48 protein-coding genes and 1 pseudogene (2 of these 49 cut by a window edge) are annotated in these 57,671 nt (G+C 44.5%); 33 read left to right on the forward strand and 16 right to left on the reverse strand.

The annotated features are described in order from the left end of the window. Positions 1-788: the 5' end (the start) of a methyl-accepting chemotaxis protein gene (locus tag FKN16_RS03765; RefSeq protein WP_170902032.1), read on the reverse strand. The gene continues 1,231 nt to the left of window position 1, outside the view; 788 of the gene's 2,019 nt are visible here — the first part of the coding sequence; its start codon is at positions 786-788; its stop codon lies beyond the left edge, outside the window. A 134-nt stretch (positions 789-922) separates the two neighbouring features. On the opposite strand from FKN16_RS03765, the gene FKN16_RS03770 reads away from it, so the two are divergent. Then, positions 923-1,417 (forward strand): NlpC/P60 family protein, encoded by a 495-nt coding sequence (locus tag FKN16_RS03770; RefSeq protein WP_170902033.1) that lies wholly within the window; start codon positions 923-925, stop codon positions 1,415-1,417. Between the two features lie 44 nt (positions 1,418-1,461). Here FKN16_RS03770 and FKN16_RS03775 read toward each other — a convergent pair whose 3' ends face one another. From FKN16_RS03775 to FKN16_RS03785, 3 genes are all read right to left on the reverse strand, one after another. Continuing rightward, positions 1,462-1,806, reverse strand: coding sequence for a DUF3802 family protein (locus tag FKN16_RS03775; protein ID WP_005396212.1), 345 nt, complete (start codon positions 1,804-1,806; stop codon positions 1,462-1,464). 190 nt (positions 1,807-1,996) lie between these two features. Further along, positions 1,997-2,959, reverse strand: a complete 963-nt coding sequence (locus tag FKN16_RS03780; RefSeq protein WP_005396213.1) for a diguanylate cyclase — start codon at positions 2,957-2,959, stop codon at positions 1,997-1,999. Then, entirely contained in the window at positions 2,959-3,933 is a 975-nt protein-coding gene (locus FKN16_RS03785; RefSeq protein ID WP_005396215.1) for a response regulator, read from the reverse strand. Before FKN16_RS03785 ends, FKN16_RS03780 begins: the two co-directional genes overlap by 1 nt. 224 nt (positions 3,934-4,157) lie before the next feature. Here FKN16_RS03785 and FKN16_RS03790 point away from each other — a divergent pair, with 224 nt between their 5' ends. Both FKN16_RS03790 and FKN16_RS03795 read left to right on the forward strand, forming a co-directional pair. Continuing rightward, positions 4,158-5,024 (forward strand): fructosamine kinase family protein, encoded by an 867-nt coding sequence (locus tag FKN16_RS03790; RefSeq protein ID WP_170902034.1) that lies wholly within the window; start codon positions 4,158-4,160, stop codon positions 5,022-5,024. A gap of 257 nt (positions 5,025-5,281) precedes the next feature. Then, a complete protein-coding gene (locus tag FKN16_RS03795) occupies positions 5,282-5,476 on the forward strand; it encodes a CPXCG motif-containing cysteine-rich protein (protein WP_005396219.1) in 195 nt (64 codons plus the stop codon). Between the two features lie 75 nt (positions 5,477-5,551). Here FKN16_RS03795 and FKN16_RS03800 read toward each other — a convergent pair whose 3' ends face one another. Then, positions 5,552-6,163, reverse strand: a complete 612-nt coding sequence (locus tag FKN16_RS03800; RefSeq protein WP_170902035.1) for a riboflavin synthase subunit alpha — start codon at positions 6,161-6,163, stop codon at positions 5,552-5,554. A gap of 394 nt (positions 6,164-6,557) precedes the next feature. Here FKN16_RS03800 and FKN16_RS03805 point away from each other — a divergent pair, with 394 nt between their 5' ends. Then, positions 6,558-7,928 carry an MATE family efflux transporter gene (locus FKN16_RS03805; protein WP_065646737.1) on the forward strand — a complete coding sequence of 457 codons (1,371 nt, stop codon included), beginning with the start codon at positions 6,558-6,560 and terminating at the stop codon, positions 7,926-7,928. 133 nt (positions 7,929-8,061) lie between these two features. Further along, on the forward strand, positions 8,062-9,060 hold the full coding sequence (locus FKN16_RS03810) for a DUF3080 domain-containing protein (protein ID WP_170902036.1): 999 nt from the start codon (positions 8,062-8,064) through the stop codon (positions 9,058-9,060). A 15-nt stretch (positions 9,061-9,075) separates the two neighbouring features. On the opposite strand, the gene FKN16_RS03815 is transcribed toward FKN16_RS03810, so the two are convergent. Further along, positions 9,076-9,921 (reverse strand): DNA ligase, encoded by an 846-nt coding sequence (locus FKN16_RS03815; protein WP_048626372.1) that lies wholly within the window; start codon positions 9,919-9,921, stop codon positions 9,076-9,078. Positions 9,922-10,344: 423 nt separating this feature from the next. Here FKN16_RS03815 and FKN16_RS03820 point away from each other — a divergent pair, with 423 nt between their 5' ends. The 16 genes from FKN16_RS03820 to FKN16_RS03895 all read left to right on the forward strand — a co-directional run bounded on the left by FKN16_RS03820 (position 10,345) and on the right by FKN16_RS03895 (position 28,725). Continuing rightward, on the forward strand, positions 10,345-10,665 hold the full coding sequence (locus tag FKN16_RS03820) for an STAS domain-containing protein (RefSeq protein ID WP_124008851.1): 321 nt from the start codon (positions 10,345-10,347) through the stop codon (positions 10,663-10,665). A gap of 26 nt (positions 10,666-10,691) precedes the next feature. Further along, a complete protein-coding gene (locus tag FKN16_RS03825; protein WP_170902037.1) occupies positions 10,692-11,558 on the forward strand; it encodes an OmpA family protein in 867 nt (288 codons plus the stop codon). Further along, positions 11,555-13,657: an SLBB domain-containing protein gene (locus FKN16_RS03830; RefSeq protein ID WP_170902038.1), complete on the forward strand. Its 2,103-nt coding sequence runs from the start codon at positions 11,555-11,557 to the stop codon at positions 13,655-13,657. The genes FKN16_RS03825 and FKN16_RS03830 overlap by 4 nt, the downstream gene beginning before the upstream one ends. Then, the gene (locus FKN16_RS03835; protein ID WP_170902039.1) at positions 13,657-14,343 is read left to right on the forward strand and encodes an AAA family ATPase; all 687 of its coding nucleotides are present in this window, start codon (positions 13,657-13,659) and stop codon (positions 14,341-14,343) included. Before FKN16_RS03830 ends, FKN16_RS03835 begins: the two co-directional genes overlap by 1 nt. An 11-nt stretch (positions 14,344-14,354) precedes the next feature. Further along, positions 14,355-14,735 (forward strand): Hpt domain-containing protein, encoded by a 381-nt coding sequence (locus FKN16_RS03840; protein WP_046875251.1) that lies wholly within the window; start codon positions 14,355-14,357, stop codon positions 14,733-14,735. Between the two features lie 276 nt (positions 14,736-15,011). Then, positions 15,012-16,535, forward strand: a complete 1,524-nt coding sequence (locus FKN16_RS03845) for a sigma-54 dependent transcriptional regulator (RefSeq protein ID WP_046875250.1) — start codon at positions 15,012-15,014, stop codon at positions 16,533-16,535. Beyond that, a complete protein-coding gene (locus FKN16_RS03850; RefSeq protein WP_170902040.1) occupies positions 16,510-17,580 on the forward strand; it encodes a glycosyltransferase family 4 protein in 1,071 nt (356 codons plus the stop codon). Before FKN16_RS03845 ends, FKN16_RS03850 begins: the two co-directional genes overlap by 26 nt. A gap of 155 nt (positions 17,581-17,735) precedes the next feature. Further along, positions 17,736-18,920, forward strand: coding sequence for a glycosyltransferase (locus FKN16_RS03855; RefSeq protein WP_145474042.1), 1,185 nt, complete (start codon positions 17,736-17,738; stop codon positions 18,918-18,920). An 11-nt stretch (positions 18,921-18,931) separates the two neighbouring features. Next, a complete protein-coding gene (locus FKN16_RS03860) occupies positions 18,932-20,104 on the forward strand; it encodes a glycosyltransferase family 4 protein (protein WP_006742943.1) in 1,173 nt (390 codons plus the stop codon). Then, on the forward strand, positions 20,097-21,527 hold the full coding sequence (locus tag FKN16_RS03865) for a lipopolysaccharide biosynthesis protein (protein WP_170902041.1): 1,431 nt from the start codon (positions 20,097-20,099) through the stop codon (positions 21,525-21,527). The genes FKN16_RS03860 and FKN16_RS03865 overlap by 8 nt, the downstream gene beginning before the upstream one ends. Continuing rightward, positions 21,524-22,888: an O-antigen ligase family protein gene (locus FKN16_RS03870; RefSeq protein ID WP_170902042.1), complete on the forward strand. Its 1,365-nt coding sequence runs from the start codon at positions 21,524-21,526 to the stop codon at positions 22,886-22,888. Before FKN16_RS03865 ends, FKN16_RS03870 begins: the two co-directional genes overlap by 4 nt. 114 nt (positions 22,889-23,002) lie before the next feature. Beyond that, on the forward strand, positions 23,003-24,127 hold the full coding sequence (locus tag FKN16_RS03875) for a glycosyltransferase (RefSeq protein ID WP_145532146.1): 1,125 nt from the start codon (positions 23,003-23,005) through the stop codon (positions 24,125-24,127). After that, complete coding sequence (locus tag FKN16_RS03880) at positions 24,124-25,557, forward strand: chain-length determining protein (protein WP_006742947.1); 1,434 nt, start codon at positions 24,124-24,126, stop codon at positions 25,555-25,557. The genes FKN16_RS03875 and FKN16_RS03880 overlap by 4 nt, the downstream gene beginning before the upstream one ends. 220 nt (positions 25,558-25,777) lie before the next feature. Beyond that, entirely contained in the window at positions 25,778-26,896 is a 1,119-nt protein-coding gene (locus FKN16_RS03885; protein ID WP_170902043.1) for a glycosyltransferase, read from the forward strand. Continuing rightward, a complete protein-coding gene (locus tag FKN16_RS03890) occupies positions 26,889-28,076 on the forward strand; it encodes a glycosyltransferase family 2 protein (protein WP_170902044.1) in 1,188 nt (395 codons plus the stop codon). Before FKN16_RS03885 ends, FKN16_RS03890 begins: the two co-directional genes overlap by 8 nt. A 10-nt stretch (positions 28,077-28,086) precedes the next feature. After that, the gene (locus tag FKN16_RS03895) at positions 28,087-28,725 is read left to right on the forward strand and encodes a sugar transferase (RefSeq protein WP_005394228.1); all 639 of its coding nucleotides are present in this window, start codon (positions 28,087-28,089) and stop codon (positions 28,723-28,725) included. Between the two features lie 19 nt (positions 28,726-28,744). Here FKN16_RS03895 and FKN16_RS03900 read toward each other — a convergent pair whose 3' ends face one another. The 5 genes from FKN16_RS03900 to hrpA all read right to left on the reverse strand — a co-directional run bounded on the left by FKN16_RS03900 (position 28,745) and on the right by hrpA (position 36,583). Beyond that, entirely contained in the window at positions 28,745-29,134 is a 390-nt protein-coding gene (locus FKN16_RS03900) for an ATP-binding protein (RefSeq protein WP_005394226.1), read from the reverse strand. A gap of 121 nt (positions 29,135-29,255) precedes the next feature. After that, positions 29,256-30,836, reverse strand: coding sequence for a BCCT family transporter (locus FKN16_RS03905; protein ID WP_005394224.1), 1,581 nt, complete (start codon positions 30,834-30,836; stop codon positions 29,256-29,258). A 372-nt stretch (positions 30,837-31,208) separates the two neighbouring features. Next, entirely contained in the window at positions 31,209-31,724 is a 516-nt protein-coding gene (locus tag FKN16_RS03910) for an outer membrane beta-barrel protein (RefSeq protein WP_005394222.1), read from the reverse strand. A gap of 210 nt (positions 31,725-31,934) precedes the next feature. Continuing rightward, entirely contained in the window at positions 31,935-32,414 is a 480-nt protein-coding gene (locus tag FKN16_RS03915) for an outer membrane beta-barrel protein (protein ID WP_005394221.1), read from the reverse strand. Positions 32,415-32,596: 182 nt separating this feature from the next. After that, on the reverse strand, positions 32,597-36,583 hold the full coding sequence (gene hrpA / locus FKN16_RS03920; protein ID WP_170902045.1) for an ATP-dependent RNA helicase HrpA: 3,987 nt from the start codon (positions 36,581-36,583) through the stop codon (positions 32,597-32,599). Positions 36,584-36,768: 185 nt separating this feature from the next. On the opposite strand from hrpA, the gene FKN16_RS03925 reads away from it, so the two are divergent. Further along, a complete protein-coding gene (locus tag FKN16_RS03925) occupies positions 36,769-37,353 on the forward strand; it encodes an FMN-dependent NADH-azoreductase (protein ID WP_046875241.1) in 585 nt (194 codons plus the stop codon). A gap of 74 nt (positions 37,354-37,427) precedes the next feature. On the opposite strand, the gene FKN16_RS03930 is transcribed toward FKN16_RS03925, so the two are convergent. Beyond that, positions 37,428-37,844 (reverse strand): hypothetical protein, encoded by a 417-nt coding sequence (locus FKN16_RS03930; RefSeq protein WP_240497970.1) that lies wholly within the window; start codon positions 37,842-37,844, stop codon positions 37,428-37,430. A gap of 65 nt (positions 37,845-37,909) precedes the next feature. Beyond that, positions 37,910-39,214 (reverse strand): annotated as a pseudogene (locus tag FKN16_RS03935) (MipA/OmpV family protein). A gap of 237 nt (positions 39,215-39,451) precedes the next feature. Here FKN16_RS03935 and FKN16_RS03940 point away from each other — a divergent pair. From FKN16_RS03940 to FKN16_RS03950, 3 genes are all read left to right on the forward strand, one after another. Beyond that, on the forward strand, positions 39,452-39,802 hold the full coding sequence (locus FKN16_RS03940; protein ID WP_005377676.1) for a hypothetical protein: 351 nt from the start codon (positions 39,452-39,454) through the stop codon (positions 39,800-39,802). 9 nt (positions 39,803-39,811) lie between these two features. Beyond that, positions 39,812-41,752, forward strand: a complete 1,941-nt coding sequence (locus tag FKN16_RS03945; RefSeq protein WP_170902046.1) for an alkaline phosphatase D family protein — start codon at positions 39,812-39,814, stop codon at positions 41,750-41,752. A gap of 190 nt (positions 41,753-41,942) precedes the next feature. Then, positions 41,943-42,383: a TerB family tellurite resistance protein gene (locus FKN16_RS03950; protein ID WP_005394215.1), complete on the forward strand. Its 441-nt coding sequence runs from the start codon at positions 41,943-41,945 to the stop codon at positions 42,381-42,383. Positions 42,384-42,634: 251 nt separating this feature from the next. Here the strand turns inward: FKN16_RS03950 and FKN16_RS03955 are convergent, their stop codons facing one another. Together FKN16_RS03955 and FKN16_RS03960 are read right to left on the reverse strand one after the other, a co-directional pair. Next, entirely contained in the window at positions 42,635-43,165 is a 531-nt protein-coding gene (locus FKN16_RS03955) for a 3'-5' exonuclease (RefSeq protein WP_005394213.1), read from the reverse strand. Positions 43,166-43,248: 83 nt separating this feature from the next. Continuing rightward, positions 43,249-44,790 (reverse strand): sensor domain-containing diguanylate cyclase, encoded by a 1,542-nt coding sequence (locus tag FKN16_RS03960; protein WP_170902047.1) that lies wholly within the window; start codon positions 44,788-44,790, stop codon positions 43,249-43,251. A gap of 289 nt (positions 44,791-45,079) precedes the next feature. Here FKN16_RS03960 and FKN16_RS03965 point away from each other — a divergent pair, with 289 nt between their 5' ends. From FKN16_RS03965 to FKN16_RS03975, 3 genes are all read left to right on the forward strand, one after another. Then, positions 45,080-45,712, forward strand: a complete 633-nt coding sequence (locus FKN16_RS03965) for a DUF2760 domain-containing protein (RefSeq protein WP_170902048.1) — start codon at positions 45,080-45,082, stop codon at positions 45,710-45,712. Further along, the gene (locus tag FKN16_RS03970; RefSeq protein ID WP_170902049.1) at positions 45,712-47,667 is read left to right on the forward strand and encodes an Hsp70 family protein; all 1,956 of its coding nucleotides are present in this window, start codon (positions 45,712-45,714) and stop codon (positions 47,665-47,667) included. The genes FKN16_RS03965 and FKN16_RS03970 overlap by 1 nt, the downstream gene beginning before the upstream one ends. A 61-nt stretch (positions 47,668-47,728) precedes the next feature. After that, positions 47,729-50,539 (forward strand): Hsp70 family protein, encoded by a 2,811-nt coding sequence (locus FKN16_RS03975; RefSeq protein ID WP_170902050.1) that lies wholly within the window; start codon positions 47,729-47,731, stop codon positions 50,537-50,539. 98 nt (positions 50,540-50,637) lie between these two features. Here the strand turns inward: FKN16_RS03975 and FKN16_RS03980 are convergent, their stop codons facing one another. Beyond that, entirely contained in the window at positions 50,638-50,832 is a 195-nt protein-coding gene (locus tag FKN16_RS03980) for a hypothetical protein (RefSeq protein ID WP_005394200.1), read from the reverse strand. 86 nt (positions 50,833-50,918) lie between these two features. Between FKN16_RS03980 and FKN16_RS03985 the strand changes: the two genes are divergently transcribed. The 5 genes from FKN16_RS03985 to FKN16_RS04005 form a co-directional block, all read left to right on the forward strand. Further along, positions 50,919-51,605, forward strand: a complete 687-nt coding sequence (locus FKN16_RS03985; protein ID WP_053807378.1) for a DNA-3-methyladenine glycosylase I — start codon at positions 50,919-50,921, stop codon at positions 51,603-51,605. 575 nt (positions 51,606-52,180) lie between these two features. After that, positions 52,181-53,524 (forward strand): sodium:glutamate symporter, encoded by a 1,344-nt coding sequence (locus FKN16_RS03990; RefSeq protein ID WP_047008748.1) that lies wholly within the window; start codon positions 52,181-52,183, stop codon positions 53,522-53,524. Positions 53,525-53,739: 215 nt separating this feature from the next. Then, the gene (locus FKN16_RS03995) at positions 53,740-54,231 is read left to right on the forward strand and encodes a type II secretion system protein (RefSeq protein ID WP_170902051.1); all 492 of its coding nucleotides are present in this window, start codon (positions 53,740-53,742) and stop codon (positions 54,229-54,231) included. A gap of 273 nt (positions 54,232-54,504) precedes the next feature. After that, complete coding sequence (locus FKN16_RS04000) at positions 54,505-56,244, forward strand: ABC transporter transmembrane domain-containing protein (RefSeq protein ID WP_170902052.1); 1,740 nt, start codon at positions 54,505-54,507, stop codon at positions 56,242-56,244. Between the two features lie 3 nt (positions 56,245-56,247). Further along, positions 56,248-57,671 carry the 5' portion of an ABC transporter transmembrane domain-containing protein gene (locus FKN16_RS04005; protein WP_170902053.1) on the forward strand. It continues 352 nt past the right edge of the window, so 1,424 of the gene's 1,776 nt are visible here — the first part of the coding sequence; the start codon lies at positions 56,248-56,250; its stop codon lies off the right edge, out of view.

The following is a 57,671-nucleotide window of genomic DNA, read 5'->3' on the forward strand; positions in this document are numbered from 1 at the left end:
AGGATCAAACGCAGCACGCCCTTTTCACTAAAGCCTTGCTTCACCATCTCGTACGGTGCCGTTAGGCTTGCGTATTCGCTTACTTCTGGATGTAAAGACTGGAAATCTTCATAGGCGAGATTAATACCTGCAATACGGTTACGCATTTCTCGGTATTCTTTTTCGGCTTTGCTCAGTTCAGAATGCATCATCATTACTAAGAACGTACTTTCCATTGAGCTCGCTGAGGCAATAAATCGGTTGGCGGCATCACTCGATTCAGGATTTTCGGCACTAAGAAACGAGCTAATTCGATTCATTTCCGGGCCGATAGAGCTGAGTCCATAGCGGAACCCGCCAACTCCTGCATCAATATCCATTTGAATTTTTATCACTGAAGATTGCTTCAGTAAAATGGACTGCGTGATGTTATGTAAACGCGCTAAATTTGTATCTAACTCCTCAGAGAGTTGCTCAGCAACACCAGAAGCTTCTCCAACCAAACTTTTACTTTGAGTCGCAAGTGAATCGATTTGCTCTTTTATTAGAGGCAACTCTTTTGGCTCAGTAATTTGCATACCATGGTTGAGTAGCTTAACCATCTCCAATACATTCCTGGTTAACTTTGCGTTCGCCATCGCGATTGGTAACGCTTTTTGCGACAAGTCTTCAAATTGCTCTCCTACCTGTTCCATTCCTTTGAAACTTGAGACAGAAAGGGCTATAACAAGAGCTATGATAGTTAAAAATGTTGCACTAACAGCCTGAATCAGTGAAAGTGATGTGCGTGAGCGTTTTCGCTTTGCCATAATCAATTTTTATTCTTTCTTAAGGTTGAATCGGTTTTGCAGTGATTCCGTCACATTTGTGAGACAAAACCGTAATTTGCAGCCCATACTATGGATTGGTTATGACACTAATATTTCAGTTGTGAGTCGTAGAGATGACAGGTGGTGATTTGCGTCGAGTATATTTTCCTTTGATAATCAGTGTGCTATTAAGCGCCTGCTCTTCTGGGCCTGAACCTAGCGAGCAAGTGCAAGTGACAACACCTACAAATCAGTTATTGGACAATAACCCTGACTTGTTCCAGTTTTATACAGAATGGCATGGCACACCTTATCGCTTAGGCGGCACACAAAAATCTGGTATTGATTGCTCGGCATTTGTGCAAAAAGCCTTTGTCGAGGCTTATCAGCTATCGTTACCCAGGACCACGAGACAACAATCGAAACAAGGTGTGGAATTACATTGGACGGACGCCAAACAAGGAGATTTGGTGTTTTTTAAGACAAGACGGACGACCTATCATGTAGGGATTTACTTGGGTAATAAGCAGTTCATGCATGCATCAACGTCTAAAGGTGTGATTATTTCAAGAATCGACAACCCATACTGGGCATCTAGGTTTTGGCAAGTAAGAAGAGTTACGATGTAACTCTTCTTACTTTTAGAATTGGAGATGACTGGTATCAAACAATATCAATCGTAAGTAGCAACGGCAGTATCGAATAGGTTTTTAACCAAAGCGATGTATTCATCAAGGAACGTGATCTGTTCATTAGTCGCTTTTTTATGCCATACACCAGCCAATATCTCACCAAGATCTTCAACAACCGCATCCGCCTCTTTTAATAATTTGAAGCGTACGCTTGAGTGAAGCTCTGGGTTTTGCTCAAAGATCGCCATGATGTTTGAAGCCACCATATCGGTGACGACATCTTCGATGCTTTCGGATCCAGTGTCGCCAATTTCAGTCGTGAAAATATCTAGATTTAGCGACAAGTGCTCGATAAGAGCGAGATATCCATCGGTTTCTAAAACCACTGTTTTTCTCCGTTTATTGCAAGCCTTCGAAGCTGAAAGCGGAATAGTTTCAATAGTAAGACATGCCGAGAAAATTTCATTAACTTATTTCATATTAACAAACATTCACGAACCAACTGGATGTTTTTCAAACAATTGCGCTTTGCCTCACTGCGTTCGGATACAGAGTTTCTTCAAACCTTTTTGTATTTCAGTCATTTTCATGCAAACAAGTTTGGTTACGACCGTTTTCTTTTGCACGATACAACGCAGCATCGGCACTCTTTAACCATTGAGTGTGAGTTTCAAAATAAGGTTTATACTCGCAAACACCAATACTTATCGTGTAATTAATCAAAAAATCTTCCACTTTCACGATCTCTTGCTCAATTCTTTTACGTAAACGCTCCGCGAAATAGCAAGCTTGTTCTTGATTCGTATGAGGAAGCAATACCGTAAACTCTTCTCCGCCAAAACGACCGCACACATCACTGCTTCTTGCTGTCTTTCTTAATAACGAAGAAGTACGACGAATGACTTCATCTCCCGTCGGGTGACCATAGGTATCATTCACTTTTTTAAAGTGGTCGATATCAAATATTACTAATGAGCATGGTCCGTCGATAACTTTTAGGTGAGCAAACTCTTCTTTCAGCGATTGCTCCCAATAAGCGCGATTAAATAAACCTGTTAAACCATCTTTGCGACTGATTTCAGACAAATGTTGATTTGTTTCTTTCAAATGAATGCGATTTCTTGCCGTTTCAGAGACATCATTCACTTGAATAGCAATGTGGCTGACCTCTCCTGAGAGCCCAATTAACGGGGTGATTACGATGTCTTGATACATGAAATCACTGCTGTTTGAAACCGGAGAAAAATTGTTGAATTTAAAAAGGTACGGTCGGTTTTCCCAGCTAGAGAAGGAACGAGTTTCCAGATCGGCGGCGGTTTTTATCTTGGTTTCTAGCCAAGTTTTTGGCAGCTCTTCAAAATGATCAAATAAACATTGGCCAAGGATTTCTTGTGACAGAACGCCACTGTATGACTGCATAAAACTGTTCCACACACAGACCTTATACTCTTGATCCAACACGATAAGCCCTGAATCCATCGTATCGAGAATTTGTGTGACCCAATGAAAGTCTGCTATGTCCAGCGTAATATCGGACATTAGATTAGCTCCATGATTTCATAAATAATTTCTACGGATGGTTTATCAATTAAAAACAGTACCTCACACTCAAAATCGAGCGCTTCTGCCATGTAAGTGTATTCGATAGTAAACAGCTCACCTAATTCACCCTGCTCTTCACAATAAGGCGTTAACGTATCCACAATGCCTGGCTGACGAAGTGAGAATTGCTTGTCGAGCTGATCCCCTAACGATGTGAGAAATGACGAAACCAGTAAGTTCGAGATATTCAAAATGATTTCATTATGAGGTGTAAACTCAAGCAGATAGCCTAACTTCTCGCCAATTTGATTGATGTCTCTACCACGTAAACACACCAGAGCTTCACCATGAATACCGCCACCAACAAACCTCTGCGCAACCGCGACGGAGCCATCACGCCCAACAACGTCGACAAGCGTCATATGAAGTTCGCCATAGGATAACGGACCAACATGTGGAACAGGAAGTTGGATGAACTCGTGTAAGTGGTCTGCCATAATCGCAGCCCCTTTACCAAGTGCAATGTTTGCAATCTCGCGGAATTTGGCTAATGAGGAGAACTCCTCGCAAATCTGGCTTTTAGGATCAATCGAATGGCTAGGCTTGAACGCATAGTGCAGCCCCAATTGTTCATAGAGCGGTATCACCTGCTCTTCTGTCAGAGGCTTAGCGATAAAAGCTTGAGCACCTAGCTCTATGCAGCGCTGTTTTGCCTCTTGTTGAACATCTCCAGAAATAATGACGATTTTAGTCTGGTAATGACTAACAGGTAATGACTCGAGGACTTCGAAACCGTCCATGATCGGCATCGTTAAATCGAGAAACAAAATATCGATATTTTGCTCCGCAAGAATATTTAGCGCCTCATACCCATCTTGAGCTTCGATCAGGTGCAATGATGTATCTTGTACGATGGAGCGCGCAATGAGCTTTCTTGCAACCGCTGAGTCATCACATATCAGTATTTTCATGTCACCAATGGAACTAACGTCAAAAAAATAATAATACCTGTTGTATACGTTCATCTCCATATGCTATGCCGACAAATCAGAGGCTTATAAGCGATTTGATTCACATTTATACAAATTGACTACACTGAGAGGAAGGTTTCTTTACGAAGTATGCTCAACTTAGCGCCAACACCTTGCTTTTTATCCTAAACTGTTGGTGGTCAAATAGATTCGCGAGGTTTTGTATGTGGCAAGCAATATCGCAACAGCTTTCTGATACTTTATTATTCGAGTACCAGATCACGGAAAAAGTAAGACTGTCTGGCGGGGATATCAGTGAAAGCTACATGATTAATGACGGCGAACAGCGCTATTTCGTGAAAATTAACGATCGCGAGTTTTTGTCTAAGTTTGAAGTTGAGGCAGAAAGTCTGCATCTTTTGCGTGAGACATCCACCCTATTTGTTCCAGAGGTTGTGTTGGTTGGTAAAACCAAAAATGCCTCATTCCTAATTCTTAACTACCTTCCAACAAAGCCATTAGAAGATGGCCCAAACAGCTTTAAATTAGGACAGCAATTAGCTCACCTTCATCAATGGGGCGAGCAAAAGGAATTTGGTTTTGATACGGATAACTATCTCGGGTCCACTCTACAACCCAATAAGTGGCACAAGAAGTGGTGTGTCTTCTTTGCTGAACAACGCATAGGATGGCAATTACAGCTCCTTAAAGAAAAAGGCGTCACTTTAGTTGATATCGACGACTTTATAGATGTCGTAAAACAACTGCTAGCAAACCATGCTCCAGAGCCTTCCTTGCTGCATGGCGATTTATGGAATGGGAATGCGGCTCTCACAGCATGTGGCCCTATCTGTTACGACCCCGCTTGCTACTGGGGTGACAGGGAGTGTGATATTGCGATGACTGAGCTGTTTGGTGGATTTCAGCCGGAATTTTATCAAGGTTATGAATTTGTTATGCCACTTTCTGCTGGTTATCAAGAGCGTAAAGATATCTATAACCTTTACCATGTTCTCAACCATTGCAATTTATTTGGCGGCCATTACTTGGAGCAGGCTCAACAAGTTATTAATAAAATTATTTCTTATTAATTTGGAAGCGACTGCATATTTCAAGATGTAAAACCTCGAGGCACATCACTACAGAAAATGACCCTAAGCTCAAGGTTGAGTTTGGGGTCAAGTTTTATACTTATTTCGACTCAATTAGCAACAACTCCACCTAATATCAAAGGAGACTTAACTTTGGATTGTGCCTATTTTCCTTGTAGGCAAAGTAAGTGAAGGGCTGTACTTCCTTAAAGAATAGAGTGTTTAAAAAAAAGCCCTGCGATATTAGGAGTTGTTGTATGAAGAATTATACCGAAAGGCATGTCAAATGCCCCCATTGTGGACATTCAATCGGCATTACACTAGATGCAAGTAATGGTGACCAAGAGTTTTATGATGATTGTCCAGCTTGTTGCCATGCCATTCACTTAAATATGCGAGTAGATGAGCTGCAAGATAAAGTCGAACTGTTTATCGATGACAATTACGAATAACAACTCGAGCATGTAAGCGTTGGAAACACAAAGTCACTTGAATTAAAAAGGAGCGCTTGGCTCCTTTTTATCATTCTAAAGCTGTTTTGCTGCGAGAACTCGCTCAACAGTATCAACTATGGCTTGAGTCTGAGGGTCAAACTCAATATTAACGCGGTCCCCTACTTGTCTTACTCCAAAGAGTGTTCGTTGCAAGGTTTCTGGAATTAGATGTACTGAAAAACGACACGCTTCAACCTCACCAATCGTCAAAGAACAACCATCCAAGCCGATATAGCCTTTCGCTAACACATATTTCATTGATTCTTGCGGCAGTTGGAACCAAATAGTGCGGTTATTAGGCGTATCGATGATCTCGACAATGTCAGCCATCAAACTAATATGGCCAGACATGCTGTGTCCGCCAATTTCATCACCAAACTTGGCAGCTCGCTCAATGTTTACGTTGTCACCTTCAACTAGCTCGCCTAAGTTGGTGAGAGCCAATGTCGCTTGCATTAAATCAAAGCTGATAAGGTTGCCATTAATATTGGTCACGGTCAGGCAGCAGCCATTGTGAGCGACAGATGCTCCTATTTCTAATCCTTTACAAAGCTCATCGCTTAACTCGACAACATGCGTTTGAAAGCGTTCTTTTTTATCAATTTTAACGACCTTAGCCGTACCCTGAACTATTCCTGTAAACATTCTTTTTACCTATTGATTTCATACAAGCTGCAATCGATGACAGAGCCTTAAGCACAGCACTGTGTATCGAGATCAAACCTGTAGATTATAGAGCAACGACCTATTGAAAAATGGAGCATTGTTCTCATACACGCTTCTAACATTAACATGATTTATTACAGCTCTCAGTATTAGCGTATCCTTAGCTTAGCGAGCATTAAGTTAGTGTTATCCACTATTCGCAACCTAACTATGGAATATAAACATACAATTGTTTATCATTTGCGCGGAGTTTCTCCGAGGCATTTTTTCACCTTATCGTGACTAAAATCAACCATCAGATCAGTTCACCACATCTTTTGTCCTCGAGCGCTCTCATTCTTTCAACTTATTGTTCCGCTCTGGAGTATTTTTCGTGCATCGCTATAAAGAAGAAGCATCAAGTCTCATCAAATTGGCGACCCCGGTATTGATCGCATCTGTTGCTCAAACTGGTATGGGGTTTGTTGATACCGTTATGGCCGGAGGCGTTAGTGCCACCGACATGGCTGCGGTTTCTGTCGCTTCAAGTATTTGGCTTCCATCCATTTTATTTGGTGTGGGTTTGTTAATGGCGTTAGTCCCTGTTGTCGCACAGTTAAATGGCTCTGGTCGTCGAGTAAAAATCCCGTTTGAAATTCAACAAGGCGTTGTTTTGGCATTGTTGATCAGTGTGCCGATTATTGCAGTGCTGCTTCAAACCCAATTTATTCTCGGATTTATGGATGTTGAAACGCTGATGGCAGAAAAAACAGTGGGGTACATTCATGCTGTTATCTTAGCAGTCCCTGCCTTCTTGCTTTTTCAAACGCTTAGAAGCTTTACGGATGGTATGTCATTGACGAAACCAGCAATGGTCATTGGCTTTATCGGTTTACTGCTCAACATTCCCCTAAACTGGATTTTCGTGTATGGCAAGTTTGGAGCACCTGAATTAGGCGGTATTGGCTGTGGTGTCGCAACCACGATTGTTTACTGGGTCATGTTTGCCCTACTATTGCTTTATGTAATGACATCAGATCGACTTAAAAGCATCAACTTATTTGGTGAATGGCATCGACCACAATGGAAAGCGCAAGTTCGTCTGTTCAGGCTCGGCTTTCCTGTTGCAGCAGCGCTGTTTTTTGAAGTGACACTATTTGCTGTCGTTGCACTATTGGTCTCACCACTAGGACCAATCATCGTTGCTGCGCATCAGGTTGCGATTAACTTCTCGTCGCTAGTATTTATGCTTCCAATGAGTATCGGTGCGGCAGTGAGTATTCGTGTCGGACACCGACTTGGCGAAGAAAACGTTGATGGCGCTCGCGTTGCTTCACGAGTGGGCATCATGGTTGGTCTAGGTCTATCTGTTCTTACAGCGATATTAACCGTATTGTCTCGTGAATGGATTGCCGAACTTTACACTAGCAACCCAGAAGTCATCACTCTAGCGATGCAACTGCTCGTATTTGCTGCTGTTTATCAATGTACGGACGCAGTTCAGGTAATCGCGGCAGGTGCACTACGTGGCTATAAAGATATGCGAGCCATCTTCAACCGTACGTTTATCGCCTACTGGATTCTTGGTTTACCAATGGGTTACGTCCTTGGCCGCACAGACTGGATCGTCGAGCCAATGGGAGCGCAAGGTTTCTGGCTAGGCTTTATCATCGGCCTTTCTTCTGCCGCACTTATGTTAGGGGTAAGAATGCGCTGGATGCACCGCCAAGAACCAGAGGTGCAATTGAACTTTTCAGTTCAGTGATCATAAGAAAAAGCCAGCACACGCTGGCTTTTTTGATCGAATAATAACGCTGTTGAGTATACTTATAGCAAGCTTGTGAGCCAGTAGAGTCTGCTCTCTGGGTGACGAATACGAAGTTATAAAAAGGATATTTGTGCGGTCTATTTTATTGTTCTTAGTCTTGTTTCTTAACGGTTGCGATAGCTGGTTCAACCCAGAAAACGCCATGTTTGACAAGTATCACCAACGTGTCGCCAATGTGTTGGACGCTCCTACTCTTCCAATCGAATCGCAATCTACGGTGACCATACCTGCAAAACGTGACTTATTCGAGCCATTGCCAAGGCTATCGATTGGTTTACTAGAAAGCTACCAATTACGCCAGTGTGGATTATTCAATCTACTTGCCGAGAAAAACTCACAGCTTGGTAAGGTGCAGGATGCATTTCATGATTTTGATTACCAAACTTCACTGTTACGAGTCATGAATCGATGTCTATCCGAATTTCAGCTCAGCGATGAAGAACGTACTACATTGACAGAGCTTTATTCGACTAAGTGGCAACATTTAGACATTCATCTCGACAACTTACTACTCGCGAGTGATGCAATGCAAAAGCAGCTAACGGCGTCGGATTGGCTATCTCAAGAAACACCAAATGATGTTGCACGTATTAACGACGTCTATCGCCTTTTCAGTGAAATGTACGGCTTGCCTCATCGCGCCATTTCACGTCTGCCCGATATTGAGATTGTGCAATATCAAGAAGAGCTAGAGAAATCTCGTTTAATCGGACGACTTTACTATTCGATGATAAACGCTTCTCACTGGCTAAAAGCTACGACTCAGTTACTTGAACAACATCAGAATAATGTGTTGTGCGGACCAAACCGAGACGTGACCCAGTTCCGCTACCTAAGAAATGTCTTCCAATCTATTTACGTTGAAGAAGTGCAACCTTACTTAGCCTATTTAGACAGTACCTATAAGCAACTTCATGATGGTGCCACCTTGATAGAAAAGCGTATGCAACTTCACGGTCATCAATATGGCATAAAAGAAGCACACAAAACCTTTAGACAAGAAACCCTAAACCACGTTCAGTTTTGGCAGGGTCTCTTCAAGCGGTGCGGCGTAACCGTTGGCAACTAGTAAGTGCAGAGCGTTCTATTCCTTCAGCCTCTCACGCAAGAATCGGGCAAAACGTGGCTTACCGGTATGAGTAAAACCGTTGTACCTGAACGTGACGGTTGAACCTATTTTCGGAGGCTGACGACGCACTTCATCGGTAAACCCACTACCAATGTAAAACTCTGTACCATCTGGCAAGCGAACTAACATCGCCCCCATCATACCCAATAAACGCCCCGTGCCTGGCTTATAGCCCACGACTAGCGCTTCATCATCCGCGTATCGTTTCAGTTTAAGTAAATCACTTCCACGTCCAGCTTGATAACGACTTGATACCTTACGTAGCATCACCCCTTCACCATCGGATATCGAAATCTTATCCAATTGCGTAAACAGGTGGGCTTCATTTTGGATCGCTCGGTGTTCGACATATTTGATATGAGGTTGGTCTACTTCGAGCACTAAGTCTTTGATGTTGTAATAACGCTTCCGGTAATCACCAGCAGAATACGGCATATCAAAGATCATAAAATCAATGTTTCGCCAAGCTGACTCCACAGGCGTTTTATCCAAAACCGTTTGTTGTACGAGATGAAAATTGCCTCGTCCCGCCCATAGCTCACCATCTAACGGATAGTCAGGTAGTGAATCGATAAACCAATCTGGAGCGTAGATTCGGTTACCATTTCTCGTCACGAGATGTTGTCCTGTCCAATAGGCGCGAATGCCGTCGAGTTTTTCGCTATACCAATATTCAGATACATCGATACCATCTTGATAGCTTTGCGCAAGAGAAACTGGAGGTGTGAGAGAAGTATCAGCTTGAAGCTGAGAAGACGCTGTCATAACAGCCAGCGCGATTAATGTCATTTTTAATGGCATAAGAAGACCTTGTACAAAAAAGCGCCTTTATTGAACCGTAACTCCTCTCGATGACCTATTTGTTACTAGTCATTCTTCGACTCAGAACAATCAACTTAAGCAATGATTTGCAAGGATAATCATAAACTTTAGACAGATTTTGCATTTAATATTTACATATTGTTCACAATAAGATGGGGGAGTCTCAAATCAAGTCGCAATCTAATCTCGATGAGACTCTTACGTTAGCGCTCGATATTAATTCGACATCTCTCCTGAACAAGCCGTTTGTCTATGCGTTTTTGATTCTCAAATTGAGAACCTATTCCTTCTCAATTTGAATGACACCACCAAAAAATCATAACCATCTGATTTTATTTGCATTTAAATCTGGCACGTTACCTGCTCTATATCCAAGTAGAGAAAACAAACGGAGATAGAGTCATGGAATTACGCAAACTAGAAATTAATCAAGACAAATTAGCCATTGAGTTTTTTGGTGACTTAGACGCAAGTGGCTGTCGACAAGCACAACATTACATTGATGAAGTAATTCACGACAATCATCACAAAGAAGTCGAAATTAACCTACAGCACGTCCAATTTCTTGATTCTTCAGGGATTGGTGCCATTGTTTACTTATATAAGCGTCTAGTTGAACGTGAAAGAAGCATGAGTATTGAAAACGTATCAGGCCAACCTTTAGAAATCATGAGCTTGCTTCGTATTAACCATGCTATTCCCGTTAACTCAAAAGGACACTAAAAATACCGGTTTAAACGGAGGTTGGCATGGTAAATCTTATACGACGATATGTAGTAAGCGGTCTTGTTGTCGGCATGTTTGGTTGTTCGTCGTTTGACTACCCAGACCACGGAAAAGGTGGCTTGGCGGAAAACTATCAAGATATCTCAATTGAAAATTATCAGTTTTCCCCAGTCATGCCCGATGAACCGTTAGGTCCAGAGCATGGGTTGAGGTTTGATTGGCAACTCACCAAGCTACATCTAGACGCGTTGATTCAAGAAGGCGCACGCTGGTGCTTTCCTGCAGCAGTCGTGCAAGCGCTTGAGAAGCAAAACAGAATCGCACGTGAACTAGAAGGGGGACTTCTACTCGATGCTGCTAACGATCTGGTGATTCAACGTCGACGTTTAAACCAACTTGAACAGCAACTCGACTATGTATTAAGCCAAACCACTTGTACGCCACCCGATGATATTGAAGCATTGCGTAGCGATTTGAACGTCATCGCTGAAATTTATGCACTCCTCAATATTGATAATCAATTTGCTGTCGATTCAGCAGAAATTAATCCAAAGTACATGGGACATTTGGCAGAAGCTGCCTACATTTTACGTGACCACCCTAACCTAACTCTTGTGGTGACTGGGCATGCCGATGTCACTGGCTCACCAGATTACAACCAGAAACTCGCTCAAGCGCGTGCAGAACAAGTGAAGCGTTACCTGACTGTATTTGGCATCACTTCAGAACGCGTAACCACCAAATCTGTGGGAGATAGCCTACCGCTTTATGAAGGTGAAACACCTGCCGTGCGTTTAACCAACCGCCGCGTAAGCATCGAGGTTATTAGCCCTAATTCAGATAGCGATACCTCAGTAAATCGCAATCTATCTGCAGGAGGTACGCTATGAACACGATGAAACCATTTATCACCTTCGTTCTTTTGTGCTTGGTCGCTTGGGTACCTACTTCGTCAGCTGATGAAAACAATACTGTTAAGGTCGGCGATTTAATTCAGATCAACCTACCTGGAGAAGCGTCTTTAAACAAAGGGTTTCAAGTTGATCGCCGTGGGCGTATTAACTTACCAGAAGTCGGCCCTGTATTTGTTGCTGGATATAATGAGCAACAACTCCAAGACGTGATTATCGAAACGCTAAAAACCGTGTATCGTGACGTAAACAACGCTCGAGTCTTTATCAAACAACAACAGTTATTAGTGTCAGTCCAAGGCTACGTGGTCAAACCCGGGGAATATACCTTACCTTCAGGTTCCAACATTCAAATGTTTGTATACGAAGCTGGAGGCCTTCGCGCTGGTGCTCAGCTCGATAAAATGATCGTTAAACGCGGCAACAAAAACATCGAGTTTGACTACAAACGTTTCCTTGATACTGGTGATAATAGCCAGCTCCCGAAATTGGAATCGCTGGATGTACTGTTTGTTCCAGCATCTCCACTCGTTGGGAATATTGAGCAAGAATTTGATGCAGCAAAACTCGCGAACTCAGGCGATAGCGCAGACTCCGCTCGTGCCATCAAAGTCTTTGGTGAAGTGAATGCTCCCGGCTCATTCTCTTACAAACCGAACACCACGCTCGTTGATGTCGTGATGAGAGCTGGCGGCGTAACACGATATGCTAGTGTTGAGCAAATTCGCGTGATCACAAATAACAACCCAACCATGTTTAATCTAAAAAAGTATCTAGATACGGGTGATCAAAGCTTACTACCAGAAATCCTACCGGGTGCCACCATTTTTGTTCCAAAACAGGAAGAAGAAATCAAAGCGGGTGCAAATGTGGTTTATGTCATGGGTGAAGTTGCCCACCCTGGCGCGTATGAAGGAAAGCAAGACGCTAGCTTCATGGATATTCTCGCCAATGCAGGCGGGCCTACTCGCTATGCAGAATCTCGCCAAATTCGTGTCATAAAAGCCGATGGTAAGGTCATCAAATTCGACCTAACCGCGCATACCGAGGGGCTGTCTTCGGTTAGACCACCGAATGTCGGACCTGGAGACGCGATTTTCGTGCCTGAGAAAACCGATTTCAACGAGAAGTCATGGCTAAAAGTGGCGCCAAGTCGAGCGGTCGCTGTGATGGGAGAAGTCGTCCGCCCGGGACGTATTGAATGGTCAGACGAAATGGATTTAATTGATCTGCTTGCGCATGTTGGCGGCCCAACACGTAGAGCTGACACCACCAAAATTGAAGTCGCCAATAATGGTAAAATGACACAGTTCGATTTAGATCAATACATTTTAGATGGCTCACCAACATCGAATCTGCCCCGAGTTTCTGCTGGCACGGTAGTAAGAGTCCATGCATTACCTGACGATCCATCAGACAACAAATCGCAATGGGTAAGCCAGAGCTCTGATGCCTCGATATATGTTTTCGGTCAAATCAATGCCCCAGGCCGCTATCGCTTTACCGAAGAGATGCACTTTCTGGATATTTTATCTGCCGCCGATGGACCAACAATGGATGCCGATATTCACAATATTCGTGTGACGCACCGTGGCCTAGGCTATGCCAAAGTGAGTAAATTGAATTTGTCGATGTACTTTGAAACGGGCGATGAGTCTATTCTGCCCCACGTTCGTCCCGGCGATACCATTTACATTCCGGAAAAAAACAAAAACTGGTTGGATCGCTCCAAAGAATCCACCGTGCGCGTATTAGGTGAAGTAAGAGACCCAGGGCGCTATGTATTTAATGACAACATGACGGTACTTGACCTGCTGGCCGAAGCTGGAGGCCCGACTAACAATGCGTATCTTGAAAAAATCAGTGTGGTCAACATGTCTTGCTGTCAGGGCCAAGCTCGAACATTTGATTTGGTGAACTTTAGCAAAACCGCCAACATTTATGATTTACCAGTCATCCGTGCAGGTGACACTATTTACATTCCACATAAAGACGAAAGCTTTGCTGAAAAAGCAAGAGCCGGATTAAGAGATATTTTACAAATCACCACAACCATCGTGTTAATAGGAGCGTTGTAATGACTATTCCTGCCACTCACGCTGAGATTGAGCAAATTTATCTTCAGAGTGAACAGAAAGGCCACAAAACGATTTGTGTCGTGGGTTGTAAGTCTGAAGACGGCGTCACTTCCGTGGCTTCATCTCTAGCAGAGCGTCTGGTTTTAGCTGGGCACAATACTTTGTATGTGGATCTTAACCTGTTCAAGCCCGCTTATCGCACCATTCACGAGTTTGATGATACAGAAAAAGTTGGCCACCTGATCACAAGAGAAAATACGCATCAAACCTTAGTCGGTCTCCCTGCTCCATCTCTCGCCAGCATTCAATTGGCGTACCGAGACCCGACGATGCTGAAGCGCAATATTGCAGAGTGGTTAACGCAGTACGAGCGCGTCGTGATAGACACATCTCCACTTCTGAGTGTCAACCGAAGCAATATTGCCCCTCAAGTGATTGCGGGCGTATGTGATGCCACCTTATTAGTCGCACATTATGGCTCTACGACGGCAACCCAACTCGAACAAGCCAAAAAACTACTTGATGCTAGCGATGCGAATTTGATTGGTTCCGTGCTGAACATGAAGCATACACCAAGCCTGAAAGATGAATTGATCCGCCAAGTTTCCAAGCTACGCTTTTTACCCAAAAAGTGGAAAGAAAAGATATCTCAACAAATTAAGAAAAGTGAACTATTTATGTTATAGGGAGCGCCAATATGACTGCAAATAACACACCGACTATCGAACAAGAATTGGTGGATGAACACATTCTCCAGCAAATGATCAAAGATACGTGCGCCGAAATCATCCCTACGCTGATTGAACATTATATTGAAGAGTCACGAGAGCGCATGGAGAAAATAGAGCAAGCATTAAGCGCGAAAGACCTCCAAACATTAGAGTTCGAAGTTCATACTCTCGGCAGCTCTGCCCTTGCTTTAGGTAACCGAACGCTTTCCAGACAAGCAAGAATGATTGAGAAATATTGTGTGGAAGGGAAAACACTAGAAGCATTGGCTCTCTGTGAGTCTCTTTCCCAGCTGGCAAATGAATCGTTTGACGCGCTAGAAAAGCGAAAAGATCAAGGATTCGAGTAACAGTTTCAATGATAAATTATCTTATGAATCATCGCACTTATTAAAGTGCGATGCCGATATCATCTAAGATATTTACAATTTAACTTAATCAATTAAAAAGTATGGATTTTTCGCAAATTTCCCACCTTGTGCTAATACTTAGATAACGCTTTTCTCAAATTGAGAATATTCAGCACTAGAGAGCACTAAGTCATATAACTCGCTCATCACGCCAAATACAAATAATAGTGCTGACAAAAATCATAAAAGTGAAACGAACTACGTTGGGATAGGACTATGAGACCAAGGGTGTTACTGGTAGAAGACTCTACTTCACTAGCCATACTTTATAAGCAGTATGTCAAAGACGAACCTTATGACATTTTTCATGTCGAAACAGGTCGCGAAGCAATTCAATTTATTGAAAGAAGCAAACCTCAGCTCATCATTCTCGATTTGAAACTGCCCGATATGTCTGGTGAAGACGTGTTGGATTGGATCAACCAGAATGACATTCCTACCTCCGTTATTATTGCTACAGCGCACGGCAGCGTAGACTTAGCCGTTAACCTAATTCAAAAAGGTGCGGAAGATTTCTTAGAAAAACCTATTAACGCCGATCGCCTAAAAACTTCTGTTGCATTACACCTCAAACGCGCCAAATTGGAAGATTTAGTAGAAAATATTCAGTCCAAGTTTGATCGCCATAACTATCACGGATTTATCGGTTCAAGTCTCCCAATGCAGGCGGTATATAAAACTATTGATGCCGTTGCTCCAACATCTGCCAGTGTCTTTATTGTGGGTGAAAGCGGCACAGGTAAAGAAGTCTGTGCTGAAGCCGTGCACCGTCAGAGCGACCGTAAAGACAAACCTTTTATTGCTATAAACTGCGGGGCTATCCCACGAGATTTAATGGAAAGTGAGATTTTTGGCCATGTTAAAGGCGCATTTACCGGAGCCACAACAGACCGAAAAGGTGCTGCGACGCTGGCTCACGGTGGTACGCTTTTTCTCGATGAACTGTGTGAAATGGAACTTGAGATGCAAAAGAAGTTGCTCCGTTTTCTTCAAACAGGAACCTACACACCGCTTGGTGGCACTCGAGAGATGAAGGTGGATGTTCGAATCATTTGTGCCACCAACCGAGATCCATTAACAGAAGTGGAAGAAGGTCGTTTTCGTGAAGATTTGTATTACCGCGTACACGTAATACCTATCGATATGCCCCCTCTGCGCGAGCGAGGAAGTGACATCGTCACGCTAGCCAAGCACTTTTTGACCACTTATGCCAAACAGGACAAAAAGAAATTCTCAACAATCGACAGCGAAGCTCAACATATCATCAAGCACTACGAATGGCCGGGTAATGTAAGGCAATTGCAAAACATTATACGTAACATTGTAGTGCTTAATAATGACGAAAAAGTCACGGTGAATCACCTACCCGCTCAACTGACTAGAAAGTCTAAAACGGTGAGAACATCCACTCCCACACATGTAACTCAAGAGCCAGCAAACCCTACAACAATAACATCCCAACCTGTGTATGTTGAGGAACAGTCGGCCCCCGCTAGAGAACCGTCAATACCGACACCGGAACCTAACATACAATCCTCAGCGGCTGCCTCGCCGTACTTTAACTCTGATGGAACCATTCGCCCTATGTGGCAAGTGGAACGTGAGGCGATTCAAAACGCAATCGCATACTGTGATGGCAACGTTCTCAATGCCGCCGTAATGCTGGAGCTAAGCCCATCTACGGTTTACCGAAAAAAACAAGCGTGGGAAGCGGATGAAATTAATCTCGAACAATCTTGAGAAACCTGACGTTGGTGAAATTTGGATTTTTCTTGATAGCCGCCTGTTTGGCGGTATCGAAAGTCACGTCATAGAGCTTGCTCGTGGATTAGTGACATTTGGGCACAAAGCACGTGTTGTCTTAACGACTGAGTACTCGCCACCAGCACAGATTGTAGAAAAAGCAGAAGAATCCACCATCCCTGTGAGTTACTTGCACCATTTGTCTGGTGAGCCACATAAGGCATTAAAGATCAAACACCTAACAAGCGCGGTCGCCAATCACCAACCATCGGTCATTCACTCCCACGGTTACAAAGCGTCAATCTTAGCGCGCTGTGCCAAGCTACTCACGCGCACATTTCCTCGCTTGATTTCAACTTATCATGCAGGAGAATCGTCTTCGGGCAAACTGTGGCTCTATGATTGGCTTGATAGAAGTTCAGGCTACCTCTCTAACCACTGCTTTTCCGTCAGCCCAAGCATTCAGCGTAAAGTCATTTTCCGTTCGGAGCTGCTGAATAACTTTGTTTCGATACCCGATCGTAATCTCAACTATCAAGAAATCGCTTTCGTCGGCCGATTGAGCCAAGAAAAAGGTGCCGACCAATTTATCGAAGTGGCTAAGCTCTGCCCAACATTGCATTTTAGTGTTTACGGTGATGGACCCGAAAGAGAATCACTCGCCCACATTGCCCCTTCAAATGTGACATTTTTCGGTCATCAAACTGAAATGGAGACCGTTTGGAAAAACATTAGCGTGCTTGTTATTTCTTCTCGCTATGAAGGCCTGCCTATGGCGGCGCTTGAAGCAATGGCTAGAGGAGTAGTCGTGATGAGCCTACGCGTGGGTCGCTTGCCCGATATTATCCAAACTGGCGAAAATGGCTTTATTGTCGATGACGTCCCATCTCTCGTTCAATGCCTTAAACATTGGATGTCTCTTGATGAAGTGCAGCAATCTCACATTCGTCAAAACGCTCGGCAGACCATTATTGATGATTTCTCGGCGCAAAGCGTTATTCCTGTATTGCTACGAAAATATCAAATTGAAACGGAGCAATAAGCCATATTGGTTCTCAATATGAGAATATTGCCTCTCCCCTTAAGTCCAAGCACAAATATCTAATAATATTCAAACACATAAACTAATGGCATATTTTGGCATCTCTGTTGCAACTCAGCAGTTAACACAAGTTAATGATGAGACAGAGGTGACTTATGACTACTCCAAAACGCATTCTATATGTTCATTATGGTGATAACTGGATTCGCGGCAGTGAAGTGGTACTTCTGGATCTCATCTCAGGGATTGACCGTGATAAGTTTGAGCCATTCGTGTGGTCAAACTGCCAGCCACTAATCGATAAGTGTCAATCGCTCGGAATTGAAGCGGAACATTCTGTTTTCAATCTCGTTGGTGGCTGGAGTGCACCTCGCTGGGATATTAGCGGATGGAACAGCCTTATCAAACAGGGCTCAGCACTGATCGAAAAACACAATATCGACTTGGTACACGTTAATAGCGGTGGTCCTTGTCAATGGATGTGTTTGGCTGCACGCATGAATCACATCCCACTTGTCACTCAACTTCATTGTCACTATACATTGCGAGATCGCTTCTCTCTTGGGCTACACCTCTCCCCAAAATTGATTTGCGTTAGTAAAGATGTCGGTCGTGAAATTATTCAGGACGGTTACCCAGAAGACCAGCTTTATGTTGTGCACAACGGTGTATCGCTTCTGGACTCTGATACGCCCATTGATATCAAGGCTCACCTCGGAATACCTCCACAAGCGTTTACCTTTCTCTCGGTAGGTTCGTTGATTAAAAGAAAAGGATTCGACCGCCTTATTCGCGCTATGCGCATGCACAATTACCATCACGATAATCCTCATCTTGTTATCGTTGGCGATGGCGAGGAAAGAGAAACATTGCAACAACTTGCTTCGGATCTCGGTATCCAAGACAGAGTCCACTTTGTCGGGGAAAAAAGCAATGCTGGTGCATGGATGTCTGGGAATGCAGACGCTTTTATTAGCGGCGCCTATGAAGAGGCCTTTGGTCTCGTGCTCGGGGAAGCGGCTTTAGCTCAGCTGCCTATCGTGGCTCCTAAAACAGGAGGCATCCCTGAGTTGTTCGAGCATAATCACTCTGCGCTACTGTACCAGAATCGCGGAATGGCAGGCTTATTAAACGCTATCCAACAAGTCATGCAAGATGTAGCTCTAAGAAACAAGCTAGCTGAAAACGCCTATCTTCATGCTAGCCAAAATCTCACGACTGCAGCATCCATAAGCGCCATTGAACGTATTTATGAAGGTGAGCTTGAGAACAACAGTATTACACCAATGCCAATGACTCACTGCATGAAGCCTCTTTCACGCTGGTTGAGCATCAATTGAGGAGGCCAGTCATGAAACGTGTATTAATGTTCGACGCAATCCCAATGCAAGGTGGTTCTAAAATTGCGAATGCAGAGCTCCTCAAACAGTGCGATAAACTGAACGTAATTGGTTATCTGCTGACCACGAATCCAGAGCATTGGGAGTCACTACTTAGCGATACGCCTCGTGTGCAGATTATCAAAATCAAACCATCACCACTGAGCTCCACTCATGGCCTCACTTACTGGTTAATGAACGCGTATTACTTTATCCAACTGATTTTTGCGTGCATGAAACTACCAAAGATAGATAGCTTTTTAGGTCTATCTTGCCCAAGTAACGATATGCCTTTGTACTTACTAAGATTAATCAGCAAAAAGCCTGTGGTACAAATGGTTCATGGTCCAGTTGGTCGTTCAAGATCTTCCGGCTACTGCTTGGTAAAAGCATCCGCAATTTATTACTTGGCAAACACCCGAGAATCGATGCTAGAGGCCTTACAGGTCTACCTCAAAACAGAGAAGCCAGCCACTGAACGCTATTGGTGTGGTTTGAATGCGTCTACGTTTGTTAACGGACTATCGAGAGACCGTTGGCCAAAACAAGCAAATCCAATTTCAAACCGCGTCTTCTGGGCGGCCAGCTTACTAAAATGGAAGAACATCGATCTTTTTCTTGATGCTTTAACACTTGATAAGACAAAAGAGATCAAATCTACCGTGTGTTACATCAAACCAAATGTGGCAGGTGTGGAATATTCAACACCAGACTTCACCACAAAAGGTGTTGAATGGCATGAATGCCCAGATAACCTCGATGACCTACGCTCTCAGTGTGGTGTGTTTGTTTCCACCAGTGTTAACGAACCTTTTGGATTATCCATTTTAGAAGCTCTCGCAGCAGGCATGTGCATCGTCATCCCACATGATGATAGCTACTGGGATCGCGTATTGACGCATGGCCGCAATTGCATCAAGTACACACCAAACAATGTGGCGTCGTTACATAACGCAATTCGCCTTTTGAATGAGTCTCCATGGATGAAAGTGACAATGGGTATCGAAGCACTCAACGTTTCTCAACTTTATACGGCCGAACGTTGTTATCTGCCAATCGCTCAGCACCTTGCAGCAGAATCCGCACCGAATGGCGATTGTAAACTCAAAACACCGCGATACATCAAAGGATATGACCATGTCTAAAGCAATGACCAATATGTCGCTGTTCGCTATCGCGTTAGTGATAAACAAAAGCATCAGCTTAATCATGCTGCCTGTATTGCCCCACTTTCTCTCACCAGAACAAATGGGCAAGCTTGAACTGCTTACCACCTTTGGCGTTGTCACAACCTTATTCGTCAGTTTCGCTTTGCATGAAGCGCTGTATCGATTCGTCGGGGTTGAAAAGGATCAAAATACGCGCACAAGCCTACTAAACCAGCTGTACTCACTTGCTTTATTCATCGCTGGCATAGTGGCTTTATGCCTACTCGCTATCATTATGTTCGCGCCTATTCCTGCTCCTTTTACGCGAGTCGAGTTTGCTATTGTTATGTTTGCTATCGTTCTAGAAGGCAGTATCGCAATCGGCACAGCTTGGTTGAGAACACAGGACGACAAAGCAAGAACCCTACTTAACGTCATGGTGACTACCACTGTTTTTCAGGTTATTTTCATCATCACGGCGCTGTCTGTTCACCCACAAGTTATTTCTGTTTTATGGGGTGGCTTGTTGGCTGCTATTACTCAGTTTGTCTGGCTGCACATCATTAACCGCTACAGCATGACTCTGCCAAATCTGACAGTGGCGAAACAATACCTAAATTACTGTCTGCCCATGATGATGGCTGGATTGGTTGCGTTTTGTCTCAATGGCGCTGAACGCTGGTTCATCGGCGCGAACGCCTCACTTGCGACCTTAGGGATTTACGCGATAGCCGTAAAATTTGCGGTTGGCATGTGTATTTTAGTTCAGCCATTTGGCATGTGGTGGATGCCACGTCGATTTAATTACCTAGAAGGTCGTAAGAGTACAGAAGCTGTGCGCATCACTCATCTAGGCATGATTTACATTACCGGTTTAAGTGTTGCAGTCGGCACATTAGCAATGGTGATGATCACTTACCTGTTACCAAAAACCTATCATGAGGCGGTACTGTTCAGCTTGTTCTTACTGCCTATCGCCATGCTAAAAGAGTGGAGCGAACTCATTAATATTTCCATTTTGTACAAGCGTCGTACTCGCTGGTTACTGGGTATTAATGTCGTCTCAGCATGCGTTGCAATTGCTTTGCTGTTTGGCCTATCGTCTCTGGGTATCTATGGAGTTTTCATTGCGCTTTATTACGCTCAACTGTGTAAGCTTGGCCTGACTTATGTGGTAGGTCAACAATGCATGCCGTTGCCTTTTCACCTAAGTCTGATGGTTTTATTGCAGATTATCTCCGGTGTGGCACTGTTCCTGCTTCACTCTTCACAATCAATAGGCATCGCCATCGCAATTTGCATTTTGACATGCACTTTGCTGGCAGGGATAGCCACTCGCTATATGAGTAAAGAGACGCTAAATGCGCTCACTCGATACATGGTGAAGTGGCGTGGACAGGTGAAGAGATACTCGTTATGACTGAAACCAAGGTGAGAAGAAAGCAGTCCATCGCAGCGCTGACGATTACCGTCTGTATCGGCCTGCTTTGGATTGTTATGCCTCACCCTATTTTGATTGTCGCACTATGTTTCGCCCCGCTGGCTTTACTGTTCGTTCTCAACCAAACGTTTTGGCTCGTCACGCTGTTCGTTATTTTTTCATTCTTCCGTATTCATGAAGCGTTTCCCGTTATCTATAACTTTAAGATCCCATTGCTACTATCATTGGGGGCACTGGCCGCACTTGCTTTCCACCTTTTGATAAGTCGCCAGCTTACTGCTTTTTGGCACCCGTCATTAAAATGGCTGTGCATATTTTGGGGGCTGGTGATCATCGGGATCGTCTTCGCCTCCAGTCGTGACATTGCCATTACAGTTTTCAAAAATACCTATTGGAAAATCATCATTATGACATTGGCTATCACCTGGCTTATTACCAAACCGGCTCAGTTAGCACAAATGTCGAAAGCAATAATTTTCGCCGGATTGTTGATTGGTTTAGTCGCATTACAAAACGCAGCGAATGGCATTGATTTAGTCGAAGGGACGCGCGTATCGATTGGACGCTCCATAGGTTCAGTACTCGGCGATCCGAACGACTTGGCGCTGGTATTAATGTTTCCCCTCGCCTTTACCGTTAGTCAGCTAATGGAGAAACGTTCACCTAAGCATCTCCGGCTCTTCGCACTTATTACCTGTTTGGTGTTGTTTTTTGCGATTATTGAGACACAAAGCCGCGGGGGCTTGTTAGGCTCTCTATCGGTATTTGCGTACTTTGCCTTTAAGCACATCAAAAGCAAAACGTTAGTTTTAGTACTAGGCGCCGTCGCAGCCATCGTACTCTACGCATTTGCTGGTATCTCAGGGCGAGAATCGGGTGGCGCAGCCGAGGATGGTATAGATGCCTCTGCGATGGGGCGACTTTACGCGTGGGAAGCCGCATTTAAAATGGCTCTCCACCATCCTTTAACTGGGGTTGGGCTTGATAATTTCTACTTCAATTACTATTTCTATAGCCCTCACTGGGATGGTATCAATCACGCCGTACACAGTACTTGGTTTGGCGTATTAGCAGAAACGGGGTTTGTTGGACTCGCCGTGTTCATTACATTGATTGTGTCATTGATTCGAACCTCTTTGCATTCTATTTCACTACTGACGCCAACATCGGATTACACCCTCTCTGTTGGAGCAAACGCAGTCTTAAGTGGGCTTATCGGGACCATCGTATCAGGTACTTTCCTCACTCAAGGTTTCACTTGGCCAATTTACATTCTGGCAGCATTAACGGTTGTCGTTAGCCGAATCGTTCAAAGTGATTGTCAAAATGAGAAACCCTAATTTCAAATACCAATAGAAAGTCTAATTACCTGTTTTATAACAAATAAATCCTTGGCACGTATTGTGATTACTCTCTGATTAGTAATCAAATAACGAAGACTCAAGGAGAGCCACATGACAGACATCGTAGTATTTGGAGAAGATTTTGGCGGGCTACCCTCCTCCACTCAACACATTGTCAAACGACTAGCAACGAGCCACCGCATCCTTTGGGTTAACTCAATCGGTCTGCGTCAACCTAGGCTGACCGCTAAAGACATGCAACGTGCGTTAAACAAGCTCACTCGTGTGTTTAATAACGCTGGATCGCATAAGCCAACGTTAGAGTCTGAAATAAACCCAAATATTCACACCATTAACCTACTCACTATTCCTGCTCCAAGTTCTGCGCTGGTAAGAAAAGTAGCGGCTAAGATGATGAAATACCAGCTCAATAAACAGTTACACGCTCTTGGTTTTGATAAGCCTATATTTTGGACATCGCTCCCGACGGCCGCAGATGTTTGTGCGGAAATGAATTCACGTGGGCTAATTTACTATTGTGGCGATGACTTTAGCGCTTTAGCTGGTGTTGACCACGACACGGTTGCCAAGCATGAACGTACACTGGTTAACGCGGCTGATGTGATTTTTACAGCAAGTGACAAACTCGCCACTCAATTTCCATCTGGTAAAACCGTCACTTTACTTCACGGTGTCGACTTTAGCCTGTTTTCTGAGCCAGCACCTAAGGCTGAAGATTTACCTAATAATGGTCGCAAAGTGCTGGGCTTTTATGGCAGTTTGTCTGAATGGTTAGACTACGACTTAATTGCCCAAGTCGCAGACCAAGCGCCTGACTGGGATCTCGTGTTCATCGGCCCCAACGAGTTCAGTGATAATCCACTTCCACAAAGAAGCAACATATACTACCTGGGCCCGAGAGCGCATCACACTCTGCCACGTTACTCTCAACACTGGGATGCCAGTTGGTTGCCCTTTGTTGATAACGCTCAAATCAAGGCATGTAATCCGCTTAAACTTCTTGAGTACTTGGCAACAGGAACCCCTGTTATCAGCACACCCTTTCCCGCATTAATGCCCTACAAACATATGCTCCATGTGGTTCAAGATGTCGAAGACGTGCGTGCCAGTCTCGATCACCTCCTACCGCCACCGACAGATTCAAAGTCATTTGTTCAACAGCAAAGCTGGGAAGCAAGAGCCAACCAAGTTGATAAATTAGTGAGGGCGCTATGAACGATTTAAGAGAAAACCTCAGTGTACTGTTACATGGAGCTTGGAGACGTCGCTACATGATCGTTATTCCTATGCTTGTATTGCCTGTGCTGGGTTTCATCGTAAGTAAACTGGTTCCGACGACTTATGTCGCTCATACGAGTATGCTTATCCAAGAGACAGCGAAAATGAACCCATTCCTTCAAGATCTTGCCGTCTCAACCATGCTGAAAGATCGATTGAGCGCACTCAGTACCTTGCTAAAAAGCCGACATGTTTTGTACTCAGTTGCCAAAGAACAAGCGCTGATTAGTGACGAAATGAGTGCCAAAGAGCAAGAGTTCATCATTAAAGATCTCGCGTCGCGTTTGTCTGTTCAGCAGCTTGGTAAGGACTTCATTCAAATCCAACTACGAAGTGGCAAACCGAATGGCATGGAGTCGATGTTACTCTCCGTCAGCGAACATTTTGTCGAACAGCTTTTAGCTCCTGAACGATCTTCAATTAAAGATTCAAGTCACTTTTTAACCATCCATATTAATAAACGCAGAGAAGAGTTGGATAAAGCAGAGCAAGCGTTCGCGGAATACAAGAATACTTACTCTCACGCGACGCCTGAAATGCAAGCACAAAGCCTGACTCGTCTGGCAAGCCTTAAACAAACCTTGGCAGAAAAAGAAGCGGAGCTTGCTGGTGTTACCCGAAGCCTAGGTAGTTTGGACCAACAACTTTCTAAAACCAACCCGGTTATCGGTAAGCTTGAAGAACAAATCATAGACATTCGTAGTGAGCTCACTTTGCTTCGCGCCAAGTACACTGAGGCGCATAGCATGGTTCAAGGCAAGCTACGAGAGTTAAACCGCTTGGAGCAAGAGCGCTCAGTACTATTGAACTCTAAACAACCGGAATTAAACAGCGCCCAACTTTGGGATATCGCAAGCAATACCACCGTAAACAGTCTTGGAGAAGCTCAGCCTCTTCTGGTCTCTCAGCTTCACCAACTGCAAATTATGCGCGGACGCTTTGAAGCCCTCACAGAAGAAACCAATAGCTTACGAACAATGATTCAAGAGTTAGAAAGTAATGCGCATCGATTTGGTAGCACAGCAACAGAAATTAACCGCCTGGCTCGTGATGTCGCGGTAAAAAGAGAAATGTATGATGACCTTGTAGAGCGTTATGAAATGGCTCAATTAACTGGTTCACTTGGCGTATTTGAAGAGAATAAACGCGTGAAAATCATTGATGAACCTTTCACACCAACCATTCCGTCTAACTTACCTAGTTTTGTGTTTGTCATTTTAGGGTTTATCGGTGGCGCGGGTTTGGGCATTGGATTAGCGACGATACTTGAGTTAGCAGATAACTCTATCCGCTCTAAAAGAGCATTAGAAAAGCACCTTGGCGTTCCTGTGATCACCACTCTACCTAAAGTGGTATACGGAAGCTAACAGCCGTTAACACTCCATTACAAGCACTCGTTCAGCGAGTGCTTTTCTTTTTGTGCTTATTCTAACTCCGTGTAAGGTTTCCACTAATATGAATCTCAAATTGAGAATAAACATCGCCCTTCATATGCATTGCCATTAACCTGATGTTTTTAAACACTTAATTTATTGGCACGCAGTCTGCAACTCCTAAATAAACAAAGAACTCAACGAGGGTTTGAGAATGGAATTCAGACAAAAACAAAATAGCACTCAACGCAATAAAAAAGTGATATTACACGTCGTGCAGCACTTAGCTCCTGGCGGTTTGGAAACGCTCGTATTAGAGATGCTTCGTTTTGCGCAACCGAATCATTCCGTGTTTGTCGTAAGTTTAGAGGGAAGCAAAGCGCAAGCACTGCAATGCTGGTCAAAACTCTCGACCTACCAAGGCCAACTGCACTTCCTCAATAAGAAACCTGGATTCAGCGGGACAACCATCAGTACGCTGACTTCCATGCTCAAAGGACTTAAGCCTGATGTGGTCCACACTCACCATATCGGTCCACTATTATATGGTGGGATTGCGGCACGCTTAGCGCAGGTGCCAGTAATTATCCATACTGAGCACGACGCCTGGCATCTGAATAACAGAAAGTCAGCTCGACTGCAGTCCCTACTGCTAAAAATGATTCATCCACATGTGGTTGCCGATGCGAACTTTGTCGCCGAACAAATCCAGAAAAAACTGAATTACCGCAAAGTTTGCACCATACATAATGGAATCGATTGCCAGAAATTTCAAAGCGGTAATCAAGCAACCAAGAGAAACTTGTTTGGGCTTCCAGTCAACAAAACCGTGATTGGAGTCGCTGGACGTTTAGAAGCAGTTAAAGGCCATAAAGTGCTTATCGAAGCCTTCTCTCATCTTACGCCAAACACACACCTAGCCATTGCTGGAGATGGTTCTCAGAGAGCTCAATTGGAAGCACAAGTTAGAACGTTAAAACTTGAGGATCGCGTTACCTTTTTAGGCTTGGTCGACGATATGCCCAGCTTTTACCAAAGCCTCGATTTATTTTGTTTACCGTCGCTTCAAGAGGGTTTCCCCCTCTCAACACTAGAAGCTCAAGCATGTGACATTCCTTGTGTCGCAACCGATGTTGGTGGCGTGAAAGAGACGCTCTGCCCGATTAACAGCACATTGGTTGAAGCCAACCGTGTGTTCTCTTTGGCGGAAGCTTTGTCGCTGCAATTGAAATCAACCCATGGTTCTCCTCGAACTTTTATTCTCAAACATTTTGATATCAGAGACATGGTGAGTCGCTACTCACGTTTGGCCAAGGAGGCTAGCTATGAATGATTTACTTTGGATTACAGGTTTTGGTTTATCCGCATTTTTGATTGTCTATCATCATGTTGGTTATCCATTACTACTTAAATGGCTTCCTTTAAAACAGCACAAAATCACAGCACCATTTGTAGAGCGAGCTTACAAAGCCTCTCAAACAGACAGTCAGTTACCATCTATTACTGTCATCGTGCCCGCCTACAATGAAGAACAATGGATAGCAGAAAAGATCCGCAACCTTGCGAGCTTAGATTACCCAAGAGATAAATTGAAAGTGGTGATCGCATGTGATGGCTGCACAGATAACACAGCCGAGATTGCTCAAGCGACGATTCAAGAAGCAATCTGCTCCGATACACTGTTCATCATTAATGACCACCAAGTCAATCGCGGTAAAGTTGCCCTACTCAACGAAGAAATGCGTCATGTTAACTCGGACATTACCGCACTGAGTGATACATCGGCATTGATTTCTTGTGATTCTCTGTTGCTAGCTAGTCAGCATTATCAAAATGAGAAGGTTGGAGTGGTTAACGCGACATATCAAATAATGAGTACCGATAACCAAGGTGAAGCGGCGTACTGGCAATACCAGTCTCGAGTGAAGCACCAAGAATCCTTGCTAGGTTCAACGATTGGTTCTCACGGTGCGTTTTATACATTCAGAACCCACCTATTTGAACCACTTGAAGTCAGCACCATCAATGACGATTTTATTCTCCCTATGAGAATCGTTTTGCGAGGCTATAACGCTATCTACGAACCTAACATGCTAGCTCTTGAACTCGAACAAAGCTCAGACGACGCAGACTTCAAGCGACGCCTAAGAATTTCAGCGGGTAACATGCAGCAGCTCATGCAATTAAAGAAATTACTGCTACCTCGCTATCGTGGCACTGCCTTTGCATTTCTATCGGGAAAGGTTCTGCGCTTAGCAACACCCTATTTGATGATTGTTTGCTTGGTTTGTTCACTGCTACTGGCACACAACCCGCTGTTTCAAATAATGCTGCTCGCTCAAGCCTGTGTTTATGGTATCGCACTTGTCACTTACTTGGTGCCTGCACTTAACACAGTCAAGCCTTTTAAACTGATTAGCTACATCGTCATTGGTCATCTCGCCAATTTCATCGGCGGTATGAAGTATTTGCTAGGAATGGAAAATGGGCGTTGGAAACGCGTCAACCAATAAGGAAAGCATCATGAAAAACTCACGCTACGATTCAAATGTATGCCACGCGAAAAGAACGTTTGATGTACTGGTTGCAATGTTTATTTTGCTCGTCACTGCACCACTATTCCCATTTATCGCGCTAGCTATAAAAATCACATCCAAAGGCCCAGTGATCTATCGTCAACTGCGTGTTGGGCGCTGTACACCAGAAAAAATGGATCTTTTTCAAATCATGAAGTTTCGCACCATGTATATTGATGCGGAGCAACGCTCCGGTGCAGTTTGGGCAACCGAGAATGATCCTCGAATCACACCAGTAGGACGTTTTTTACGTAAGACCCGTTTAGATGAGTTACCACAGCTGTTTAATGTGTTGAGAGGTGAAATGTCGATGATCGGGCCACGTCCAGAGCGCCCTGCTTTCTACCAAAAGTTGGAAGATGAAATCCCTTATTTTGTAGAACGCACATATGGCGTATTACCAGGAATTACAGGCCTAGCGCAAGTTAACCAAGGCTATGATGCATGCATTGAAGATGTAAGACGTAAAGTTGGTTTTGACCACAGTTACGCACTAAGCTTAGGTTCGTTCTACTCTTGGATTTCAATGGACCTTTCAATCATGAGCAAAACTTTCGTTGTGATGATTGACGGACGAGGTCAGTAACCCCTAGTTCTGGTAACGGTCACTCTTGCCACTGGCGTCGCATCTTTTCGATGGTCGCTGGTGGCACATCATGAATGCTTTGATACGCTCCGCGACACACCTTAACTTCCACCTCAATGCGCTTCTTCACGCAATAGTCCAAGTAACGCTTCATCTCCCAGTGACGAACAAACGTATTACTCACAATCACGACTTTCCCTTTGTTCAACCACTTTCGAGTTTGCTGAAAACACCATTCATGCGCTTGGGGTAACTCAGTTGGATTAAAGTGATAATCACCTTCATCATTTTCAAAATACATGTCAGCTTCAAAATGCTTAGCACCAAGCTCTATCGCCAATTGCTTTGCTAAGGTTGTTTTACCTGAACCTGGAAGTCCACGAATAAGAATGAGTTTAGCCAGTGACATAATGCTGTTAAATGAGGTGGGAATAAGCCCAAACTGTAACGGAATTATTGAAAAAGAAAAGTAGAAATAAAAAATGCCGAGCGCATTAGGCTCGGCATTTAAATTCAATAGTGGATAGTGTTTATTTGTAAGCTGACAGTTCGGTTCTTAACCCTTTAACCAAGCTTACACACATCAACAACAGAACAAAGGTAAACGGTAATCCCGTTGCAACCACGCCTGACTGCAATGCTTGCAAGGCTTCTTTGCCACCAACCCAAAGCATAACGGCTGCAATTGCACCTTCAATACAAGCCCAGAAAATACGCTGTGGAATTGGTGCATCAATCTTACCGCCCGCAGTGATACTATCGATAACCAGTGAGCCAGAGTCTGATGATGTAATAAAGAACACCAGAATCAGCACGATAGAAAGCATTGAAATCACTGAGCTATACGGTAGCGCATCGTAAACATGGAACAGAGTCAGTGAAATATCAGTTAGACCATTTGCACCTAGCTCCCCCACTTTATTCACCACTTGGTCAAGCGCGATACCACCGAATACAGACATCCAAATCAAGGTAACGACAGTAGGAATAACGATCACTGCGAACAGGAATTCTCGAACCGTACGACCTTTAGACACACGCGCGATAAACATACCAACAAACGGTGACCAAGATACCCACCAAGCCCAGTAGAATACCGTCCAGCCGTGCATCCAAGTTTCATCTTCACGACCGTGGGGGTTGCTCAACGGAATAATATTTTCAATGTAAGCCATTGTTGTGTCGCGTAGCGAACCCCACGCCGTATCAAACGTGATAAAGGTAATGAAAATAAGCAGGGCAAACGCAACCACCATATTGACGTTACTCAGTAGCTTAACACCACCATCAATACCACGAATTACTGATAGCACCGCGATAAAGGTAACAAAGGTGATCACAATCATTTGTGTACCAATGCCGCCTTCTAGACCAAAGACATGGTTAATACCACTGGTCGCCTGCTGAGCACCGAGACCCAGCGACGTTGCAAGACCAAACAGCGTGGATAAAACGGCAAGAATGTCGATAACATGTCCTAACCAACCCCATGCTCGGTCACCAAAAATTGGATAAAACGCCGCGCGCAATGAAAGCGGTAAACCCTTGTTAAAAGCAAAAAACGCAAGTGCTAGTGCAACGAGTGCGTAAATACTCCAACCATGCACACCCCAGTGGAACATGGTGGCACCCATCGCTAGAGATTTCGCTTCTTCTGTGTATGGCACTGCGTTCAGTGGCATTCCCCACCAATCAGTGAAGTACGCGGTCGGCTCCGCCACACTCCAGAACAGAAGGCCAATACCCATACCAGCAGCAAAGAGCATCGACAACCAAGAAACGGTTGAGTGATCCGGCGTTGCTTCTTTGCCACCTAAGCGGATTTTACCCAGCGGAGAAAAAAGAAGAGCAACAGCGAATAATAAGAAGAAGTTTGTCGACCACATAAAGAACGCATCAAACTGTTCGATAATTCCGTTTTTCAGACCGTTTAATACATCACGAGCAGTGGTTGGCTCAACAAGAAGAAGTGAAATTAGACAGAAAACAACGAGACCCGCACTGATGCCAAAAACGGGGTTATGTATGTCGAATCCCCACTTTTGAACGTTGTCCTGTCCAACCTGATAGTCTGTTGTGTCGATACTATATTTTTTAAATGCATTATCCATAAATACAAATTTAACGTGAATTTGAAACGCCCCTCAGGTGAGAAGAACTCCAATACCGCCCTCCATTAATTTGAACTCTAAAGTTTTAAAGCGGGGCGAAGTTTAGCAGTAATCACATATTTTTGCAAAAAATCGCCATTTATTGCATTTTTGGCTCAGTTGAAGGCAGATGAGAACAAAGTAATATCAACACAAAAATTATGAGGTCTAACGATTGATTTTATCGTAATTTGATCGTTCGAAAAGCACTGGAAATACTTGCGCTCTGTGGCTTTATCATTGATGGACGCGTAAATTGAGATAAGTAACACTGACTTGGTTTCAAAGCTAGCGATGAAACCATGTCAGTAAAGTTTTCATATAGATTGAGTATTATAGGAAATGGAAGGTAATATTCCCCGTCACACTGCTCACGGTGTCGCTATCGCTGTCAATATCCACGCCAAACGCTTGATAGCTTGCCCCAATAGAAACATTATCGAGCAAGAAGTATTCGGCACCGACACCATACATGTAGGAGACACCATCATCTTTATCTAAATTTCTCAGTCCGCCGTCATAATCAACATTGAATGCATTGATGCCACCTTTGGCATAGACATGAAGCGGCCCAAAGTCGATGCTTGGTTTCGCTGCTAAATAGAATGAATCAAAATCAGCACTACCCCTGCTGCCACTCAGTGATAAATCCACCTTGCCGTGGTTAAAGTAACCTGCCTCAATGCCAATGAATGGCAAAATACCAGTACCTACATGAATACCGTAGGTTGTATCGTTTTCGCTATCGATATCAGATTGACCGATTTGACCGCCAGCGTAAATCCATGAGTCAGCCATTGCTGATGTTGAGCACAACGTTAGAGCTAATAACGAGAGTGTTTTTTTCATACTATCCCTTCCTGAGCGATTCCTAAGCGATTCCTAAGCGAAACATTACGCAAATATGCGCATTTAATCGCCACTATATATTGGAAAGCATGAGCATTTTAAGATCCAAAAGTGAATAATTTATGTTCAACTTTTGTTTTGTGACTTCCAGACAAAAAAACACCGACATAAAGTCGGTGTTTTTCATATGGGTGTTAGAAAGCTAGACGCTTATAGGAAATGCAGTGTTGCGTTAACAGAGAACGTGCCGATATCGTCTTTACCCGCCGTGTAGTTCATGTAGCTAGCACCAACAGACATCGGACCAAAAATGAAGTACTCAGCACCTACACCGTACATTAGATCCAAATCGTCATCGTCTTTGCCGCCTTTCACTTCTTTGTCCCACTGGTGGAAGCCACCTTTTGCATACACATGCAGTGGACCAAAGTCGATGCTTGGCTTAAGTGCTGCGTAGTAAGACGTTAGCTTAGTGTCTTGACCATTTACGTTAAATTCACCGTGTTGCGTCACACCGGCTTCAATACCAATGATAGGTAGGATGCCTGTACCAACGTGAACAGAGTATGATGTATCCGTCTCACCTTTGTAGTCAGACTGACCTACTGTTGCACCACCGTAAATCCAAGAATCTGCCATTGCCGCAGAAGATGCGCCAAGTAGCGCCACTGCTAATAGAGTTTTTTTCATCATCTACCTTTACTCTTTATTATTCCCACGTCTGCATAACTCAGTCGTTGGTACTACAAATAAAGGGAGGCGAACCATTGCCTCCCAGAACTAAAAAATTACGCTTATTGAGTTACTAGCAATTAGTGTACCAGTAACCTCATACGCGATAATTACAAATCTGACGCTATTTTACTGGTTGATTAGCAAGCATCAATCGCGTTTTTGACTCGTTTATCAGAAACAGGATAAGGAGTGCCTAATTGTTGAGCAAAGTAACTCACGCGAAGCTCTTCAATCATCCAACGCACTTCCTTTACGTTTTCAGGAATGGCCACACCTTTCGGGATCTTGTTCAGCAACTCTTTATAGTCTTGAGTCACAGATTCAATCTTCAGCATGTGTAAACGATCTTTGTTTGGATCGATTGGCAACTTCTCCATACGACGCTCTATCGCACGCATGTAGCGAAGAATATCCGGCAAGCGTTTCCAGCCACATTCCGTCGCAAAACCTTTGAAGATCAAGCCTTCAATTTGTGCTTTGATATCCGACAGAGCAAACGCCATTGTGAAGTCGATTTTGCCTTTTAGCTTCTTATTGATGCTGAACGCCGTTGTCAGAATAGTCTCAACCTGTTTCGCGATCTCTACAACGGTATCACCCAGTTCAGCACGAACGTGTTCTTTCAACGCTTCGAACTTCTCGGGCTCCCAAACTAAGCCCCCCTGCTCTTCGATAAGCTTATCGACACCACAGGCGATACAGTCATCGATCAGATCAAGCACTTTGCCGTAAGGGTTAAAGTACAAACCCAACTTCGATTTGTTCGGTAAGTTAGCATGCAAATATTTAATTGGAGACGGCACATTCAACAAAATCAAACGACGTTGACCAGCACGCATTGCCGTTATCTGCTCGTACTCCGTTTCGTAGAGTTTGATTTCAACGCTGTCTTTGCTATCAACAAGTGCTGGATATGCTTTTACATCGTAGCCACCACGTTTTTGTTGATACACTTTCGGCAATTCACCGAAGCTCCACGTATGCAGACCTTGCTGTTCAATATCGTCATCCGCAACTTTAGAAAGCGTTTCTTGAACTTTGTCTTTCAAGCTCTCTTTCAATTCGTGAAGGTCTTTATGTTCCTTCAGTTTACGATTTCGATGATCAACCGCTCGGAACGTGACTTTCAAGTGCTCAGGCACCTGTTCCAAGTTCCAGTCTTCACGCAATACTTCTACACCCGTCATGCGGCGCAGTTCTTTTTCTAGCGAGTCTAGCAGCGGTGCTTCCATTGGCGTGACGCGTGCTAAGAATGCATCGGCATAGTTTGGCGCAGGCACAAAGTTCTTACGAATCGTCTTCGGCAGCGATTTAATCAAACTAACAATAAGCTCATGACGCAAACCCGGGATCTGCCAGTCAAAGCCCGCTGGTTCAACTTGGTTTAAAATCGGCAACGGCAAATGCACTGTGACACCGTCACTATCATCGCCCGGTTCAAATTGGTAACTCAACTTGAGCTTCAAACCATTTTGATGCCAGAAGTTCGGGTAATCCAAATCGGTGACATGACTAGCATCGCCCTTGAACAGCATCTCTTTTTCAAAGTTCAGCAGTTCAGGATCTTCTTTCGATGCTTTTTTCCACCACGTATCGAAATGTTTACCAGACACCACTTCGGTACCAACACGTTGGTCATAGAAATCAAACAGCTCATCATCATCCACCAAGATGTCACGACGACGAGATTTGTGTTCAAGCTCTTCCACTTCTTGCAGAAGCTTACGGTTTTGTTTAAAGAACGCGTGTTTGGTTTCCCACTCGCCTTCCACCAGCGCACTACGAATAAAGATTTCGCGGCTAACGGTCGGATCGATACTGCCGTAGTTGACCAAACGCTTCGGTACGATTGGTACGCCGTAAAGCATGACTTTTTCATGCGCCATCACCGCCGCGCGTTTCTTCGACCAATGTGGTTCGCTGTAACTGCGCTTGATAAGATGTTTGGCTAATGGCTCAATCCACTCAGGCTGAATCTTGGCAATGATGCGACCCCATAGTTTCGAGGTTTCCACCAACTCGGCTGACATTATCCACTTAGGTTGTTTCTTAAATAGACCCGATGCAGGGAAGATATTGAAACGAGCGTTGCGCGCGCCTTGATATTCATTCTTTTCTTGGTCTTTCATACCGATGTGCGACAACAAACCAACCAAGATCGCACTGTGTACACCATGGTAAGAAGCTGGCTCATCGTTAAGTTTGAATTCCATTTCACGCATCGATTGATGAATTTGGAAGTAAACGTCTTGCCACTCGCGAACGCGTAAGTAGTTCAAATAATCTTGCTTACACTGCTTGCGGAACTGGTTACTAGACAACGCTTTTTGCTGCTTTTGGATATATTCCCACAAATTCACAAACGTCAGGAAGTCCGACTCTTCATGGAAGAAACGACGGTGCTTATCATCTGATGATTGTTGTTTGTCTGAAGGACGCTCGCGTGGATCTTGAATCGACAAGGCCGCTGCAATGATCATCACTTCTTTAAGCGCACCATATTTTGGCGCTTCCAAAACCATACGCGCCAAGCGTGGGTCGATTGGCAAACGAGCTAATTGGCGACCGATGGAAGTCAGGCGTTTTTTCGGGTCTTTTACCTCAGAATTAATCGCGCCAAGCTCTTCCAGCAAACGAACACCATCTTGGATGTTACGTTTGTCCGGCGCTTCCACAAATGGGAAGGCTTGAATGTCGCCCAAGCCAAGTGCGGTCATCTGTAAGATAACCGATGCTAGGTTGGTACGCAGGATCTCGGGATCGGTAAACTCTGGGCGCGACTCAAAATCTTCCTCTGAGTACAGACGGATACAGATACCCTCTTCCACACGACCACAACGACCTTTACGTTGGTTCGCACTCGCCTGAGAAACCGGCTCAATTGGAAGACGCTGAACCTTAGTTCGGTAACTGTAGCGGCTAATGCGCGCCGTGCCCGGGTCGATAACATACTTGATGCCCGGAACGGTTAGCGAGGTTTCTGCCACGTTGGTTGCCAGTACAATTCGGCGACCAGCATGAGGTTGGAAAATCTTGTTCTGCTCGCCCGCCGACAAACGCGCGTAAAGCGGCACAATTTCCGTGCTCTTCAGATTACGTTTGGACAATGCATCTGCGGTATCACGAATTTCACGCTCACCGTTCATGAAGATCAGGATGTCACCTAAACCTTCATCGCACAATTCGTCTACCGCTTCGAAGATGCCTTCAAGTTGGTCACGATCATTGTCGTCATCACCGCTTAGTGGGCGGTAACGGGTTTCTACTGGGTAAGTACGACCTGACACTTCAATAATTGGTGCATTGTTGAAGTGTTTTGAAAAACGCTCTGGGTCGATGGTTGCCGACGTGATAATTACTTTCAAATCAGGACGGCGTGGTAGCAACTCTTTCAAGTAACCCAAGATGAAATCGATGTTAAGGCTGCGCTCGTGCGCTTCATCGATAATAATGGTGTCGTATTGATTCAAGAAACGGTCATGCTGAATTTCAGCCAACAAGATACCGTCCGTCATCAATTTGATTTGGGTATTTTCAGAGATCTGATCGTTGAATCGAACCTTGTAACCAACAAACTCACCAAGCTTGGTTTCCATCTCTTCGGCAATACGGTTAGCAACCGAACGCGCTGCAAGACGACGAGGCTGAGTATGACCAATCAGACCGAACTTACCGCGACCAAGCTCAGCGCAGGTTTTTGGCAGCTGAGTGGTTTTACCAGAACCGGTTTCACCCGCGACGATAACCACTTGGTTTTCTTCAATAGCTTTAGCGATGTCGTCACGCTTTTGGCTGACGGGCAGAATTTCTGGGTATTCAATCGTTGGTTTGTAGTTGCTGCGTTGTTCCGCAACCATCATCGATTTAGCAATGTCGAGTGCAATTTCATCAAACACAGCATTACGTGCTGCATCTTTCTTAATTTTGCTCGCACCAGAAATGCGTTTACTTAAACGGAAGCGGTCACGCATCATGCACTGGCTTAACGCTTTGCGTAGAGACGCCGCGCTATTCACTTGAGCCTGAGGTGCTTTATCTTGTTTCGCTGTCGCCTTTTGCACACCATTTGACGGTGTCGCTTGCTCTTCAGCGGGATTCTTTTTTGGGGGCTGTGACGAAGTCAAAGCGTTTCCTATTCTTTTCATTACAAAAACTGCGCGGATTGTATCACACAAGATCTGCAACAAGATAACCGAAACCACATTCAAATTTTTCGAACATGTTCAGCGAATCCCTATACTTTTTAACCAACGTGCCTCTCTTATAATGGCTCCCATAGTCAAAAGCACTTATTTAAGGAATAACCATTATGTCTCGTGTACTAGCTCTAAAATCAAGCATCCTTGGCGATTACTCTCAATCAAACAAACTGGTTGAAGACTTCATCAAAAATGTAGACCAAGACAAGCTAACTGTTCGTGATTTGGCTGCAAACCCATTACCAGTTTTGGACTTCGCCGTTGCCACTGCACTTCGCGCAACGGAAGATCTTTCACAAGAACAACAAGCGGTTGTCGAACTGTCGGATACCCTTATTGAAGAAGTAAAAGCCGCAGACACTTTGGTTATTGCCGCACCAATGTATAACTTTACAATTCCAACTCAGCTTAAAAACTGGATTGATTTGATTGCTCGTGCTGGCGTGACATTCAAATACACTGAAAACGGCGTTCAAGGCCTGATCGAAGGTAAGAAAGCGATTGTCATCACGACTCGCGGTGGTATCCATAAAGATTCACCAACAGACAACGTCACACCATACCTGCGTACCGTGCTAGGTTTCGTTGGTATCACTGATGTGGAATTTGTTTATGCGGAAGCGCTAAACATGGGTGAAGATTTCGCTGCGAAAGGCATTTCTGAAGCGCAGAGCCAACTTGCAGCGATAGCGTAAATTGGCCAAGCTAGATAGAAGAATGTAAATAACAAGGGATTGGTTCGCGCCAATCCCTTGTCGATCAAAATACCCTAATCGTGTTTAGAAATTATCTTATTTCTCCCAGAGCGATTCACTTTCTCTAAGTTGTGTAGCGCTTCGTGATAGAGCTTTTCCAAAGACTGCTCGGCTTCGTTTATCATATTCTCAATCATCGCATCAAACGCGACATCACTCGGAATTTCGAGATCGTCTCCAACGTCAACCTCAAGAGAATTGACGTACAACACTAACCATTCATCACCCTCTAAATGTCCTTCCCCGTGGACGACAAAAAAGCGCTTGGCAAATTCATCGTTGGTACAGTTTATCGCCTCAATTTGAATATTGAATGAGGAGTCGATACTCATGGTGCTCATGCCATCCGATTCATCAGATGCATCACAAACAGCCTTAACTTTGGCACGATACACGAAGGTTCGCGTTGAAAGCAGCATTGTATTATTCATCATTACTCATAATGGGCGATAAAGAAGTCAGTTGCAAATCCGACCTATATGCATCTTACGATGCTCTAAAACTCGAACTGGAAGTAAATGGTATTGTAGTTGCTCCCGCCTTTAATGCGCCCAAACTGGGACGCACTTTCGAAAATTGCTGAGCGGTGATGCAATGAATAACCCACCCACATATTTTCCCAGTTTTTTTGGTTGAATAAGTCACCTATATTTACATCAAACGAGAAGTCTAAGTAGTTCAGTAGCTTACTTGGTGTATAACCCTTGTCTTCCATTTCGGTTCCTTCGATGTAGGTAATGTTGTCGACGTATGACATACCTTCCGCAACACCAAATCGCCAAGTCGTTGGCCAATTAACGGTATAATAAGCCTTAATCGCCATCACGTATTCTGTGCTCGCGGACTGAACACTTGACGACCAGTGATGAACCAAACCTGGCGTTAAATAAATATCAAGAGGAAAACCAAACAACTCGTCCGTTAGCGGGTGCCCATAAAACAGTGAAGTAAGTTGATTGTTGTATGGGTCTTTTTCTCTCTCAAAGCTAAATATTTCACCAATATTTGAAGGCGTCGCCCAACCATGCGCGATACGTAGGTATGGTTTATTGCTCAGTGCTGATTTCGGAGCTTTGCCTTTATCGTTGAAAAAGCCAAAACCGACAAACACTTCACCTTGATATCGGTCTTCTACAAGCTGGCTGTTGTAGGCATTATCATCTAAGCGAGTGACACTCGTTTCCCCCAATAAATACAAGTTGGAAGTCACATGATAACGCGCTTTGATGCCGAGGTTGGCGTCAAGTCCTGCTCCAATTCTTTCCCCAGTAACATCTTTAAACGCATAATATTCACTGTTGAAGTCAGCGTCTTTGTATCGAATCGTGATAGATGGCTCTAACTCCCAATCACCAAACGCATAATTAGCGGCAAGGCGATAATTAGAGTGAAACTGGAGTTCATCGTCCGTCATTAATTCTACTTCTGCGCGCCAGTTGTCGTTAATGCTATAACGAACTTGACCACCGAAGTCGACTCTGTCCCCTTCATTGGCATTTTGTAGCGACATGGGAATATCAACAAATCTCAATCGCATAATCGCACTCGCGCGCCAGTCAGAATCACTCTCGTCATACAGAAAAACGCCGCCTTCAATGCCATTGATATACAAATGCTAGTTTTCAAAGAACATCATTGGTACAAATGTACTCACCGTCGAGTCATTATCGGACGTATAAAACGGGATCGATGCGGTGCGATACATCGCTGCAATTCCCCACGTTTGCTCTTCTACACCATACGCAGAAGAAGCCATCGCAGCTAAAGGCAAAGTGAGTGTTGTTAGAATTAATCTCTTCATGAGTTCGAAAAATGTTGGTTGAGAAGCAGGCAAACATCAATGATTTGCCATTTAAAGCTTATGTTCTTCTGATGATAGCCGTTACAATGACAAATGTTGTCATCCTCGTGACAGTTTGAGTCCCAAGATTATATTAATATTGCACGCCTAGATGAGCTTGTTTGTGAATATTTTTACTATCGTAACAAGCTCTTAAAACTCTAGCTTAGTTCTAAATCAAACATAATGAAGTAAAAAGTGAAAGCATCAGAACTTATCTCTACCTTGAATCATTTACCCGCAGACACGGACCCAGACATTGTGATGGGAGAAGCATGGCTGCCTGAAAGGTTGATAGGGACTCAACTTGATGGTGACATGTTATTTTTGCACTTTGATAATGCTCCAGAAGATGGTCAGGGAGACGAAGAGGGACGCGGCTTCGTCGAGCACGAAATAGATCTAATCAGAACGCGACTTCAGCAGATTTTGGATGAAGACAGTGATAACGCGTCAAAAGCCGATGCTATGCTAGGTTTATTCCTTATGGGACATGAACTTAGCAGTTCACAAGTTATCGAAATATTAGAAGAAGAAGCTGACACATAAGGAGCCGTTTTGCCAGCATTGATGAATACGACTGAAACATCTTCACTTCCTCTTATCGTTGCAGGTCCGATTTTGCGCAAAGTGACCGCAACTGAAATCAATATTTGGCTAGTCACCACCCAACGCTTGGAGGGTATGGTGCAAATTACGGATGAAAACGCCTCCGTCCTTCATCAAGCCCCCTTAAGTGAGCAAAAAGAACAGCTTCAAATCGGTCTCAATGCGTGGTGCTGTTTGTTGCAATTAAAGGGCGAGTTTCCGACCCATCAAACGTTACGCTATCAAATACAAACACAACACGGCTCAGTAACGGAACTGCTTCCTCATCTGACTTATGAACGAGATAACTGTCCAAATTTGGGCGTTGAGTTCCTAATCAGCGAAAAAGCAGATTATGTCCTGCATGGCTCGTGCCGGAATCCCCACCACTTCAGTAAAGATACATTGGTCGCTGCGGATCATAAAATCGCATCTCAAACCATCGAAGAAAGACCAGATATGCTCATCATGAGTGGTGACCAAATCTACGCAGACCATGTTGCAGGCCCTACTCTGGACGCCATCGAACAAGTCATTGCCCTGCTCGGTTTACCGGGCGAAGAATTCGAGCAAGCGCCGATAAAAAATACCAATGCCCTCTACCAGCACTCAGCTTGTTATTATGGTCGGGACAAATTGTTGCCTCATTATGTGAATGATGGCAGTTTACTGAGTACGTTTTTCCCGCACAGAGGGACGCCAATATTCAGCGCCAAAGAGTGTGAAAACCATCTAATAAGCTTTGCCGAATGCTTTGCAATGTACTTATTGGTTTGGTCTCCAACCTTATGGAAGCTCATTCGGACAGCTCGCTTATTAGAAAATGAGTTTACTGTCGGCGGAGCAACTCTCGATCCTAAATGGCAGCAGCAATGGCGCGAAGAAAAAGCTCAAATAGATAAATTCGTCTCAGGTCTGGATAAGGTTCAACGCCTACTTGCTCACATTCCAACCTACATGATCTTTGATGATCACGATGTTACCGACGATTGGAACCTTACCATAGGCTGGGAACAAGCCGCGTACAGCAACGCCTTTGCGAAACGTATTATCGGGAACAGCCTGATTGCCTACTGGCTCTGCCAAGGGTGGGGAAACGCGCCAGAAAAATTCAATGATGAGTTTATGAGTATCGCTCGACACTTTTTCAACGAGGGTTCCTCACAAACTCAAGATGCATTTATTCAATATTTGTATCGCTTTGAGAATTGGCATTACACCATTCCGACGACGCCAAAAGTTGTCGTGCTAGATACGCGAACCAGACGCTGGCGTTCTGAGTCTAAAATGAACAAGCCCTCTGGGTTAATGGACTGGGAAGCAATGATTGAGTTCCACCAAGAACTTGTTCATCAAGACAAAGTTATCATTGTTTCTGCCGCGCCAATGTTCGGAGTGAAGTTTATCGAAGCACTGCAGCGAGTAGTGACGATGCTTGGTAAACCATTGATGGTCGATGCTGAAAACTGGATGGCGCACCCCGGAAGTGCGAATACGCTTATTAGTATTTTTACACATACTAAGACGCCGACCAATTTCGTTATTCTCTCTGGCGACGTGCACTACTCTTTTGCATACGACATTAAACTTCGCTACCGAAAAAATAGTCCGAATATCTATCAAATCACCTGTAGCGGAATTAAAAATCAGTTCCCAACCCAATTGCTCAATATTTGTGATGGTCTAGATAGACTGCTATATAGCCCTCGTTCGCCTTTAAACTGGTTCACAAAACGTAAGCGGCTAAAGATCTACAAACGCGCACCAAGTTCGCACAATTTTTATCGCTTAGTTAACCACAGCGCCATTGGTGAGCTGCGTCTTGATGACGAAGGAAAGCCGAGCCAAATTAGCATTCTAACGAGCGATGGCGAAGAGGTACATTTTCCACCAACTCGTGCAGAAGGCTAAATCTCGCTCCCAAAATGACTTGCCCTTTCTTGAAGACAAGTCATTTTTGACTGAACTTAAAAGTACGAGGGATTTGGGTAGATGAGCAAAGCTCTTGACTGTCAACGGCGTGCTAAATTTGATACCACACCTTGAGATCTACCGTATTTATGACCATGTTAACCAAATAAACAATAGCTCGGTGTTCAATATGTTTAACTCTCTTACCTCATTATTTAAACAGCTCATTGAAGGATCTGATTTAAGCCAAACCAACACACTCTCTCCAAATATGGCTATCGCGTGCTTGCTGTGTGAAGTATCTGGCGCAGACCATAACGTCGATGATAAAGAACAAGAAACAAAGCGTTCATTATTGATGAAGCTCCTATCATTAAATGAAGAAGAATCAAACGCTTTGTTAGAGCAAGCGCAACAGAAAATAAAAGATTCTGCGTCTCTGTACGATTTTACTTCTCAACTGAGAGAACTGACTCAAGAAACGCGCTACAACTTAATCAAAAGCATGTGGGAAGTGGCGTATGCCGATGGCGAAATTGATCCACTAGAAGATGCAGTGATCCGCAAAACAGCAGAACTACTCTACGTTGATCACAGTGAGTTCATTCGAGCAAAGTTGCAATCTCAGTAAGGCAACAAGGTAAACATGTAAGTCGCGCAAGCTATTTCAAGTCTACCGTGAAATGATGTCGAAGATGAGTTTTATAGCCATAAAAAAACGCGCATTACGCGCGTTTTTTCGATAAGCCAACGACATTGTTATTAAAATACTGGTCAAGATATGAATGTGTTTAACGAGCTCTACACTAAACAGATTCCATGACAAAACAACAATGGGTGAATGACGATTTGATTACAAGTTTGCCTATCTATATCGGACCATTAAAGCATAGTCAGAGCAAGCTTCGCTAAATTGTACGCATCCACATAACCAGAATGTTGGCGCCCTTCCCAATCAATGCCTTTTGCTTCTTGAGCTGCTCGGTGACCAATACGCTTATCCTTAAGACGATTTTGAATGCGATAAAGCGTTGCTAAGTTGATGAACTCCGTAAACGGTGCTTCAATACCTTTTTGCTTACACTCTTCAAGCAGGATGAGGTCATCTCGGCCCCATGATGCATAAATCTTGTTTCGACCACCAAAGTTCTTAACCATGGATTTGAGCACTTCTTCTAATGGGCGCCCTTGTTTTTCAATTTTACGCGGCGTAATACCTGTTAGCTCGGCACAAAACAGCGAAACTTCATCATGTTCAGGTTTTACGTAGTATTGAGCTCGCTTGACTATCTCGCCTCTAGACAAATCTATTTCAGCCAACCCAACTTCGATAATTTCACCCGTGCTGCCGACACCATTTTCGTTCCAGCAACACATTTCTAAATCGAAGCATACAATACGGTTATGGTTCATAGTTTGTCTTGATTCCTAACATAAAATTTTAAAGCGTGGGATTCTACCGTAACACGGTGTAAAACTCGAATTTGCGCGCCCATTTAATCGCCAATCGACACATTATTACGACCGTTTTTTTTACTCAAATAAAGTTGATTATCCATTTTGTGATACAGGCTTTCAGGATCTTCATCTTTATGGACAGCCGCGCCGATACTTAACGTGCAAATGATTGAAGCATCGCCATAGTCAAAAGCCGTACTTGCCACGATGCTCCGCAACTTTTCCAGATAAGCTTCCAGTGCTTCTTTATCAATGACTTTAGAAATAATACAGAACTCATCACCACCAGCACGATAAAATCGGTCTCCAGGCTTTAGATTCGCACTGACTAGCTTAGTCACATGCTGCAATGCTTCATCTCCCCCTAAATGACCGTGCTTGTCATTGATAACTTTGAAGTGGTCGATATCAAAACCAACCAATGCAAAGCTAACACCTTTGTTTATCTGTCTAAGCAAATGATCGTTAAACGCTCGGCGATTGAGTAACTGAGTTAGAGGGTCACGCTCAGCCATCCTTTTTAATTCGACGGTTTTAAGCTCTAACATGACCGCCAAGCGCTCTTTTTCTCGTGACTGTAAATTCACAATCCAACTAATCAAAAAGGCGATTACCAACCCGGCTAATGTCGTGCCCGCTAAAATAGAACGCTCCCAAGCAGAGACGGCATCAGAAAGTTTAAAATCAATCCGCCACTCACGATTAGGCAGTTGAATGGTACGGCTTATAACCGTTCCTCGAATGTTATCCCAGTTTGAACTTTGGAAGAGAACGGGGTCATCTGCTGCGTCAAAGCCTAAATCTTCTACGCGCACCGACATATCTAGCTCAGTCGCGGTTTTCGTGATCAAATCCTCAAAGTAAACCGTACTTCGAATCACCCCTGTCACTACACCTAATAAATGTTTGTTCTCGAAGTCAAACACTGGATGGAACACTAGCAGCCCAGTTTTAGGAATGGACTTGTCATACCCATCTTGCAGTAAGCGAACTTTATCCGAGACATTTGCTCGCCCATTTGTGGATATATCATCCAAGATGAGATCGAAGCGTTTACGTGAAAAATAGAAACCTAATAGAGAAAGGTTTTCTGGTGTTCTTGGATAAATATCCGATGCGATAAAAATTGGCTCTTTGTGTTCAAAAATGTACCCGTAGGTTTTGGGGCCATCTTTAGGAACGGTAAACGGTTGGAAATCAGGAAATGTTTGACGGGTCTTTAAAATATGCTCATCAAGGTCTTCGAATTCGACCTTTTGCATCCATTGAAGTCCGATTAGACTTCGCGAGCTATTGATTACTTGTTCCGCATACATTGGGAACGAAGACCAATAGGTGCGTTCAATCGAATGAAAAAAGTTTGCACCTGCACCAATAAACTTTAAATCATTTTCGACGTTCGCTTTCAGTGATTCTGCTTGTCGGTCAGCTAAAGTATCAAACGTCGTCTGCGTATATCGTTGCTGCATCGTATAAGCAGCACCGACCACACCAGCAGTGACACACAACGTCGCTGCAAAAGCTAGAATAGAGTCTGAATGTCGTTTGATAACGCTCTTGTGAGCGGTGCTTTGTGTCATATCGTAATTTTGATACTTCCGTAAGTTAAACTTCGGGATCTATTGAAATACTGCGTTAGCAACGCACAAACATCAAGCAACAACCTATGCTGGGCAGTCCGATCGTCGATTTTTCACGCTGTTCGTACGGTATAGTCACGAATTATTACAGCCTTAAGCCTTGAATATGCTACCATCCGTCATCATTTTAATGTCTAAACTTGGTGCAAGATCGCAAAGACGATCGTTTTAGTGAACACATATGAGCCAATACTGAGCACCAATAATCAATAGAAAGAGAAAAAACGTCATGAACATTGATTTGAACCTAATTCCTCAAACGTTCGATATGCTTCACGCTGGCCTAACCGCATCGAGCGTTTTGCTTCTTTTAGTCGCGGTCTCTCGCAAATCAAAAGTGGTTGAGAAAGTCGTAGAAAAACCGGTCGAGAAAATCGTCGAAGTTGAGAAGCCAGTTGAGAAGATCGTCGAAGTAGAAAAAGTCGTTGAAGTTGAGAAAGTCGTAGAAAAAGTGGTGGAAGTTGAATCGAAACTCGCAACAGCTTCTACTGATTCTGCAATGCAGCTACTTTCTATCATGCAACAAGAAGCTCGTCTGATTGACTTCCTACAAGAAGACCTAACGTCATTCTCTGATGAAGAAGTAGGCGCAGCAGCTCGCGTAATTCATACTGGTGGCCAGAAAGTATTGAACGATTACGTAACACTTGCGCATGTTCGCAACGAAGACGAAGAAACTCGTATTACGGTTGAAGAAGGCTTCAACCCACAAGAAATCCGCCTTACTGGCAACGTGACAGGCAGCGCGCCATTCCAAGGCACGTTAGTGCACAAAGGCTGGAAGGCAACATCGATTAACCTTCCTAAGCTGGCTGAAAACTACGATGCATCTGTGATTGCTCCAGCCGAGGTTGAGCTGTAATGGAACACATGAACCAAGAAAACCATTCTCAAGAAGCGTCTGTTGAAACTCAACCGACGCCTAAATTCAGTGTTGGTATCGACTTAGGTACAACACACTGTGTCATGTCTTTTGTTGATACGCACGACGAAGACGCTCGCGTAGAAGTAATGCCTATCCCGCAGCTAACAGCTCCGGGTACTGTAGAAACTCGCAGCCAATTAGGCTCGTTCCTATACCAGCCGCATGAGCATGAAATGAACCCGCAATCACGCGTTCTTCCATGGTCGAGCGAGCCAAAAGCTCTGGTTGGTGCGATTGCTCGTAACCTAGGTTCAAAAACACCAATTCGTTTAGTTGCTAGTGCAAAATCTTGGCTTTGCCACGCTGGTGTAAACCGTCGTGACGCATTCCTACCAGCAGGTAGCCCAGAAGAAGTGGAAAAAGTATCCCCTCTTCGCGCGACAGAGCTATACCTTGAGCACCTAAAAGACGCTTGGAATCACGCGAATCCAAACCACAAACTTGCCGATCAAGACGTTACCATTACGGTTCCAGCTTCTTTCGATCCTGCGGCTCGTGACCTGACAGCCGAAGCTGCACGCAACGTTGGTTTTGTGCACCTAACGCTTCTAGAAGAACCTCAAGCTGCGCTTTACAACTGGATTGATAACAGCAACGACAAATGGCGCGACGAAGTTGAAGTTGGCGACATCGTGCTTGTGGTCGATATCGGTGGTGGTACAACCGACCTTTCTTTAGTTGAAGTAGCAGAAGACGAAGGCAACCTAACTCTGAACCGTATCGCGGTAGGTGAACATATCCTACTTGGCGGTGACAACATGGACCTTGCACTTGCGTACCGCTTGAAGATGAAGCTAGCGCAAGAAGGCAAAGAGCTACAGCCATGGCAAGTTCAGGCGATGACGCACGCATGTCGTGACGCGAAAGAAGCGCTATTGAACGACAGCGAGCTTCAGTCAGTACCAATCGTGGTACCAAGCCGCGGTTCTAAACTGCTTGGCGCAACGTTGAAGACAGAACTGACTCAAGAAGAAGTACAACAAACATTGGTTGACGGCTTCTTCCCTCAAGTTGCGATTACCGACCACCCTGTTCAACGTAACCGTGGCGCACTAACGCAAATGGGTCTGCCTTACGCACAAGATGCGGGTATTACTCGTCACATCGCAGCGTTCTTGTCTAAGCAAGCACACGCGCAAAGCGGTGGTGAATCAGCGCAAGCTCAAGATTTCAACCCATTTGCAAACATGCCAGGTATGCCAGGCGCGGAGGCAGCGCAATCGGCTGACTTCATCAAACCAACGGCAATCCTATTCAACGGTGGTGTGCTGAAATCAAAACTTCTAGCCACTCGTCTAGAAGACACGATTAACGAATGGCTAATTGAAGCAGACGCAGAAATGGCGAAACGCCTAACAGGTGTGGATCTAGACCTTGCGGTTGCTAGCGGTGCGGCTTACTACGGCTCTGTACGTCGTGGTCAAGGCGTTCGTATCCGTGGTGGTATTGCTTCGGCGTACTACGTGGGTATCGAAAGTGCGATGCCAGCGATTCCGGGCATGGCGCCTCCAATGGAAGCACTTTGTGTTGCACCATTTGGTATGGAAGAAGGTTCAAGCGTTGACGTACCAAGCCAAGAGTTTGGTTTGATCATCGGTCAGCCAGTTAACTTCCAATTCTTCGGCTCAACCGTTCGTCGTGACGACCTAGCAGGTACTCACCTTGACTACTGGGCACCAGAAGAGCTTGAAGAGCTACCAGAAATCCAAGTAACGCTGCCTGTATCAGAAGGTCGTCGTGAAGGTGAAGTGGTTCCAGTTACCCTAGCTTCTCGCGTAACAGAGCTTGGTACGCTTTACTTAGAAGCCATTGCCGCTGATAACGGGCAAAAATGGCATGTTGAGTTCGATGTGCGCGAAGACGCGAAGAGTGACTCAAACGAAGAACAATAATTAGAAGTCAAACGGCATCCAATCGGGTGCCGTTTTTAAATACACGAAGGTTTGGTTTTGTATGGCATCTCCTCGTTTCCTTGTTGGTATTGACCTCGGCACCACAAACACTGTGGTGGCCTACTGTGAAATCACCGACAACCTTGAACAATCCGAAGTATCCCTATTTGACATCGACCAACTGATTGGTCCGGGCGAAGTCGTTCGTAAACCACTTCTGCCCTCTTTCCGCTACCACCCTGCGGTTGGTCAAATCTCCCCTTCTGACCTCACTCTTCCTTGGGACAACGAACCTGTTGCTGGCGACATTAACAATGTCATCGTTGGTGAATGGGCTCGTGAATTAGGCGCGAAGGTGGAAGGACGTCAGGTATCCAGTGCAAAAAGCTGGCTATCGCACCAAGCGGTAGATCGTAGCTCAGACATTCTCCCTTGGGCTGGCGCGCAAGACGTAGATAAAGTCTCGCCCGTCATTGCCAGCGCAAGCTACCTTAACCACATTCGTCAAGCATGGAACTACCGACATCCTAGTAACAAGCTAGAAGACCAAGACGTAGTTGTCACCGTTCCAGCATCGTTCGATGAAACCGCTCGTAAGCTCACGCTTGAAGCCGCTGAGTTGGCAGGTTTAAAGAAAATCGTCCTGCTCGAAGAGCCACAAGCCGTATGTTACGACTGGTACGCACGCCATCAGAAAACCGCAGCTGATGAACTCAAAGAGTTACCGCTGATTCTTGTGTGCGATGTGGGCGGTGGTACCACCGACTTGAGCTTGATTGAAGCAAGTTTCTCTTCTCAAGATGAGCTAGCCCTTGATCGTATTGGCGTTGGCGAACACTTGATGCTGGGTGGCGATAACCTCGACTTAGCATTAGCACACCTTGCAGAGAGCCGCTTCAATCAAAGTAATAAACTCAATGCAGCAAGCCTGACTAAGCTGATTCAGCAAACGCGTAAAGCGAAAGAGAACCTGCTTTCAGCGAGCGCACCTGACGAAGTGAAGATCACCATGTTAGGTAGCGGCTCTAAGCTACTTGGGGGCACAAAGAGTATTGCTCTAAGCAAACAAGAAGTGCACCAAATCGCATTAGATGGCTTCTTCCCACTTTCTGATTTCAGTGACGTACCAGACAAACGTCGTAGCGCGGTTGTCGAGTTTGGCCTTCCATACGTTGCTGACCCAGCGGTGAGCAAGCACGTTGCCGAGTTCTTAACTCAGCACCAGCAAGTCGCTCGTGCCGCTCTTGGCATTGAAGACGATAAACAAAACGCGATTCCAGTTGGCGTGTTGTTGAACGGAGGCGTGTTTAACAGTGATCTGGTGACTAAACGTGTCACCGCCCTACTTTCTGACTGGCGCGGCGCACCAGTTACGGTATTAGATAACCCACATCCAGATTGGTCTGTTGCATTAGGTGCTGTAGCATTTGGTAAAGCACGTCGTGGCGCACAACTGAAAATTGGTGGTGGTGCAGCGCGTTCTTACTTCTTGCATCTTCAAGAAAAGAACAAAATGGGCAAAGCGCTCTGTTTGCTTGCAAAAGGTACAGAAGAAGGTCACGAGATCCGTTTAAGCGGTCGTCGTTTCTCGCTCACTCTTGGAGAGCCAGTCCGCTTTAACCTGCTGACTTCTACCCACGATACCTTAACCAATAACACCGCCATCCAAAATGGCGTGATGGTTGATGTTGACCCAGACTTGTTTGCTCCACTACCGCCTTATATCACCACCCTTGAAGGTGAAGGTGCCGAACTGCAAGCCAACCAGAAAGAACGTGTCGAAGTACAACTGGCGTGTCAGTTGACTGAAGTCGGCACACTTAAGATGGAATGTGTCAGCGCAGAAGACGACAACAAACGTTGGGAGCTGGAATTCGAAGTCCGTAACAAGCAAACCGACGACAGTGAACAAGTTAAGCTTCACCCTAAACTGAACGAATGTAAGGAGCTGATCGCTCGCCTATACAGCGGTAACAAAAAAAGCGCAGAAGGCAAAGAGATCAAAACCTTAGCCAAAGATCTTGAGAAGAAGCTCGGCAAACGTGACGAGTGGGATTTCACTACCCTACGTCAACTGTTTGATACCTTTGCACAAGGTCGTAAACGTCGCCGTCGTTCTGAACAGCACGAGAAAAACTGGCTTCGTTTGGCGGGCTTTGCACTGCGTCCGGGCTTTGGCGATCCAACAGACTCTTGGCGTATTGAGCAAGTTTGGGGACTGTATCAACAAAATATTCAGTTCAAAAACCATCAAGGCTGGACAGACTGGTGGGTATTCTGGCGACGTATCGCGGGCGGTCTAAGCCAAGAACAACAAGAAACCATTTTGGCAGACATCGCAAAATATCTGCATCCCGGCGCGATGAAAAACCCACAGTCCGCCAAAGCGGCACAAGACATGGGTTACGAATCCATGGTGCGTCTTTCAGCCTCTCTAGAGCATCTAGAAGTGGAAGATAAAGTTCTATTGGCAACGTGGTTCTTGAGTAAAGCGATCAACCAAAACCAGTTTGAACAAGCGCACTGGTGGGCGATGGGACGTTTGGCTTCTCGCACACCACTTTATGGCAGCCAGCACAACGTCATTCCTCGTGAACAAGCAGAACAGTGGTTGCCTAAGTTGTTAGAACAGAACTGGCAGAAAGAGCCAATGATCGCGTTCGCAACCGTAATGATTTGTCGTAAGACGGGTGACCGCCTGTTTGATATTTCTGACGATTACCGAGAGCAAGTTCTAACGAAGCTGAAACAAAGTAAAGTGCCCGAATCTTGGGTATCACTAGTTAAAGAAGTGAAAGAGCTTTCAGAAAGCGAATCAAAACGCGTCTTCGGTGATGCTTTACCAAGCGGTTTAACGCTAGTTCATCATTAAATCCACTCTACACAAGAAGACGAGTTAGACGTACAAAGCCCTTCCGACGAAGGGCTTTGTTGTATCGCATTCTTTTGGTTTTGATCGTGTACAACGCGCTAATTCATTTCTGTCGTAATCACTACATCGCGCGTTTCGTTATCCATATCGCTAATACCGACCACCGACACTTCTCTGTCCGATAGAGTTTCAATTAAGCTGTCTTCTAATCCGCCATCAGCCAGCCAAGTATAAAATTTATCCGCGATACGCTCCGAACCTTCCCCGACAAACGTTAATGTGACCTTCTTCATTTGTGACACTCCATCAATTTACGATTCAGCCACTTAAGCGTAGTATGTTTCGCAAATATCGACATAAACTAGGACTAACTTCTTTTATGAGTATCGAAAAATTTGACGCGATTTATCAACGTGCTGCTAAGCGAAAAGGCGGAGAAGATCAGCTTGAAGCGCTATTGTCTCACCCATTAAGTAAAGAGGAATTAGCAGCGATTCCCGATGACCGTTGGCTGGCCGCTTTTTCGATGAAGGTATTCCAAAGTGGGATTTCGTGGAGCGTGGTTCGCAACAAGTGGCCGAACTTCGAAGAAGTGTTCTTCGGATTTAAGATTGAGCCGTTGTTGATGCTGTCAGACGAACAATGGGAAACCAAAGCGACCGACAAACGCATCATTCGCCACCTCACTAAAGTCATGTCGATTCCGGCCAACGCTCGCATGATCCATGAAGCAAGAATCGAATATGGCTCGTTCAGTAACATGATTGCTGAATGGCCTCGGGAAAAGATCACGGATCTATGGGGCTACTTGAAGAAGCATGGTAGTCGTTTGGGTGGAAATACAGGCCCTTACACTTTACGCCAAATGGGCGTGGACACTTTTATTCTGTCTAACGATGTCGAAGCTTATTTGCGCAACTGCAAGATCATTGAAGGCGGCAAAGACACGAAAAAGTCCTTGGACTCTGCTAATAAAGCCTTTATTCAGTGGCAGCAAGAAAGTGGAAGAAGCTTGACCGAAATCAGTCAAATTATCGCGTTTAGTACTGGTGACAACCGAATTTAAACAAGCACTTTGTAGCTCTGGGGGCGAAATTCCGGCCCCCCTATAACGCATGATATTTGCACGAATCACTCTACTTTAGCTCTTACTGATATTACTACTTTCTCGATTCCTCCAAAAAATCCCTCCTTAAAGTGGCAAAATCCCCCTTCAAATCACAAAAAGTTATCATATCGACAAATTATTTTTCTTGTTCAATATTTTTATTTATCAAATATTTAATTACAAGTGCCCAGTTTTTAGGCACTAAATATTGATGACGCTCAATTGCATTGCGCTGACAAACTGACTAGGATACACGCCCTTCCTGAGTGAACTATCAGAAACTTGATCGAGGAATTTATTCAAATTTCTCAACACTTCGTGAGCACTCACAACAATTGCACTCACTTTATAGATTTAAGGATCAACAGATCCGTTAATACAAATTCGACAGCGCAATAGAGTGCTGACTAGAACAACCATGACGCGATGTCACATGAGTGACTATTTTCGTGGTTTTGTGCTGGAAGTTATTTATTACATCAAGGCTGGTTAAAAGGATGAGCCCCTTGAACGCATTTACTGGAGGACAAGAAATGCCAAAAGGTCTAATGCTGACTGACTTAGCCATCGCTGGCTTACTATTAATTGCAGCAAAAGTAATTCGTGTACATATGCCTTTACTACAACGCATGTACATTCCATCTGCTGTATTGGCTGGGTTATTTGGTCTTATTTTTGGCCCAGCTCTGCTTAACGTATTACCTTGGACAGATACCTTTACCGCAAACGCAAGCCTCTTAACTGCTGCACTTTTTTCTGCGTTGGGTTTAGCAACAGATGTCCCGTCACCAAAAGTGGTTGCTCAACGAGCAGGCTCATTGTGGGCGTTTAACCAAATTGCATCCGTGTCGCAATGGCTGTTTGCAGCAATGTTTGGTTTAGTACTTACCACCTTCTTTTGGCCTGAGATTAATCCTGGGTTTGGCGTAACCATGTCCGCTGGATTCATGGGCGGACATGGTTCAGCATCTGTAGTCGGTGAAATCTTCACGGGACTTGGTTGGGAAGATGGCTTCACGCTCGGTTTAACGTTCGCCACAGTTGGGATCTTTATTTCAATCTCTGTGGGCATGTTAATGCTTCAGTTTGCGTTGAAAATGGGCTGGATTCGTAGCTTTACGACATTCGACAGCATGGACGAACACGAACGCAAAGGCTTAGTGAAACCTGACGATCAAGAACCTGTGATGAAAGATACGATGTCATCATTGTCAGTCGATTCTTTCGCGATTCACGCAGCGCTGGTTGTAGTGGTAACCGCTTTCTCTTATGTAGCAGCCAACTACTTATCTTCTTTCCACGATAAGGTACAAATTCCGACTTTCGTTACTGGCTTTCTAGGCGGTATGTTAGTTCGAATCATCGCTAAGCAAACCAAGGCATCTCATTACCTATGTGACGGCGCATTCAAACACGCAGCGGGTATTAGTACGGATTACCTGATCATCTTTGGTATTTCAGCGATTAAGATCACGGTTCTAGCGCAGTATTTAATGCCAATGGTAGTGCTCGCAATTGGTGGTATCGCGTTCACGCTATGGCTTATCTTTTGGGTTGCACCTCGCATCATGGGAGATGACTGGTTTGAGAAAGGCATTTTCTCTTGGGGATGGTTAACAGGTACAGTCGCTATGGGTATCGCGTTATTACGCATTGTCGACCCCAAAATGCGCAGTAAAGTGTTAGACGACTATGCTATCGCTTATGTTCCAGGCTCAATTACGGACATTTTCATCATCTCGCTTATGCCAATCGCAATGTATAACGGCATGCACTGGCAAGCGTTAGGTGTTGGTCTAACCTATATTGCCGTTGTCTTATTCATTTGGCGATTTGTATTTAAGCGCAGCGGTCAAGCCGTCGCAAACGAGTCTTAATTGATCATTTCGGGAGGTATTTTATCCTCCCGAATTTAACTCTCTCCCCTTATTCGATAGCCGCCTCCCACCAGCATGCAAAAAAATAAGCAACTTGTTTTATATTTAAGATCTGCAAGCTTGGTCACCCCTTCCCATCCTTTTTTAATACTTGACCTACGCATTTTTATATCAAAATAGCCGCCAAACTATTCATGACTCATGGAGAAAAGGCAGTGCATCGCTCTCAAGGATTTACCCTCATTGAACTCATTGTGTGCATCATTATCCTTGGTGTCGTTAGTGTTATTGCCCTTCCTAAATTTCTTGGTCTGCAAAAAGATGCCCGAGTGGCAGTACTATATGGCGCGAGGGAAGCGCTCATGACTGCAAACAACTTTGTGTACACTAAAGCCGTTATTCAATCTCAAGAGACGGTAGATGGCGGCAAACAATATAACATTGATCTAGATAATGACGGCAATAAAGACCTAATTGGTTACTTTGGATTTATTAAGAATGTCATTCCCGCAAAAGAGCTGGCAGGTTTCGACCCTCAACTCACTATCAATACTTGGTACGGGGTAGACAGCCCGGACGAACCCTATTTCCTTATCGGCTTTGCAAACAAACCTGTTGGTCCAGACCATATGTGTTATGTCGAAGTTTACTACCCAGAAACTCCAGGTGGCCAAGTCAGCTACAAAATACAAACTGACGACTGCTAGTTCCCCTAGTGAGTGAAAGTAACAGTTGCACTTTTGGTGCTTTCATCGCTTTTAGCAGAATACTGGCCCCAAAACCCATTATTAACAACTATTTCACATAATGTTGTTTCATAGTTAGCTTGCAGCGAGAAAACAAGTAATTCGCGACCGCACGCGCCCGTAATCGAAACAATCTATCGTTTTTCCGACCGCCAATAATTTGTGCTTGTAAACTCATCATTTCGCTCAATAATAGTTCTATAACAAATTCAATAATTTAAAGCGGGAGGCGTGATGAGAATATTCTGGCAGTTACGTTGGTATTTCCAACAAAAGTGGAAGCATTATGTCGGATCGATTTTGCTTTTCGCTGTGATATCAACTCTACAACTTGTTCCTCCTAAAGCGGTCGGAATCATCGTTGATGGGGTCGTAGATAACACGTTAGATACAAATACGCTGATTCTGTGGCTCTTGGGACTCACTGCACTGATCTTTGCCATTTATGGATGCCGTATCTTATGGCGAATTTGGCTTTTCGGCGCAAGCTGGGAACTCGGAACCATTCTACGTAATCGTCTCTATAGGCACTTATCGACACAACCACCCCGATTTTTCGAACGTTATAAGACCGGTGATCTCATGGCGCGTGGTACTAATGATGTACGTAACATCGTAATGACAGCCGGCGAAGGGGTTTTAACGGCAGCCGATTCCTTGATCACGGGTATTGCAGTTTTAATCATCATGGTAACGCAAGTTAGCTGGAAGCTCACTGTTATGGCACTTCTTCCAATGCCGTTTCTTGCAATCATCATCTTTTTTATCGTCCGTATACTGCATCAACGTTTCCGCATTGCTCAGGAAGCCTTTTCTACCATGTCAGACATGACGCAAGAGTCACTTAACGGCGTGCGAATGTTGCGAGCTTTTGGGTTAGAGAATCAAGAACAACAGCGTTTTGAAGATGTAGTCGATGATACTGGTCAGAAAAATATCGCCGTCGCTAGAGTCGACGCGAGATTTGATCCAGCTATCCAACTCACCATCGGCCTCTCTTTCCTTCTCAGTGTCGCTGCTGGTGCTTACCTTGTCGATAAGGGAGAGATCACGCTTGGTGATCTAACAGCCTTTACGATGTATTTAGGGTTAATGATATGGCCTATGCTGGCCTTCGCTTTCTTATTTAATATTTTAGAGCGAGGCTCCGCAGCATGGAATCGCCTACAAGAGATCTTTGATGAAACACCAGAGATTGTCAGTGGAAATAAACCATTAGAAGATAAACCACTGCCATTAAAAATTGATATCGATGCTTTCCACTGGTCCAGTGATTTACCACCAGCTCTGGCCGAAATAAAAATCGAACTTGAACCCGGTAAAATGTTGGGAGTAGCTGGCCCTGTCGGAAGCGGAAAATCAACCCTGCTAACGCTGCTTTTGCGTCAGCACGACCTAACAAACGGTTCAATTACATTCGGGGATGTTGAGATTAAAGATGCCCTACTTCCTCAGTGGCGCAACCGCTTTGCCGTGGTGAATCAAAGCCCGTTTCTATTCTCCAAATCTATCTTCGATAATATTGCCTTAGGTAACCCTAATGCAGAGAAAGAAGAAGTCTATAGAGCAGCAAAGTTAGCCTGTATTCATGATGATATAGAGAAGTTTCCTGAAGGCTATCAAACTGAAGTTGGCGAGAAAGGCATTACTCTCTCTGGAGGACAAAAACAACGAATTGCGATAGCACGCGCTATGTTACTAAATGCACAAGTCTTGGTATTGGATGATGCGCTTTCGGCTGTTGATGGCCGGACCGAACATCAAATACTTAAGAATTTGGAAACACACTACCGTGATCAAGCCCTAATCGTTATTGCACACCGCCTCACCGCATTGGAAGCAGCAGACGAGATCATTGTCTTGAATCACGGCCACATTACTGAACGTGGGCAACATAGCGCTTTATTAGCGCATCAGGGATGGTACGCCGAAATGTTCACGTACCAAAAACTAGAACAGGCGATGGAGGAATAATGAATGAACCAGACCAGTACGTTTAAACGGTTGATGTCTTACCCATTATCTCAACCAAAGCCAATGATTAAAGGACTTGCTTTGCTGTTTGTCGCAGCGTTAGCCAGCGCTGGCGGCCCTTGGTTGATTCAATATTTCATTGATGAGCACATCGCTAAAGGTGACTATTCACAGAATGTTCTGATTTCGCTAGCAGTAGGTTATATCGCTCTTCAGATTGTATCGGCAACATTCCAGTATTTTCAGTCATTGCAATTTAGCATTGTCGCGGCTAACACGATCAAAACGATTCGTAAGCAAGTATTTTCTGGTGTGATTAAGCAGCCGTTATCTGCGTTTGATTACACTCCTGCGGGGAAATTGGTATCGCGAATCACCAACGATACGGAATCTCTACAGCAATTTTATGAGCTCTTGATCGCGACCGTGGTGAAAAACGTGGTCATGATTGTGGTGATGCTTGGCGTTATGTTTTTCATGAGCTGGAAGCTCACACTCGTTGTGCTTGTATTGCTACCGATCGTCATCGGCTTTATGTACTTGTTTAAGCAGCTAAGTACAGAAAGCTACCGAAAGATGCGTGACCTATTGACTGATATAAATGCGAATCTGAGTGAATCCATTCAAGGGATGAGTGTCATTCAATTAATGCAACAAGAAGAGCGTTTTAATAAACAGTTCAACGAGCTAACCGCAGAGCATTTGGTGGCATCTAAACGAGTGATTCGGCTAAACGGCTATCTGCTAAGACCATTGATGGACTTGCTCGCTGGCCTCGCGTTACTTTGCTTGGTTGCGATCTTTGGCTTTAACGGTATTGAGTTGATTGGTGTGGGGGTACTGTATGCGTTTATCAGTTATCTTGCGCGCGTTACTGAGCCATTAATTGAAATGACTCAGCAGCTTGCTCTACTTCAGCAAGCGTTAGTATCAAGCGAACGTGTGTTTGAATTGATTGATGCGAAAGAACAAACTTATGGGGACGATCATCAGCCATTAAGGTCAGGTGCTATCGAACTTAAAGACCTCACATTTAGCTACGATGGTAAACAGGACGTCCTAAAAGACATTTCGTTGAAGGCCAACCACCAAGACTTTATCGCGCTTGTCGGGCATACCGGAAGCGGTAAAAGCACATTAGCGTCACTATTGATGGGCTTTTATCCAACGCAATGTGGTGAACTGCTCATCGATGGTCGTCCACTTAAAACACTAGGGAAAGACGTCCTTCGCAAAGATGTGGCAATGGTTCAACAAGATCCACATATTCTCCCTGCTTCAGTCAGAGAAAACATCTCCCTCAGTCGGGCGGTTGATGATAATCAAATATGGGATGCGTTAGACAAGGTAGGTTTGGCAGAGCAAATTCACCGTTATCCTAATGGGCTAGACACGCAGTTAGGTCAAGGTGAAACCAATCTATCTGC

This window comes from Vibrio sp. 11-4(1) (genome assembly GCF_013048625.1).
Taxonomy (GTDB): Bacteria; Pseudomonadota; Gammaproteobacteria; order Enterobacterales; family Vibrionaceae; genus Vibrio; species Vibrio diabolicus.

Excerpts from the sequence above, each read along its gene's own strand:
- FKN16_RS03845 (WP_046875250.1), top strand. The coding sequence starts at position 15,012 with ATGAGACCAAGGGTGTTACTGGTAGAAGACTCTACTTCACTAGCCATA.
- FKN16_RS03990 (WP_047008748.1), top strand. The coding sequence starts at position 52,181 with ATGCCAAAAGGTCTAATGCTGACTGACTTAGCCATCGCTGGCTTACTA.
- FKN16_RS03875 (WP_145532146.1), top strand. The coding sequence starts at position 23,003 with ATGACAGACATCGTAGTATTTGGAGAAGATTTTGGCGGGCTACCCTCC.
- FKN16_RS03980 (WP_005394200.1), bottom strand. The coding sequence starts at position 50,832 with ATGAAGAAGGTCACATTAACGTTTGTCGGGGAAGGTTCGGAGCGTATC.
- FKN16_RS03770 (WP_170902033.1), top strand. The coding sequence starts at position 923 with ATGACAGGTGGTGATTTGCGTCGAGTATATTTTCCTTTGATAATCAGT.
- FKN16_RS03970 (WP_170902049.1), top strand. The coding sequence starts at position 45,712 with ATGGAACACATGAACCAAGAAAACCATTCTCAAGAAGCGTCTGTTGAA.
- FKN16_RS03895 (WP_005394228.1), top strand. The coding sequence starts at position 28,087 with ATGAAAAACTCACGCTACGATTCAAATGTATGCCACGCGAAAAGAACG.
- FKN16_RS03850 (WP_170902040.1), top strand. The coding sequence starts at position 16,510 with ATGAAATTAATCTCGAACAATCTTGAGAAACCTGACGTTGGTGAAATT.
- FKN16_RS03930 (WP_240497970.1), bottom strand. The coding sequence starts at position 37,844 with ATGAATAATACAATGCTGCTTTCAACGCGAACCTTCGTGTATCGTGCC.
- FKN16_RS04000 (WP_170902052.1), top strand. The coding sequence starts at position 54,505 with ATGAGAATATTCTGGCAGTTACGTTGGTATTTCCAACAAAAGTGGAAG.
- FKN16_RS03910 (WP_005394222.1), bottom strand. The coding sequence starts at position 31,724 with ATGAAAAAAACACTCTCGTTATTAGCTCTAACGTTGTGCTCAACATCA.
- FKN16_RS03825 (WP_170902037.1), top strand. The coding sequence starts at position 10,692 with ATGGTAAATCTTATACGACGATATGTAGTAAGCGGTCTTGTTGTCGGC.
- FKN16_RS03815 (WP_048626372.1), bottom strand. The coding sequence starts at position 9,921 with ATGCCATTAAAAATGACATTAATCGCGCTGGCTGTTATGACAGCGTCT.
- FKN16_RS03950 (WP_005394215.1), top strand. The coding sequence starts at position 41,943 with ATGTTTAACTCTCTTACCTCATTATTTAAACAGCTCATTGAAGGATCT.
- FKN16_RS03955 (WP_005394213.1), bottom strand. The coding sequence starts at position 43,165 with ATGAACCATAACCGTATTGTATGCTTCGATTTAGAAATGTGTTGCTGG.
- FKN16_RS03880 (WP_006742947.1), top strand. The coding sequence starts at position 24,124 with ATGAACGATTTAAGAGAAAACCTCAGTGTACTGTTACATGGAGCTTGG.
- FKN16_RS03975 (WP_170902050.1), top strand. The coding sequence starts at position 47,729 with ATGGCATCTCCTCGTTTCCTTGTTGGTATTGACCTCGGCACCACAAAC.
- FKN16_RS03890 (WP_170902044.1), top strand. The coding sequence starts at position 26,889 with ATGAATGATTTACTTTGGATTACAGGTTTTGGTTTATCCGCATTTTTG.
- FKN16_RS03870 (WP_170902042.1), top strand. The coding sequence starts at position 21,524 with ATGACTGAAACCAAGGTGAGAAGAAAGCAGTCCATCGCAGCGCTGACG.
- FKN16_RS03785 (WP_005396215.1), bottom strand. The coding sequence starts at position 3,933 with ATGAAAATACTGATATGTGATGACTCAGCGGTTGCAAGAAAGCTCATT.
- FKN16_RS03800 (WP_170902035.1), bottom strand. The coding sequence starts at position 6,163 with ATGTTTACAGGAATAGTTCAGGGTACGGCTAAGGTCGTTAAAATTGAT.
- FKN16_RS03900 (WP_005394226.1), bottom strand. The coding sequence starts at position 29,134 with ATGTCACTGGCTAAACTCATTCTTATTCGTGGACTTCCAGGTTCAGGT.
- FKN16_RS03885 (WP_170902043.1), top strand. The coding sequence starts at position 25,778 with ATGGAATTCAGACAAAAACAAAATAGCACTCAACGCAATAAAAAAGTG.
- FKN16_RS03965 (WP_170902048.1), top strand. The coding sequence starts at position 45,080 with ATGAACATTGATTTGAACCTAATTCCTCAAACGTTCGATATGCTTCAC.
- FKN16_RS03960 (WP_170902047.1), bottom strand. The coding sequence starts at position 44,790 with ATGACACAAAGCACCGCTCACAAGAGCGTTATCAAACGACATTCAGAC.
- FKN16_RS03795 (WP_005396219.1), top strand. The coding sequence starts at position 5,282 with ATGAAGAATTATACCGAAAGGCATGTCAAATGCCCCCATTGTGGACAT.
- FKN16_RS03780 (WP_005396213.1), bottom strand. The coding sequence starts at position 2,959 with ATGTCCGATATTACGCTGGACATAGCAGACTTTCATTGGGTCACACAA.
- FKN16_RS03820 (WP_124008851.1), top strand. The coding sequence starts at position 10,345 with ATGGAATTACGCAAACTAGAAATTAATCAAGACAAATTAGCCATTGAG.
- FKN16_RS03790 (WP_170902034.1), top strand. The coding sequence starts at position 4,158 with ATGTGGCAAGCAATATCGCAACAGCTTTCTGATACTTTATTATTCGAG.
- FKN16_RS03860 (WP_006742943.1), top strand. The coding sequence starts at position 18,932 with ATGAAACGTGTATTAATGTTCGACGCAATCCCAATGCAAGGTGGTTCT.
- FKN16_RS03840 (WP_046875251.1), top strand. The coding sequence starts at position 14,355 with ATGACTGCAAATAACACACCGACTATCGAACAAGAATTGGTGGATGAA.
- FKN16_RS03985 (WP_053807378.1), top strand. The coding sequence starts at position 50,919 with ATGAGTATCGAAAAATTTGACGCGATTTATCAACGTGCTGCTAAGCGA.
- FKN16_RS03865 (WP_170902041.1), top strand. The coding sequence starts at position 20,097 with ATGTCTAAAGCAATGACCAATATGTCGCTGTTCGCTATCGCGTTAGTG.
- FKN16_RS03905 (WP_005394224.1), bottom strand. The coding sequence starts at position 30,836 with ATGGATAATGCATTTAAAAAATATAGTATCGACACAACAGACTATCAG.
- FKN16_RS03925 (WP_046875241.1), top strand. The coding sequence starts at position 36,769 with ATGTCTCGTGTACTAGCTCTAAAATCAAGCATCCTTGGCGATTACTCT.
- FKN16_RS03830 (WP_170902038.1), top strand. The coding sequence starts at position 11,555 with ATGAACACGATGAAACCATTTATCACCTTCGTTCTTTTGTGCTTGGTC.
- FKN16_RS03835 (WP_170902039.1), top strand. The coding sequence starts at position 13,657 with ATGACTATTCCTGCCACTCACGCTGAGATTGAGCAAATTTATCTTCAG.
- FKN16_RS03915 (WP_005394221.1), bottom strand. The coding sequence starts at position 32,414 with ATGAAAAAAACTCTATTAGCAGTGGCGCTACTTGGCGCATCTTCTGCG.
- FKN16_RS03855 (WP_145474042.1), top strand. The coding sequence starts at position 17,736 with ATGACTACTCCAAAACGCATTCTATATGTTCATTATGGTGATAACTGG.